The 55,770-nt window shown below is 43.3% G+C and carries 48 protein-coding genes, 1 rRNA gene, 5 pseudogenes and 1 riboswitch; of the genes and pseudogenes, 14 read left to right on the forward strand and 40 right to left on the reverse strand.

Annotated features, from left to right (window positions below; all coding sequences use genetic code 11):
* Positions 1-199: 199 nt before the first annotated feature.
* From ASD40_RS16645 to ASD40_RS16660, 4 genes are all read right to left on the reverse strand, one after another.
* Positions 200-6,721 carry an S-layer homology domain-containing protein gene (locus ASD40_RS16645; protein WP_057304331.1) on the reverse strand — a complete coding sequence of 2,174 codons (6,522 nt, stop codon included), beginning with the start codon at positions 6,719-6,721 and terminating at the stop codon, positions 200-202.
* A gap of 319 nt (positions 6,722-7,040) precedes the next feature.
* On the reverse strand, positions 7,041-7,610 hold the full coding sequence (locus tag ASD40_RS16650; protein ID WP_057304332.1) for an SF0329 family protein: 570 nt from the start codon (positions 7,608-7,610) through the stop codon (positions 7,041-7,043).
* Between the two features lie 32 nt (positions 7,611-7,642).
* Complete coding sequence (locus ASD40_RS16655) at positions 7,643-7,804, reverse strand: hypothetical protein (RefSeq protein ID WP_156390042.1); 162 nt, start codon at positions 7,802-7,804, stop codon at positions 7,643-7,645.
* A 98-nt stretch (positions 7,805-7,902) separates the two neighbouring features.
* Positions 7,903-8,817, reverse strand: coding sequence for a LysR family transcriptional regulator (locus ASD40_RS16660; RefSeq protein WP_057304334.1), 915 nt, complete (start codon positions 8,815-8,817; stop codon positions 7,903-7,905).
* A gap of 162 nt (positions 8,818-8,979) precedes the next feature.
* Here ASD40_RS16660 and ASD40_RS16665 point away from each other — a divergent pair, with 162 nt between their 5' ends.
* Entirely contained in the window at positions 8,980-9,819 is an 840-nt protein-coding gene (locus ASD40_RS16665; protein WP_057304335.1) for an SDR family NAD(P)-dependent oxidoreductase, read from the forward strand.
* Positions 9,820-10,239: 420 nt separating this feature from the next.
* Here the strand turns inward: ASD40_RS16665 and ASD40_RS16670 are convergent, their stop codons facing one another.
* Complete coding sequence (locus ASD40_RS16670) at positions 10,240-10,626, reverse strand: hypothetical protein (RefSeq protein ID WP_057304336.1); 387 nt, start codon at positions 10,624-10,626, stop codon at positions 10,240-10,242.
* A gap of 86 nt (positions 10,627-10,712) precedes the next feature.
* Positions 10,713-10,849: riboswitch (cyclic di-AMP (ydaO/yuaA leader) on the reverse strand.
* 365 nt (positions 10,850-11,214) lie between these two features.
* Here ASD40_RS16670 and ASD40_RS16675 point away from each other — a divergent pair.
* Both ASD40_RS16675 and ASD40_RS16680 read left to right on the forward strand, forming a co-directional pair.
* Positions 11,215-11,706 (forward strand): phosphotransferase, encoded by a 492-nt coding sequence (locus ASD40_RS16675; RefSeq protein WP_057304337.1) that lies wholly within the window; start codon positions 11,215-11,217, stop codon positions 11,704-11,706.
* Positions 11,699-12,091, forward strand: a complete 393-nt coding sequence (locus tag ASD40_RS16680; RefSeq protein ID WP_057304338.1) for a phosphotransferase family protein — start codon at positions 11,699-11,701, stop codon at positions 12,089-12,091. Before ASD40_RS16675 ends, ASD40_RS16680 begins: the two co-directional genes overlap by 8 nt.
* A gap of 71 nt (positions 12,092-12,162) precedes the next feature.
* On the opposite strand, the gene ASD40_RS16685 is transcribed toward ASD40_RS16680, so the two are convergent.
* The 4 genes from ASD40_RS16685 to ASD40_RS39085 all read right to left on the reverse strand — a co-directional run bounded on the left by ASD40_RS16685 (position 12,163) and on the right by ASD40_RS39085 (position 14,428).
* Complete coding sequence (locus ASD40_RS16685; protein ID WP_057304339.1) at positions 12,163-12,924, reverse strand: metallophosphoesterase; 762 nt, start codon at positions 12,922-12,924, stop codon at positions 12,163-12,165.
* A gap of 227 nt (positions 12,925-13,151) precedes the next feature.
* Positions 13,152-13,544, reverse strand: coding sequence for a sigma factor (locus ASD40_RS16690; protein ID WP_057304340.1), 393 nt, complete (start codon positions 13,542-13,544; stop codon positions 13,152-13,154).
* A 302-nt stretch (positions 13,545-13,846) separates the two neighbouring features.
* Positions 13,847-14,038 carry a hypothetical protein gene (locus ASD40_RS16695; protein ID WP_057304341.1) on the reverse strand — a complete coding sequence of 64 codons (192 nt, stop codon included), beginning with the start codon at positions 14,036-14,038 and terminating at the stop codon, positions 13,847-13,849.
* A 267-nt stretch (positions 14,039-14,305) separates the two neighbouring features.
* Positions 14,306-14,428 (reverse strand): hypothetical protein, encoded by a 123-nt coding sequence (locus tag ASD40_RS39085; RefSeq protein ID WP_268795900.1) that lies wholly within the window; start codon positions 14,426-14,428, stop codon positions 14,306-14,308.
* A gap of 348 nt (positions 14,429-14,776) precedes the next feature.
* Here ASD40_RS39085 and ASD40_RS16700 point away from each other — a divergent pair, with 348 nt between their 5' ends.
* Positions 14,777-15,718: an LLM class oxidoreductase gene (locus tag ASD40_RS16700; protein WP_057304342.1), complete on the forward strand. Its 942-nt coding sequence runs from the start codon at positions 14,777-14,779 to the stop codon at positions 15,716-15,718.
* 318 nt (positions 15,719-16,036) lie between these two features.
* Here the strand turns inward: ASD40_RS16700 and ASD40_RS16705 are convergent, their stop codons facing one another.
* Positions 16,037-16,747: an SDR family NAD(P)-dependent oxidoreductase gene (locus ASD40_RS16705; RefSeq protein WP_057304343.1), complete on the reverse strand. Its 711-nt coding sequence runs from the start codon at positions 16,745-16,747 to the stop codon at positions 16,037-16,039.
* A gap of 104 nt (positions 16,748-16,851) precedes the next feature.
* On the opposite strand from ASD40_RS16705, the gene ASD40_RS16710 reads away from it, so the two are divergent.
* Entirely contained in the window at positions 16,852-17,211 is a 360-nt protein-coding gene (locus tag ASD40_RS16710) for a MerR family transcriptional regulator (RefSeq protein WP_057304344.1), read from the forward strand.
* A 62-nt stretch (positions 17,212-17,273) separates the two neighbouring features.
* On the opposite strand, the gene ASD40_RS16715 is transcribed toward ASD40_RS16710, so the two are convergent.
* The 3 genes from ASD40_RS16715 to ASD40_RS16725 form a co-directional block, all read right to left on the reverse strand.
* Positions 17,274-17,474 (reverse strand): hypothetical protein, encoded by a 201-nt coding sequence (locus ASD40_RS16715; protein WP_057304345.1) that lies wholly within the window; start codon positions 17,472-17,474, stop codon positions 17,274-17,276.
* A gap of 435 nt (positions 17,475-17,909) precedes the next feature.
* On the reverse strand, positions 17,910-19,109 hold the full coding sequence (locus tag ASD40_RS16720; RefSeq protein WP_057304346.1) for a hypothetical protein: 1,200 nt from the start codon (positions 19,107-19,109) through the stop codon (positions 17,910-17,912).
* A gap of 255 nt (positions 19,110-19,364) precedes the next feature.
* Positions 19,365-20,213 carry a helix-turn-helix domain-containing protein gene (locus ASD40_RS16725; protein ID WP_057304347.1) on the reverse strand — a complete coding sequence of 283 codons (849 nt, stop codon included), beginning with the start codon at positions 20,211-20,213 and terminating at the stop codon, positions 19,365-19,367.
* 222 nt (positions 20,214-20,435) lie between these two features.
* Here ASD40_RS16725 and ASD40_RS16730 point away from each other — a divergent pair, with 222 nt between their 5' ends.
* A complete protein-coding gene (locus ASD40_RS16730) occupies positions 20,436-21,467 on the forward strand; it encodes an aldo/keto reductase (protein ID WP_057304348.1) in 1,032 nt (343 codons plus the stop codon).
* Between the two features lie 241 nt (positions 21,468-21,708).
* On the opposite strand, the gene ASD40_RS16735 is transcribed toward ASD40_RS16730, so the two are convergent.
* Positions 21,709-22,584, reverse strand: coding sequence for a hypothetical protein (locus tag ASD40_RS16735; protein WP_057304349.1), 876 nt, complete (start codon positions 22,582-22,584; stop codon positions 21,709-21,711).
* 762 nt (positions 22,585-23,346) lie between these two features.
* On the opposite strand from ASD40_RS16735, the gene ASD40_RS16745 reads away from it, so the two are divergent.
* From ASD40_RS16745 to ASD40_RS16760, 4 genes are all read left to right on the forward strand, one after another.
* Complete coding sequence (locus ASD40_RS16745) at positions 23,347-24,243, forward strand: LysR family transcriptional regulator (RefSeq protein ID WP_057304351.1); 897 nt, start codon at positions 23,347-23,349, stop codon at positions 24,241-24,243.
* 160 nt (positions 24,244-24,403) lie between these two features.
* Positions 24,404-25,843: a spore germination protein gene (locus ASD40_RS16750; protein ID WP_057304352.1), complete on the forward strand. Its 1,440-nt coding sequence runs from the start codon at positions 24,404-24,406 to the stop codon at positions 25,841-25,843.
* Complete coding sequence (locus ASD40_RS16755; RefSeq protein ID WP_057304353.1) at positions 25,840-26,940, forward strand: GerAB/ArcD/ProY family transporter; 1,101 nt, start codon at positions 25,840-25,842, stop codon at positions 26,938-26,940. The genes ASD40_RS16750 and ASD40_RS16755 overlap by 4 nt, the downstream gene beginning before the upstream one ends.
* On the forward strand, positions 26,937-28,037 hold the full coding sequence (locus ASD40_RS16760) for a Ger(x)C family spore germination protein (protein WP_057304354.1): 1,101 nt from the start codon (positions 26,937-26,939) through the stop codon (positions 28,035-28,037). Before ASD40_RS16755 ends, ASD40_RS16760 begins: the two co-directional genes overlap by 4 nt.
* Before the next feature lie 263 nt (positions 28,038-28,300).
* Here the strand turns inward: ASD40_RS16760 and ASD40_RS16765 are convergent, their stop codons facing one another.
* The 13 genes from ASD40_RS16765 to ASD40_RS16830 form a co-directional block, all read right to left on the reverse strand.
* Positions 28,301-29,965, reverse strand: a complete 1,665-nt coding sequence (locus ASD40_RS16765; RefSeq protein WP_057304355.1) for an MGH1-like glycoside hydrolase domain-containing protein — start codon at positions 29,963-29,965, stop codon at positions 28,301-28,303.
* A gap of 29 nt (positions 29,966-29,994) precedes the next feature.
* The gene (locus ASD40_RS16770; protein WP_057304356.1) at positions 29,995-30,672 is read right to left on the reverse strand and encodes an SGNH/GDSL hydrolase family protein; all 678 of its coding nucleotides are present in this window, start codon (positions 30,670-30,672) and stop codon (positions 29,995-29,997) included.
* 15 nt (positions 30,673-30,687) lie between these two features.
* Positions 30,688-31,506, reverse strand: coding sequence for a carbohydrate ABC transporter permease (locus ASD40_RS16775; RefSeq protein WP_057304357.1), 819 nt, complete (start codon positions 31,504-31,506; stop codon positions 30,688-30,690).
* 13 nt (positions 31,507-31,519) lie between these two features.
* On the reverse strand, positions 31,520-32,422 hold the full coding sequence (locus ASD40_RS16780) for a carbohydrate ABC transporter permease (RefSeq protein ID WP_057304358.1): 903 nt from the start codon (positions 32,420-32,422) through the stop codon (positions 31,520-31,522).
* Between the two features lie 56 nt (positions 32,423-32,478).
* Complete coding sequence (locus ASD40_RS16785; protein WP_057304359.1) at positions 32,479-33,831, reverse strand: ABC transporter substrate-binding protein; 1,353 nt, start codon at positions 33,829-33,831, stop codon at positions 32,479-32,481.
* Entirely contained in the window at positions 33,828-35,186 is a 1,359-nt protein-coding gene (locus ASD40_RS16790) for a glycosyltransferase family 4 protein (RefSeq protein ID WP_057304360.1), read from the reverse strand. Before ASD40_RS16790 ends, ASD40_RS16785 begins: the two co-directional genes overlap by 4 nt.
* Entirely contained in the window at positions 35,183-36,346 is a 1,164-nt protein-coding gene (locus ASD40_RS16795; RefSeq protein WP_063860362.1) for a glycerate kinase, read from the reverse strand. Before ASD40_RS16795 ends, ASD40_RS16790 begins: the two co-directional genes overlap by 4 nt.
* Complete coding sequence (locus tag ASD40_RS16800; protein ID WP_057304361.1) at positions 36,343-38,085, reverse strand: sugar phosphorylase; 1,743 nt, start codon at positions 38,083-38,085, stop codon at positions 36,343-36,345. The genes ASD40_RS16795 and ASD40_RS16800 overlap by 4 nt, the downstream gene beginning before the upstream one ends.
* Positions 38,086-38,186: 101 nt before the next feature.
* Positions 38,187-39,389 carry a CdaR family transcriptional regulator gene (locus ASD40_RS16805; protein WP_057304362.1) on the reverse strand — a complete coding sequence of 401 codons (1,203 nt, stop codon included), beginning with the start codon at positions 39,387-39,389 and terminating at the stop codon, positions 38,187-38,189.
* Between the two features lie 12 nt (positions 39,390-39,401).
* Complete coding sequence (locus ASD40_RS16810) at positions 39,402-40,337, reverse strand: ROK family protein (protein ID WP_057304363.1); 936 nt, start codon at positions 40,335-40,337, stop codon at positions 39,402-39,404.
* 28 nt (positions 40,338-40,365) lie between these two features.
* The gene (locus ASD40_RS16815; protein ID WP_057304364.1) at positions 40,366-42,108 is read right to left on the reverse strand and encodes a class I mannose-6-phosphate isomerase; all 1,743 of its coding nucleotides are present in this window, start codon (positions 42,106-42,108) and stop codon (positions 40,366-40,368) included.
* A gap of 120 nt (positions 42,109-42,228) precedes the next feature.
* Complete coding sequence (locus ASD40_RS16820; RefSeq protein WP_057304365.1) at positions 42,229-42,993, reverse strand: DeoR/GlpR family DNA-binding transcription regulator; 765 nt, start codon at positions 42,991-42,993, stop codon at positions 42,229-42,231.
* A gap of 646 nt (positions 42,994-43,639) precedes the next feature.
* Complete coding sequence (locus ASD40_RS16830) at positions 43,640-43,987, reverse strand: hypothetical protein (RefSeq protein ID WP_235549285.1); 348 nt, start codon at positions 43,985-43,987, stop codon at positions 43,640-43,642.
* 332 nt (positions 43,988-44,319) lie between these two features.
* Between ASD40_RS16830 and ASD40_RS16840 the strand changes: the two genes are divergently transcribed.
* The 3 genes and pseudogenes from ASD40_RS16840 to ASD40_RS39400 all read left to right on the forward strand — a co-directional run.
* Positions 44,320-44,715, forward strand: a complete 396-nt coding sequence (locus ASD40_RS16840; protein ID WP_057304368.1) for a MerR family transcriptional regulator — start codon at positions 44,320-44,322, stop codon at positions 44,713-44,715.
* Between the two features lie 12 nt (positions 44,716-44,727).
* Positions 44,728-45,054, forward strand: a pseudogene (locus ASD40_RS16845) (YnfA family protein); the annotation flags it as partial.
* Positions 45,055-45,095: 41 nt separating this feature from the next.
* Positions 45,096-45,735: pseudogene (locus tag ASD40_RS39400) on the forward strand (transposase); the annotation flags it as partial.
* 97 nt (positions 45,736-45,832) lie between these two features.
* On the opposite strand, the gene ASD40_RS16850 reads toward ASD40_RS39400, so the two are convergent.
* From ASD40_RS16850 to ASD40_RS16870, 5 genes are all read right to left on the reverse strand, one after another.
* Positions 45,833-46,258 (reverse strand): NUDIX hydrolase, encoded by a 426-nt coding sequence (locus ASD40_RS16850; protein ID WP_057304369.1) that lies wholly within the window; start codon positions 46,256-46,258, stop codon positions 45,833-45,835.
* A 322-nt stretch (positions 46,259-46,580) separates the two neighbouring features.
* The gene (locus ASD40_RS16855; RefSeq protein WP_057304370.1) at positions 46,581-47,135 is read right to left on the reverse strand and encodes a DUF1700 domain-containing protein; all 555 of its coding nucleotides are present in this window, start codon (positions 47,133-47,135) and stop codon (positions 46,581-46,583) included.
* Positions 47,136-47,280: 145 nt separating this feature from the next.
* Positions 47,281-48,426 (reverse strand): serine hydrolase domain-containing protein, encoded by a 1,146-nt coding sequence (locus tag ASD40_RS16860; RefSeq protein ID WP_057304371.1) that lies wholly within the window; start codon positions 48,424-48,426, stop codon positions 47,281-47,283.
* 121 nt (positions 48,427-48,547) lie between these two features.
* The gene (locus ASD40_RS16865) at positions 48,548-49,834 is read right to left on the reverse strand and encodes an ATP-binding protein (RefSeq protein ID WP_057304372.1); all 1,287 of its coding nucleotides are present in this window, start codon (positions 49,832-49,834) and stop codon (positions 48,548-48,550) included.
* A gap of 1 nt (position 49,835) precedes the next feature.
* Positions 49,836-50,576, reverse strand: a complete 741-nt coding sequence (locus ASD40_RS16870; RefSeq protein WP_057304373.1) for a LytR/AlgR family response regulator transcription factor — start codon at positions 50,574-50,576, stop codon at positions 49,836-49,838.
* 147 nt (positions 50,577-50,723) lie between these two features.
* Between ASD40_RS16870 and ASD40_RS38645 the strand changes: the two are divergent.
* Positions 50,724-50,813, forward strand: a pseudogene (locus tag ASD40_RS38645) (DNA alkylation repair protein); the annotation flags it as partial.
* Between the two features lie 6 nt (positions 50,814-50,819).
* On the opposite strand, the pseudogene ASD40_RS38650 reads toward ASD40_RS38645, so the two are convergent.
* The 8 genes and pseudogenes from ASD40_RS38650 to rrf form a co-directional block, all read right to left on the reverse strand.
* Positions 50,820-51,092, reverse strand: a pseudogene (locus ASD40_RS38650) (IS110 family transposase); the annotation flags it as partial.
* 29 nt (positions 51,093-51,121) lie between these two features.
* Positions 51,122-51,904 (reverse strand): APH(3') family aminoglycoside O-phosphotransferase, encoded by a 783-nt coding sequence (locus ASD40_RS16880; protein ID WP_057304375.1) that lies wholly within the window; start codon positions 51,902-51,904, stop codon positions 51,122-51,124.
* A gap of 62 nt (positions 51,905-51,966) precedes the next feature.
* Complete coding sequence (locus ASD40_RS16885) at positions 51,967-52,863, reverse strand: RCC1 domain-containing protein (RefSeq protein ID WP_057304381.1); 897 nt, start codon at positions 52,861-52,863, stop codon at positions 51,967-51,969.
* Positions 52,864-52,883: 20 nt separating this feature from the next.
* On the reverse strand, positions 52,884-53,369 hold the full coding sequence (locus ASD40_RS16890) for a DinB family protein (RefSeq protein ID WP_057304376.1): 486 nt from the start codon (positions 53,367-53,369) through the stop codon (positions 52,884-52,886).
* Positions 53,370-54,037: 668 nt separating this feature from the next.
* A complete protein-coding gene (locus tag ASD40_RS16895) occupies positions 54,038-54,430 on the reverse strand; it encodes a hypothetical protein (RefSeq protein WP_057304377.1) in 393 nt (130 codons plus the stop codon).
* Positions 54,431-54,663: 233 nt separating this feature from the next.
* Positions 54,664-54,795, reverse strand: a complete 132-nt coding sequence (locus ASD40_RS39090; protein WP_268795902.1) for a hypothetical protein — start codon at positions 54,793-54,795, stop codon at positions 54,664-54,666.
* 231 nt (positions 54,796-55,026) lie between these two features.
* Positions 55,027-55,467: pseudogene (locus ASD40_RS36430) on the reverse strand (M24 family metallopeptidase); the annotation flags it as partial.
* A 203-nt stretch (positions 55,468-55,670) separates the two neighbouring features.
* Positions 55,671-55,770 (reverse strand): 5S ribosomal RNA (rrf, locus tag ASD40_RS16905); the annotation flags it as partial.

The raw sequence follows: 55,770 nt of genomic DNA on the forward strand, positions 1-55,770 counted from the left end.
AGCGACGGCCGCTATCTTAATCATAACAAACAAGTGAACGAGAGCACGATGTGCTTCCTTACTTAGTTCGTGTGCAAAATTACGAAATTCATACAATTTAAGGAAGAATTATTTCATTACAATAATTATTTCATGAATGGCATAACGAGAAGACCTCTCAGCAAGTGAGAGGTCTTCTTTTACTTTCGTGTGAGCCTACTTATTTATTCATTAAATTCGCGTCTTGCAGCAGTCGATGCAGCAGAACCACCGCTTCCGCACGCGTTGCCAGCGCCTGTGGCGCGAGTGACGAATCACTTTGGCCTTGCATCAAGCCACGAGCGACGATATCTTGCATAGCGTCTTTGGCCCATTCGCTTATCCATACACGATCTGCGAATACACGCAACACATCTGCATGTGTTACAACTGGATTCGTATCCGCAAGCTTCAGTGCCCGCTCGATCATAACGGCAATTTCTTCACGCGTAATGGCCCGATCAGGATGGAAATTGCCAGTATCATCGCCTTCGATAAGTCTATACTCAGCCGCTGTAGAAGTGGCATAAGCAAACCAATCGTGAGCGTTGATGTCGTGGAAAGCAGATGGCTTCGGCTGTGATACGCTTGCAGCAAGCCCCAGCGCACGCACCAGCATAGCCGCGAACTCTGCTCTAGTCACCTGATCGTCTGGTGCAAAGGAGGAGTCCGATTTTCCGTTTACGATCAGCTTTGAGGCCAGCAATTCGACCTCCGATTCCGCCCAGTGTCCGGTAAGATCAGCAAACGTTTTGTTAAGGAGTACGACAGTATAGATACTATTCGTCGTGCTTTTGATCGTTACAACTGTTTTACCGTCCACGATGGAGAACAAAGCAGGAACATATTGGAACTCGTCAGTTTCCGGATGATAGACAAGAGCTGTTGCCGATGAGGCGTCTACGGCACCGTCAACGGTCAACGTTCTGGCAACATAGATGTGACCAAAATCATTAAGTACTAGGGTCTTGTCACCAGCGATCAATGTAACCTCAAAGCTAACTGGTGAATCCAGCAGTTTCCCGCCGAGCTGGGCAGCCTGCGTTTCGACCTTGCTCCTTTGATCGCCATCCTGCTTCACGATACTCACTTTCAGCGTAGCTTTTGAAAGATCTACATCTCTTATGCCTTGCGCAGTAAGCAACTTCCCAATATCGGCAGGAAGTGCAAAGCTTGCATTCAAATGTTGAATGATAAGTTGCGCATCTGGCATCGCAGTCACGACTTTCACCAATGAGGATGCTGGCAGTTGGAACTCAGCTGCGTTGCCTGTTAATTCGCTTTGAATGCGGATCACGGGTTGATTGTTTTTGATAAAATCCGCAATCTGCTGATCAGTGATCTGAACGATTGGCACATCCGAGCTATTGCTTGTCGCGCCAGATGGTCCACTTGTATGATTTTCAGTTGGCATGCTTGGTTCGACTTTCGTGCTCGCAAAACCTTTGCCTGTTTCGTTAACGACAAAACCCGCACCGGCATTATTGGCTACATCTTGGATTTTGGCGTTGCGGATAATTACATTATCAAAGCTTGCAGAACCTGCAACGGTATTTGCGACTTCCAAACCTGTTGTACCTGCACCATCGATCACATTATTCTTAAATGTAACTTGGTTTACAGGTGATGTTCCTTGGATGGAAATGCCTTGGTACATACTGTCGAGCGCAATGTTATCGCTAATTAGGACAGGGCTGGCAATCGGTTTCGTATCGGCATAAACCCAGATTGCGCCAAAATTCAGATTGAGGCCAGCATCCCGGCTTCCTGTTCGAACCAGTGTGTTGCGCTGAACAAGCGTCGTCCCGTCAAGAGGCGTTACCGGACTGAACCTTGTGGAAACAGTGATTCCCCCGCCGAGACCGATTGTATCTTTGAGCACGTTATCTGTCATCTTGTTATCCTTACCACCGAAAACAACCATATTGTTGGACAGCCATGGCAGTTGGACAGTGTCGAAGCGGAACGTATTTTGGTCCGTGTAATCGCCTGGATAACCTTCGTTCAAAGTCGACCACATGGCTAGACCGTCGTCCCCGGCGTAGCGGACGTTCGTCTCTTCGACCATACTGTTTTTCGTGTTCGTGCTGAAGTTCATACCGTCCGCCATCAAGTTGCGGATTCGCAGACCGCCGACGTAGAAACCATCTGTATATTGATCCTTGCTGACGCCAAAATCACCTCTCGGACGCGCAATCCACATTCCCGTTTTCGTATGCTCAATCCAAACGCTCTGGATCGTAGAGCCTGTTCCAAATGCGCCTTCAAACCCATTCGTATGTGCGTCGTCATTACGGATGTTCAACTCGCCGTCAATAGCCAAGTCATACACGCGAATGTTATTTCCGTTTCCGAAAAATTTAGCTCCTTTCAGATTCGTGTACCACATGCCAGCGCCGCGAATGGTTACATCGTTAAGAAGGAACACATGCTGCATCGTTTCCTGACTGACATTCACCCCAGGATCCGATCCGCTGCCATTGGATAATTCAAAATCTCCCGCAGGGAACCAAACTCCCTTATGCTGTGAGCTTGCTGCTGCCAAAGCATCCTTGAATGCTTGTGAATCGTCCTGACCATCGTTCGGAACCGCTCCGAAATCCGTGACAGAAACGAATCCGGCTGGCATTGTATAAGCAGTGTCAGGAGCTTGCTCCATTTCAGCAAAATCAATGAAATACGAAGACGCGGTGCTATTTGCATCCACTTGCAACTTGATCGTCGCTCCCGCATCCACATTGCTGATCCGTGTATGAATTTCGTCAAAGAAGCGGTGTGCGCTGCCCTGCTTGGGATCATTCGACCAAGGATAGTTGCCATATTCCCAAGCATATTTAGAAGTCAAATCCAGATCTTTAACTTTCGTACCGTTCACATAAAGTCCTATCTTCGCGTTCATGCCGGTTCCGTCCGCATTGTCAGGAATGGAGTAACGCAGTACGAGTGAGTTGGCTTTATGTGCGGCCTGGAATTGCACAAACTGACCGACTTGATCCATCTTCACCGCTTGCTTACCTGATGCTTCATTAGCCAACTCATGGTACGTGCGCGATGGACCAACGATCGTGCCGTTCGTTTCTCCCTGTTCGGCTTCATAAGTTGTATAGCTTTCAATAGCGCCTCTGTAAGCTTTGTTTACTGCTTGATGAACGATCAAAGAATCAATTGCAACATGGCCGCTATCCCCAGCTGCGAATTCGAAGGATACAGAGTTGAATCCTGCGCGAAGCGGAAGATTCACTTGAACGGCTTGCCAGCCGTTTCCTTTGGCAAAAGTCAGTTGCTGCGTTTGGATGCCATTAACAAGTAAGCTTAACGTTTGATCGGCAGCCGATGTATTCGCGTACTGAATTGTCGCTCCATACGTTTTAGCTTCTTGCGCGTTCACAGCGACAATCGCTCTTGCACCTGCAGCCACGAAATGATCAGCGTAACTGCTGCCGGAATAACCCGCCAGATTTGAGCCAGACTGAACGCCGCCGCTAAGGAATGCGTTTTCCAGTTCGTACACGGCATCTCCAAGAACAGGTTCTAAAGACCAAAGCGCTGAATCTTTCGATTGAACAGTTGTTCCTTGCTTAACGGCCCCATCTTGAGCAAAAAGACGCTGTCCAGTGATGGAATTGACAAATTGTTGATAGCCCAGTATGTCATTGATATTCCACTGCGCTGAGAGCGAGCTGGCAACTTGATTGTCCAAAAGAGATTCGAGCATATGTCCGGTCGCGCGATTTTTCAGTGCTTGATGTCCATTCACTTGCTGGATCAGCCATTCGCTGCTTGCTTGCAATTCATTTTGACTGCCAAGTAAAACTAATCCCGATTGTTCATATACATATTGACCCGATTGTTTATTACCAATACGAACATAGTTGGTATCGTCAATAACCGGCGTTGTCGTTTTTACATTTCTAGTTTCGGAATTATTTGGAGTCTTAAGCGTACCCGTTGCAGACTCAAAGGTCCATTCCAGCTTTTTTTCCGAATCTCCTTGCAGGACATAAAGACCTCGTTCTGGATAACCAGCTCCATTCACCGTATTCAGGTATTCATCGTTAAAAGAACCATTATTGCTGCGTATACGGAATTTACCTGTTCCAGTAACGTCCTCGATTACCCACTGCGACGCTTGGTTATCGCTGGATGCAGCCGTGTCCTGCATGTAAGCGTACGTATCGTTCATTGTCATATAACGACCGGTAGCTGCATTTTTGATGCGCTGAATGCCGCCCGCGGATTCGATGGTCCAATACGCATAGGCGTTGTCTGCATCTGGCGATCCATAAAGGATAGCGCCTCTGCTATTTTCGAACAGATACTGGCTGTTATCCGCATTTTTGATACGAACTGGCGCAGTCGGCAGCGCTGCTGATATTTGCACAGGTTCTACAGCGAATAACGCACTGTCATCGTTTGCTTTGACTTTACTGACTTTGACGCCATTGGTTCCAGCTTCATCATAAATGTAATGCGCGTTGGTCCATCCGCTTTTCAACATCACATATCCAGGTGTATTGGAGTCTAGAAGCACCCAGTTCGCGCTGGCCCAAGCAGCATAAATCGTTTCGTACAAAAGCAGGTTCTCAGGCGGATTGTCCTTTTCAATGTCAGGTACGACATTTTCCAAAGCAAGGCCGTAACCGCTCTTCGCATTCTTGAGATAAACTTGCGTCGAGTTATTTTGGGAGACACTGATGACCCAAACAGAAGAAAGATCAGATGACGGGAGATCTCCGTATTTCATGTTATGATCGGCGTCTTCGTAAAGGTATTGGCCTGTTTGTTTGTTCTTAAAACGCGCCGTCATCGGCAGTGTGCTGTCCGATACCGGAACAAACCTCCAGTTTTTGCTTCCCCATGTAGCAGGAATTTCACTGTATTCCGCGTATTTATTCAGATTTTGCACATTGATGAACTTCTGTTGATTAGGTTGCTGATTCGGATCATTTACACTATGGATTTGCTTCGTATCTCCGGTAGTTTCAATAACCCAAATCGCGCTGGTCCACGAATCTTCGACAGTTGTCACCTTCAAGTGTCCGTCCACAGGATTTTGAATATTGATGTAATGGCCTGTGGCGCGGTTTTTGATCCGTTTGCGACCAGCGAACTTCTCAATTAGCCATTGCCCGCGTTGATTGTCCGATTTCACATTGCCATATTTCACATTGCTATCGGTATCTTCATACAAGGCCAAAGAGGTCCATGTATTCACGATTTGCACGTACTGATTCACGCCTGCTACCACCGATGGATCTTCAAAAAGCCATTGAACCTCGTCCGTATTCGGATTTGCCACGCTGGATTGGGCAAAACCAAGACCATTCGTTACATGGATATAAGTCCCCGCATATACGGCGCTTTGCACCGTTACATAATCGTCGTACATCAATGAATTGCTGATCTGCCACTGATCGTCTCCAGAGCCATTCGGCTGGTGCAGGCTTTGCAGCGGATCACCGGGTTGTAAAATATTTTCCATACTGATATAGTTGCCGGTGTCGAGATTGCGAATTCGTTTCTTGCCGTTATAATCTTCAACAATCCACTGATACACATTCCCTGTCACGGTTCCAGATGGAATCGGCCCATATTTCACCGTGTCTTGATCCTCATACAAATATTTGTCACTCACCTGCTGAGAAGTGAAATTGGCGATACGGACAGGCTTTACATCTGCCGCTATCTCGATTTTCCACTGAGCATTATCTCGCGTGGGTATCGACCAATTGTTGGAACGGGCGAACGTATCATCGAATTGGCTGTTCAGCACATAGGTCTGGCTTCCGGCTTCAATATCATCAGTATCTCCTGGAAGCCGGTCGGTTCCTTTTGCGAATACGTTTGTAAAGGTTACCAATCCATCGGCTATACCTACTGCCATGGTCCATTCATTTTTAGTTGTACCGGTAAACGGAAGACTTTTTATTTTATCCCAAAATGTACCTTGTGTAATGTAGTGACCTGTGGCCCGGTTCTTTAAACGTACTGTTGTTGACCCGTCGCCATTAGATGCCACTTGTTCAATGAACCAGTGTGAGTTCGTATCGTCCATGGGCACTTTGCCGAATTCGATAAGACCGTCTTTATCCTCGTACAAGTATTGTCCTGCGCGATACTGATTGACGATTCGAACAGGACTCTCATCGCTGGCAGTCTCTAATTGCCACTGTGGACTTTCCCAGGTAGCCCCGATATCGGAGCTCACTTGACCGTAGCCAAGCTGGTCTTCCTCGTGGATGAACAGGTTTTGTGTTAGATCCTTCACGCTGCGAATCGTCACATAGCCAGCCCGGCTAGCATCCTGAATGAGCCATTGGTCATTAGCTGAACTGCTGCCTATTGCATCGCCAGTCAAAGCATCAGATCGCTTGGTCACATGGTTAACGGTGATGTAATGATCCGTCTGCATGTTCTTGATTCGTTTAAAACCAGTGCCATCTGGTGCATCTTCCAGCAGCCATTTCGCTGATTGATCCGCTGCGCTCGTATAACCGTAGCGGACAACACCAGACGAATCTTCGTATAGATAATTGCCCTTCCACTTGTTTTTGATCCGAACGACCGAACCGCCAGCAGTGTTTGACGAGTCTGTAACACTTGGTCCGCTTGACGGAAGATTCGCATAGGCCATCGTTTGAAACGGCAGTACTAACAGAATGGCCAGCAGAATCATCAAATTTCGTCTAAATAAACGTATCACCCTTGACATTCCTCCCATTGAAATAGAAATAGCTTCCTCTTCCAAGTATATGAATGCGCTTTCATACGAACAATGTGTAATATTATGGTAATCATGTCCAAATTTACTTACCTACTAAAAAGCATCCGTTTCTCATCAATATTTAATGAGAGCGGATGCATAAGTAATCTTCCTATTTTCAATTGCTGAAGCAAAAGCAATATTTTTCAAAACTCTATTTTGACTTCCGACAACTACCCCTTTCCACGTCAAACTCAAAAAAAAAATTGAAATGACCCACTCTCCCCATGTGTGGCATTTTGATAGTAAACATTAACATTCATAACGTGCTAAGCCGTAGCTCATAAAAATACTGCACAATTGGATGCTTTAACTTCATCTTCTCGGTCATGTTTAAAATTCGCTTTTTTCCAACTCTTCTGTCCACCAAAGCTAAAATATTCAATAAGATATCATTGCTCTCTAGGCTTTCCTCTATAGAAGTAGATAAAAACTTATTTGCTACAACAATAAAATTGGATTTACTTAATGCTGACTGTTCTGATAAAAGCTCCTTTGCATATTCTGATATTTTTCTATTTCTTGCAATTACTTTGAGACGATCCTCCGGAACTATCCCCTTGGTATCTTTTCTGACAGCTTCAATTTCTTCATTGTTGATAGGAATTTGGATATTTGGATCATTCTTTATTTCCAGCTCCGTATGATACCATCTGATTAAGGTAGTTATATCACTCATATTGAGTACGTTCTTTTTATCTACTGCAATATAACAAAGTCCTGCTTTATCAGGTAAATAACGGTAGCTGGTTGCGCGGTATTCGAACCTTCCATATAGCGCAGGACAGAGAAAGCTCTCCAGAAGTTGCTTCAATTTGCTCCAGGCCATGTAATCCTCCTATTTAACAAGTGAACTTGCATCTAACACCTTGAATCCAACACTTCGATCATATTGAACCACACCCACATACCCTTTTCATTTTTTTCTAGAAGATTTGTTCCGTTAAAAGCTTCTAATAAATCATAACCTGTTGGTAAAGAAATTACAGCTACTCCGTTCATATCAACAAGTTTAAAATTCATAAAAAAGCTTTCCCGAGGTACAAATGAGCAATGAAACAGCGATGGATCGAGGTTTCCCATCGCTAACGTACTCGTCGTCTTATGAGTTCAGCCGATTCTTACTGGTTGAACTTTACATTTTTATGCATACATTGCATTTCTATTATGATTTCTAAAAACTGATTGACTTCCTCGGAAGGATGTAAGGGATATAGCAAACCATATGGAATTGCGAAATCTAGGTCACTGGGGATAGTCACTAAGGACGGATGAATATCTGTCCACGCCTCCAAAGTTAGCATGACAGTATTACTTTCCTCGCAGCGATTGAACACATCAAGTTCATAGAGGCGCGGAACATCTTTAATTCGTATTTGAGGATGATTCCTTATCAAGAAATCACGGATGTCATTAATGACTGCACTTTTTCCGCCATTCACCACCACCAATCTTTCCCCATACAAATCTTTGACAGTTAGTGTTTTCTTAGAAGCCAGCCGATGGTTTCGAGATACAGCAAAGCAAAAACGGTAACTTCCCAATTCGAGCACACGAAAGTAATCCTTCCAGTTATCTGTAAGGAATGGCCCTACAATGAAATCGAACTGTCTGCCTATAGTACGGTAAGTGGTTGGGAGTGTATGAGCGTCATCTTCGAAATAAACGATGTTTATTTTGAAATTCGGGTATTGGTCGCTGATTCCATTCCACAAATCAATCAAAACCTTACAGGGGTTAAGTATAGAAGTGCCCACCCGAATAATAAGCCGATTTGCCTGTGCTGCCTGACGCATGCGAATAAGAGCTTCTTGAAAATACTGCAGCATAAATGCCGCATCCTTGTTAAAGGCTGTTCCTGCCTCTGTGAGCCTGACACCATGGTTGGTTCGAATAAAAAGAGGAACTCCTGCTTGCTTTTCCAACAAATTCATTTGCTTCATCACAGCAGTTGAAGAAATAAATAACTTTTCGGCTGCCTTGGAAAAGCTTCCGGACTCCGCCACCTGAATAAACGTCTTCAGTTGTTCATTCATTCGAAAAGGCCCCCTCTTTTGTATAAACCAGTAGTTTATACCATGCTAACCTATTTGAAATTCCGTATCAAGTACTCAAGCTGTAACATTAGAGAGGAACGGAAGAGAACGAAAGGAGCTTCAGCAATGCAACACAATAGGAAACTATAGGAGGAGAATACCATGGATAATAAAGTCTGGTTCATTACAGGAGCCTCTCGCGGTTTTGGGCGCATTTGGGCCGAAGCCGCACTATCTCGCGGGGATAAGGTTGCCGCGACCGCCCGTACACAAGAAAGCATCGCTGATCTTAAGGATCGTTTCGGAGACGCTGTTCTCCCCATGGCACTCGATGTAACGAATACCAATCAGGTACAGCATGTCGTTCGTCAAGCTCATGCGCATTTTGGCAGGTTGGACGTCGTCCTCAACAATGCCGGTTACACTCTGGTCGGTACGGCAGAGGAGGCAGACGAAATTGACGTCCGTGATTTGTTTGACACAAATTACTTTGGTACGCTTCGGGTCATCCAAGCTGCCTTGCCTCTGCTTCGACAACAGGGCAAAGGGCACATCCTCGGAGTCTCAAGTGCCATGGGTATTGTGGCGGCGCCGCTCATCGGCTTCTATTGCGCTTCCAAATGGGCGGTCGAAGCACTCCACGATAGCCTGGCGCAAGAGGTTAATGGCTTCGGCATTAAGGTCACGTTGCTCGAGCCTGGCGCCTTTGCAACCGATTTTGGAAGTCCCTTGTCTATGAAGACGGCACAGGGATTGGATGCCTATGCCGATCTTCGTAATCGGGTGTTCGGTCGTTTATCGACCGCAGAACGCGGCGATCCGCAAGCGACAGCCGAAGCTATTCTCCAGATCGTAGATGCGCAGGATCCGCCGATGCGGTTTGCAGTCGGGGCAGGGGTCTTACCTATGGTGCGCGGAGCCTATGCCGATCGTTTAGCCGCTTGGGAGGCGTGGGAGGCTGTTTCAAACGCAGCGCAAAGCAAGCCGATAAGCGACCATTAGACTTCGAATTAGCAGAAGGTGAAGAAACAGGAGAGCAGCTGACGGGGCAATCTGCTCCCTGTTTTATTGATTGCTTCCATACGCCCCCCCCCAATCACCCGTTGGTGTCTTGATGATAGACGATGTAAACTTTTCAACACTGAGGCCTTTTACGATCGATATGCGTATTACGCAAATCTGCCATTTAACGTAATGAGGCTGCCGATCTTGCCGGCAGCCTCATCGTTGTAACGCATGCAACTAACGTTTTGCGTTAGTTGAAAAAATTTTCTTGAATCCGTATTAACCTCTTAGTCGGTAATAGTTCTCAGTATCATATATAGACCAGTTCCAAAACTTTGCACCCTGACTCATGATGAAACGGTCAAACCACAATTCTAAAACTATTCTTAAAAAAGCAGCTTTATCCTTCAACGAAACTCATATAATACTGTTTCTAATGTACTCTCTGAGGCAAGGATACGGACCCCCAAAAATATGAGCCATGGTTACGATAAATTTGTGATGTTCCTCCAAAATTTTTGAGGAAATTCCGACGCGATTGGCTAGTAATTGTTGAACCGCTAATTCCCCTTCCAAACTTAGTTGGTTTAGCAAGTCATTGTTTTGTCCTACCATTTTGCTGATTTCCAATAAAGTCTGTGTTTCGACGCCTGATGGCCGACACGCTAATTTGGAAAATTGAATATCGAACTCCTCCAGCCGTCGCTTTAAGTGAAGAATTTCTTCTTGACGTTGTACAGAAGTTTTTGATCTTTTCGATTGAAAAAGGTTCTTCACCTCTTTGGTTACTCTCTTAAGAAGCATGTCTAATTCCTCCTTTTTTCTCTTGAACGAAAAAAGGAAGCGAGGGAATAGAGCCCTAAAATATAAAGACCCATTTAATGTTTCTATCATTTTCTTTCAACGCTGACGAAGTTAGCTGACGGATTCGGGTTGAAAGTTAACCCTAACACTTAATAAGTGTACTCACCCCAGAAACTTGGTTCCCCCGCTTCTTTAATTCTAAAGAATTAAGCGTAGTATGATTCATTCTTATTTTATCAATTTACCCCAATACATAATTAGAAGCAATAGTAATATTTACTTATATTTTTTATGTCTATTTTCAACTAATAGTTCAATTTTACTGCGGTTAACGCAGCAAAGCCGCCGATCATCGGCAGCCCTAAGTTCCTTTATTGAACAAACGTTCTCCCGTTAGTTGAACAGGCATTTGACAGCAGTTTGTTCGAAAAAATCATGGTCCTGTTCCATCAGCAATCACACGATAACCTACCAATTACTTTAGATATTGAACTATTGTTCTCGTTAGCTTACTGTATTCGTGGAACGATGACCATGACCCAAGGGTTAATTATGGTGGTAAAATACTAGATAAAGGGGTGAGCATGTATGAAGGGTTTGCTTGATGCTGCATTACAAATATTGAACATAGATAAGAATGATATCGAAATTTTAGGTGAGGGATTTGGGAGTATCGTTATTGAACAGAAAGACGGAACTGTCTTTAGGATTGCTAAAACCATAGAAACCGCACGTCAATACACAAAAGAGGTTCAGATGCTACCTCAGATCCGTGCATTCCTAGATATTGAAATACCATTACCTATTTCGTATATGTTTGATCCGTCTATCACTCCTTCGGGAATCATAGGATATAAAAAAATGAAAGGAACCCCTCTTAATCCGGATGTGCTCATCTCCAAAAATCCAAATGTTATTGCCAAACAACTAGCGAAATTTATTATTAAGCTACATCAAATACCAATCAATAAGTTAGATAGCAGTTGTCCGCAAGAATCAAACAACCAACTCTTTATAAAGATATTACGTGAAGATACACAAGAAATATTAAACCGTAAAAGAGCAACAGAAAATGGCTAAATGGTGGGAGGAAGCATTGGAAGATAGTACGTTTTTTTTCCATCGCTTCGTATTGTGCCACGGAGATTTATGGTATGGAAACATTTTGGTTGATGATTTATGTTCAGGTATAACGGGAATTATCGACTTTAGTGATATGACTATAGGTGACCCTGCAAAAGATTTGGCAACGCAAGGTTATCTGGGAGTGGACTTTTATAATCAGATATTAAGTGAATATAAACATTCATTTCCAGAAGACACGACCATTGAACATAGAGTGAAAAAACATCAAGGACTGCGTGAATTAGGTGGATTACGTTACGCGATTAAACATAATATTTCCGAACTCGAAGATTCATTATCAAAAATAAGAACCGTAATATTTGCATCAAGTGACGGTTAGAGCACGATTGCCAATTCAAACAACACAAAAAAGCCTATGCGAATTACTCGTCTAGGCTTAATTCTATCTAGCTAAAGATGGTGCATTGTTATCTCACTTCTGACTAGAAATCTTGCATTAATCCCCGTCTGTCCAATTCCCTTCGATATATCGTAAGTACCATATTGATTATTATGGAGTCCTTTATATATTCCCCTCCTAGGTAAGTCTCCTGTATTTTTGATACTAAAAAAAAATGGGATATTAAATTGTTTACCATGAAGATGCCCAGCCATTAAAAAGTCATAGTGTTTATTTAAATGTAAGACTACGTTAGGATCGTGGGTAATAACGACTTTAGTTCTATTGTGATCAACAGCGTGGAACGATGCTTCAATGTTGCTCATACCTGAATCAAAATCATCAATTCCAATTAACTCAAATTGATCTAAATGTACCGATTCATTCCTTAATAAATGCAAACCATATTTTCTAAGTAGATTGATTAAATCCTTAACATTTTTTTGCTGATAATCATGGTTTCCGAGAACACAATAAATTGGTACGTTACAAATAGTCAATGCTCTTAGATACTTCTCTAGTTTGGAGAGACTTTTACTACGTTTGGTAAAATCACCTGTAATAATAATATAATTTGGATTCTCGCGATGAATAATAGTTGTAATTTTCGATGGACTTATTCTTAATCGTTCTACATGCAAATCACTAATCTGTAGGATTTTCAAATTTAAATTCAGAGGATGTTTAATCTGCTCAATTTTTAACCATTGTGTAGGTAAAATTAAACTTATATAAAATAAGAGTATTAGAATCACTATGGAAATATAAATCACTTCAGCATCCTCCTCTTATAAGATTCATTTCGTGGAAGTAACATTAATTCTAGATTATTTTGGATTAATAGATCTGGAGTTAGGTAATTTCAATTCCTTATCGTTTCGGCCATTTAGCTCAATATAAACAGGCTGCTCCCACGGTGGCCTGCCTGTTATCGTTTATTTAGCTCTCATTGCCCGTTCGCTGAACGAATAAGGCTGCCCATCGATGGCAGCCTTATGTCTTACATTCTACGCTTTTTTACAACTATGACAGCGGTAACGTTAATTAATAATATAACACCTAAACATATAGCATAAACAATGATTTGTATAACTTGACCCAATCCATCTGTTTCAGTTACCCACCACCAAACTGTACCTAAAAGCAAACAAACAATATTAATAACTGTTGCGATTGAGATTATTGTGGCAAGTTTATGATTCTTATTTAACTTGACACTATAGTTACTCCACGCACTAACAAAAGCCTCTTGAGCTATGTCTTGGGCATAATGGAAATCACCTATTACGCTAAATGCTGTTGCATAGACTGCATTTGAGTATTTAGAAACTAATGCCGAGTACGCTTCTAAATCGCCCTGGTTCGCAGATTTAACCACCTCTTTATCTTCCATAACTCACCTCAACATCCCATACACTATATAGACGGAAAATCTTACTAAAACCAGTCAAACCATGAGTATTTTTTTAAATTCAATATGTAGAGAACTTATCCTTTATTTTTTGTCTCTTCAAACTAAACTGCCCGTTCGTATTATGAGATATTTGGATTCATTTTTCCCAATTCAACTTGAAGTAACCTGCCCGAAAGTGAAAAAAGGCTGCATTGTCAGCAGCCTCAAGCGAGCTATCGTTCCCTTTGACGAGAAACAAACTTCATCGGATACTAATTGTCGGGGTACATTGGCAGATGATACTATTCTAAGTCATTTCGGGGATGCGGATTAATCGGCGGATATAAGAATTGATTATCGAATTGATTATCTTTCTTCGGATCATGATCATCAGGATTTTCGCTTTCATCTGGCCTCTTAGCAGCAGTCATAGCCGACATAGCTTCAAAGCTCACGAAGTCTTCGACTTCATCAAACTGGTTGTTTTCAGTCATTGTAAGCCTCCTTAAGGGGGATTTAATTACTAGGCAATTATTCGCCAAATATTTACTTTTTATTCAGGAATTCAAGGAAGCAAAGCCCCCCCGTCTGCACAATAATTTAGTTTATTATTATCACTTGATTCCTTTTTCACTAAACTGCTAACGAAACGAGGCTGCCGTTTGTGCCGGCAGCCTCGTTTCGTTCTGTTTGAGCTATCGTTCTGCGTTAGCTTAACAACGCATGAGCCAATTTAGGTACACAAAACGGAGGTAATTCACCTAAATCAGAAAGGTCATCGCATAGATCAGACCGAAAACGCCCAACGTCTGCAAGCCGGACATCATATTCGTTTTGATCGTATCCTTGATATTATGGAATGTAATGCGCATCATGATTTGCATTTGGACGCCCCGGATGAATGACAACCTTTATTTTTGTTTTGATCTCCATTATCGAGTACGTAGGAGTCATCGTCTCCATGCTGGCGCTCTTTCGTTTACCCGATATCGCACTACGGTCCACAAATCCTCTATACATCAGTCATCTGCTCATTTCTCTCTTACGCGCTTTCGATCATTGATTACATTATTTTTATTTTCGGATTATTTTCTAGCGAAAAATTTGAGTATATTTGAGTTATTAAAACAGCTGAGTATACTGTTAAATCTAATGCTCGAAATAAATTCATGAATAGACGGCAATGCTATACACGACTTCGACTACCAAAAATGTTATTGAAGGTGAATAAAATGAATCCATTCGATAATCACAAAGGTTACAATCGGATCTACAAAGAAGGCGAATTGACGTTGGGCCTGTTTGTCCCAATTGAGAATTTCCGTACCCAGACACCAACGATGGAAAATCAAGTGGAATTGGCGCAAAAGGCGGAAAACTACGGATTCTCCGCACTGTGGTTTCGCGATGTGCTGTTAGAGGATCCCAGTTTCGGCGACCCTGCAGTTGGACAAATTTTCGACATGATGGTTTACTTGACATATATCGCTACTCAAACGAAAAAGATTGGATTAGGCACTGCCGCGGCCGTATTGCCGTTGAGACATCCTTTGCGTGTAGCGAAAGAAATCGCTTCTATCGATCGATTGTTTACCGATCGCCTTATTTTTGGCGTATCTTCTGGAGACCGTGGCTCAGATTTTATGGGCTTAAATATTTCTGATGTCGGACGAGGAGAAGCATTTGTCGAGGCGTTTCATTTTATAAAAAGGGTTTTATACGAGGAATATCCGCCGGATCTTTTATTCGGTTCGAATCTTGTACCTAAACCGACAAAACGAATTCCAACATTAATTACGGGCCAATCCCAGCAGAGTTTGGAATGGAACGCAGAACACGGCGATGGTTGGATCTATTATCCGCGAAGCCCTTTCGAACAAAAGAATTCGATTAATGTTTGGAGAGAGTTGGTGGAGATTCATCAGCCCGGCGTTTTTAAACCGTTTACTCAGCCAATGTATTTAGACTTGGCCGAAGACCCGAATGAACCTCCGAGACCCATAACAAAAGGCTATAGAATCGGAAGCAAACACCTCGTCGAATTGTTAAATCTTTATAAGACTGTGGGAGTCAACCATTTAATGTTTTTCTTATACTACGGTCAAAGACCTGCCAACGAAGTCGTTCAGGAATTGGGCGAAGAGGTGTTGCCTGACTTCCCTCCGCATGAATAGCTTTCTATTGAGGGCGTTGTCTAAATCCCCGCCCTGCGGTTTTCAGGAACGCGCGCTGTGGTAATTTTAGGGTTAACAGAATCAACTTCGCACCTCTTCCAGCTGTATCATTCGATCCTCATCACCGATTTTCAAACCTACATTCGATGAAAGCTCCGTGTTAACAGTTATAACGATATGATGATTCTGGTCAACAAAATGGATAGATCAATCCAATTTAATCAAGGCCGCTTAATTTATTTTACCTAGAATCTTGTAAGCAAAAAACTCTTGTCAGCGATATGGGCGGCAAGAGTTTTTGCTTCCGGCAGTTGCGGGTTACCAGGCGTAAACGCCCTTCTCATCCAAGAATTCGCCGTTATGACGTTTGCCATCTGTCGCATAACCCACTATAATCGCAGCGGCGGCTTCTTTCGATTTACCGCCTGCAGCATTGCCGTTAAGATCAGTTGAGGTGAATCCAGGCGTTACCGCAAATACTTGAGCGCTGCTGTTTTTGACTTCATAAGCCATTGAAAGTGTCATGGCATTGTTGGCCGTTTTAGATGAGTTATAATCGAATGCGTTTAAAGTATATTCAGCATTTTGCATATGGTCCAGAGAAGCCATGTCGGTCGATACATTGACGATTGTGCCTTCGTTATCTTTGATTAACGGGAACAAACGCTGGTTCAAACGGAAGGTTCCGAAAAAGTTAACTTCGAAGGCATTCCGCAGATCTTCCTCTTTGGTATCCGTAAAAGAACGGGAGAAAGCGCCAGGCATACCAGCGTTATTGATCAGAAGCTTCAAGTCCGGATAATTCTTGTTGATCGTATCGGATGCCTGTTCGATGGTTTTCAAGTCACCCATGTCGATTTGTACAAATTCTACGTCTAACCCCTTGGAAGTTAACTCGGAAACGGCTGCTTCACCCCGTTCGGCACTGCGTGCACCAAGGATGACTTTCCATCCAGCTTTACCTAACTGCTTAACGATTTCAATTCCGATTCCTTTATTTGCTCCGGTTACAAAGGCGGTCTTTTTCATGCGAATCCTTCTTTCCCTAATTTGATTTTTCTTTAACGATTTATAAGTTACTATGCTACACTAAGTGTAGGTCAACAATTAATTTTTTATAAAAGAGGGTTAGTATGTTAACGATTGGAGAAGTGGCGAAGGAAGTCGGGATCAATATTGGAGCGATCCGCTTTTACGAAAGAAAGGGACTGTTGAAACCTGCTGCCCGAAGCGAGCAGAATAACCGTCTTTATACGGATGATGATCTGAGCTGGCTGGTTTTTATCAAATGTCTTCGCGAAACCGGAATGAGTGTGGAGGACATCAAAAAGTATTATGATAAGGTGAACGAAGGAACCTCAACCCTGCCGGAGAGAATCAAACTGATTGAAGATCAAAAGAAAAAGCTGCTGAAAGATATTGAGGAGAAGGAAGCGCAGCTCGTTCATTTGGAAGAAAAACTAAAGCGCTATTATCGCGGGGAAAATTATTAATATAAGCTGGGTCATATAGACTGAATTTTGTATCTCATGTAAGAACAAGTACCCTAATGATGTTATCCGCATAGGAATGCCGAAACGTTATCCTCCGAAACCCATCCGTTCGCCGCCGTCAGCATTGCATCGACTTCGTCCGTATACGCAGTGGTCAAGAACCAAGGATAGGCGATTGAAAAGATGCTATCACTCAGTCGATTCACCGCGGCGTTCACGACTCGAATGGGATTTTCATGGATGCCTTCTTCATCCAAATCCATTGGTAAGTTATTGTTGTTTTAGTATGAAAAATATGCCAGTGATTGTAATCGAAATCAATATCTGATTATGGTTCATTGACGTATCTGCCCGTCCCTCGCATTGACGGCTGCCCCGCGGCAGCCGTTTTGTTATCTCCCTTAATCTGAATTACTTCACCATATATTGCCCTCCGAAAGTCTCCATTTTCTCCTTACGCCCATCTACCTTAGTGCAAGATAATGCATTCACATCATTTTTGGGGGAAACAAGAAAAATAAGACTGACTATAAGTAAAGACATCCAAATTTTAAACTTCAATCAACTCAACCCCTAAATGTGTGAAGTACTTTAAGTTTAAGTCGAAACCTCCTATCATTCTAAATTTACTTGATTGTATATTAATTCCAGAAGTATAAAGAGAAGAATTCGCTGTCACAGCAAATCCTTCTCTTTATTTATTTCGGACCCGATCCCGGTCTTATAGAATCCCAGACTTCAAGGCTGTCGAACAATGGAAGCAGCCTTGAACGTTGGTCGTGAAGAGCTATGCCATCTATATGCCTGCGGTCCATCATGATGCTGTCCGTTTTAAAAGCAAGGTATGGAACCGGACCCACGGAACACATTATGTGAAAGCCCTCCTCCACAAGGAATTGGTATTTGCTATCTTCAGACAGTACACTGCTACCGAATGGATAAATGTATATAGAGGTGCCGCCTATCAGCGGCTCCACTTCTTGCTTCCAGCGCAGCGTATCCTGCTTGAATCGATTCAAGGTTATTTTGGCTGTATTCAAATGCCCGTAACCATGCGAGGCGAACGACCATCCAGTCTCCTTCAAGCGCTTAATAACAGGAAGCACACCTTCCTTAGCGTTCATATAATTAGGTGAGTCTAGTTGATCTGTGCGGTACCCCAGAATGCCTTCATACCCAGTTAGGGCAATAATGCCCTTAGCTCCCTGCCAAGAAAAATCGGGATGATCATGAACAAAATCATCCAATATAGGGACAATTTCATTATTTCGAGCCGTAGTTGGTTTCCCTTGAGGTGTCATGAAATAAGCCGCAACATCTCCAAGTTCATCCAAGACTAGCCGAGAGGCATTGCCATTCTCGCGCATATAGGTGTAATAGTTGAGGTCGTCAATAGAGAGAACGAGGGGTTTTTTATCAACGGGCAGCCATAACTCTTTGGGCATGACAACGCCCTCTTTTTCCGTATATAACGAACCAATGTCAATGAGTACATACTGATTGCGGTATAACGAATCTAGGATTTTGTTGAATTCCTTCACCGTGACGAACCAGTCATTATAGCCTTGCGCCATAGAATCTCCGTCAAAGGCCAGCTCTGGAAATACGATCAAAGGGTGAAAAAAGATGTGTTCGATCTGTCCTTTGAAAAGGACTAATGGTTTCTCGACAGGTACCGGTTGAGGAGTAGTAGGTGAAGCCGCTGCTATTTCTAGTGTTGGCGTAGGAGAAGAAACTGGAACAAGATCTATGGAGGCAGACGCTTGCGGTGATTCAGTAGAACTTAGATCTTGCAGCGGAGTGAGTACATAACGACTTCCAATCTCAAAAGATATAAATAAAACTATAAGAATCCCCACAAGCAACCCGCTTAACGTCAATACGTATTTCGTTTTCAAAAGAATCCCTCCTTATGCATCCACCTTCAAGAAGACGTAGCAAAGCAAGGTAATGTTCAACAATAGCAATCCTTATTGTGGAGTAAATCTGCCCGTTAACGTAATGGAGGCTGCCGTTTCATCAAGCCGGCAGCCTCCAAAAGTTGTTTAGCTATAATTCCTCGTTAGTTGAACAAATCCATATCATAGTTTGATGATTTCGATGCATTTAAAATACTGACTTTCATTTACTTTGACTGCAATAGCATCTTTATACTATCTTGATTGGCGCAAAAACTCGCGCGGAGTAACCCCTAAGATACGTTTGAAATGGCGGTGCAAATGGCTCTGATCGCTGAATCCGAGCGTTACGGCAACGTCGTGTATGGCATTTCCTCCGAGCAGTAGTTGTTGCGCTTTGCGAATTCGCTCCTGCAAGACATATTGATGCGGAGGGAACCCCATTGCTTCCCTAAAGAGCCGAACCAAATGCGAAGAACTGACATGAGCAGCTGCTGCAAGATCACCCAAGGAAATCTCCTGCTCAAGATGCGCATGAATATAATCCAGGGCGCCCTCCAACTGCTTTCGGACCAGTCGTTGAGGCGCGCTTGTCTTCCGTTCGGCAACTGTACCGTAACAATGCAGCAAATGAACCGACAACATTCGAATAAGCGATTCGGTATAAAGTTTGCCTCCCGGTTCGCCCTCTTTCAAATCCGCCATCAGCCACTGCGCCAAGTGTACAACTCGGTCGTCGCGTAACCGAATATGCCTACCGAAATCGATAGCACTTCCGTTCGGGAGCTCCATCTCGATGGCAACATGGTCGATTAAGGCCGGAGGCAAATCCAGCCGAATAAACGAGAGGTCCTTTTCCCACCTGCAGAACGACATATCGCCGGCCGAGAACAAGTTGATGTCGCCCCGATTAGCAACACCTTCTCCAGAATACCCATCCGCTCGCTCGAACACGCGTACCGGCTGTGGAGTCAGATGGATCACAAGCAGATGGTCAGACAAAACCGGCTCGAAAGCTTCTTGCGGAGGAACACAGTCCACACCTGATAACTTCACATCGGACCACCCTGAAGTGTCACCTGTCACTACTGAAACGTTTGGCAAACAGTCTCACCTTCCACTATCCATATTTTTCAGAGACACCCGATAACTTCTAACGTTCTAACTCTATTTTATCCAGAATATGGATTAAGATCAATGCGATATGAGGTGAATAAGCATTTTGTACAAAAACGTGATAATTATGTTCAAGAAAGAATGGCCAGATGCACGATATACTTTAACCAAGATAAGAGAAACCAATATGCTTAGGAGGCAGAGTAAAAAATGAAATATGCGAAATTGGGCAATTCCGGTTTGATCGTATCCAGGTTAGCGTTCGGAGCAATGACTTTCGGCTCGGGGAACATTCCAAGCGTGTATAAAGTAGGTCAGGATCTAGGGCAAAATCTGGTGGACCATGCACTCGATGCCGGCATTAACTTCTTTGACACAGCGGATGCTTACGCAGGCGGACAAAGCGAAGAAATACTCGGGCAATTGCTGGGTGCGCGTAGGAAAGAAACGATTATCGCCACGAAAGCCGGCTTACGGGTGGGTCCTGCCCTTGTCCAAGCCGGGCTTTCCCGCAAACATTTGTTCACCGCGTGCGAAGCGAGCTTAGCGCGATTGAATACGGATTATATTGATCTGTATATCGTCCATAAGACCGACCCGTTCACACCGCTTGAAGAAACATTGGAAGCGCTGAACGATCTTGTCCGGCAAGGCAAAGTCCGGTATATCGGCTATTCCAACTGGCCGTCTTGGCTTGCTGCCCAAGCACTTCAAATGCAGCGCGAACGCGGATGGGCTCCCTTCATCAACGGACAAATGTACTACTCTTTGATCGGCCGGGATGTTGAGCACGACACGGTGCCGTTCATGACGAACAGCGGCGTCGGTTTGACGGTATGGAGCCCACTGGCCAGCGGTTTCTTAAGCGGCAAATATACGCGTGACAACCTGAACGATCCGAACAATCGGCTAAGCGGATTCGATTTTCTTCCGCATGACAAGGAAAAAGGCTTTACGATTCTGGATACTGTAAGGGAAATTGCGCGACACCATGGCGCAACTCCTGCACAAGTGTCGATCGCTTGGCTGCTGGCGCAGCCCCATGTAAGCAGCGTACTGCTGGGTTCGAGTAAAATAGCTCAACTTGACGAAAATTTGAGTGCCGGTGACCTGGAGTTAACATCAGAAGATATCGCGACCTTGGATCAATTGACGCGCCCTGAGCCGCTGTATCCGAACTGGTTTACGACCAATCTGCTTGACTCTCAAGTTACCGAGGCATTGAAGAAAAATCTATCTTGAAACAGTTGATGTTGAAATTTCCAGACTACCAGTAATTAAAACGCTATTGGAATTGAAATAGCCTAAAGAAATAGCTTTTCTTTTCTTGCAGTTTTTTGCCATACTGCCTTTTAGCATAACGAGGCTGCCGAACGTTTCCTCGGCAGCCTTGTTGTTTTCTTATTCAGCTCTCGTTCCTCGTTAATAATTTACTTTCAACTAAGTCGCAAAAATCTTGGTTTCTTATGGGTTTTAATAAAACTTACTTATTTGTAGTAACTTGTTGAACCTTTTTAGATATTAGCTCAGCTAGTTCATCTTTTGGAGGAGCTGTAATGCCTGGCTCCTTATTTTCTACTGCCTTTAGTTGTATTTCAACTTGAGCTTGTATAATTACATCGTTCACTTCTTTTTCTGATACATTCTTCGAAGCTGCAACTTCAATAACTGTCTTGCCTGTATCTAATTCTTTTTGTAGTTCCGCTGCATCCATTTGCAACAATTCAAATAGTTTAGCGTTATTTAACATACCAGCACCAAATCCTTTGAGGATACCCTCTTCGGCTTTCACATAGACCTTTTTTTCTTGGTGAGAAATTTCATTGACTTGTTCACTTTTTTGTACGCTTTGAATCGGTTTTACATTTTCTTTTTCAGCCGCTAGAGAGGTATGAGCTTGTTCGTTAACTAAATCCCATATATTTCTTTCATTAATCGCGGATTCCGTCCATTTAATCATTGCCTCTTTTTTACTAGGATCGGGTTCAATTCCTTGTGATGCATTAAACTCTTCCTGTGATTTTGCTGCAATTTCAGTAAAGAAATCAATTATCTTCTGTTTTGGAACATTTTTAGATTCTGCAATTTCAACGATGGATTTACCCGAAGCTAATTGTTCTTTCACAGTGGCGGCATCCATTTTAAGTAAACGAAATAATTTATCGTAATCTAAGTATTCTGCGCCCGGCCCTTTATATTCAAAATCTTGCGGTTGTCCTTTGGGTGCATCGAATACTTTTCCGCCTGCACTTATTACTTGCTTATCTTTTAATGATAACTTAGAACTAGCAAAGGCGCTTCCTGCTCCTACAACTAATACTGCTGCTGTCAAACCCATAATTAATAATTTCTTTTTCATATAATCACCTATTCCTTTGTTTTTTCTTACACTGAGCTATGCTACCTGTTCCTAAAAGTACAGCGGTAGCAATTCCATAAGTAGCTAGCTTTGTTTTCAAATTCTCATTTTTTTCACCAATCCTTTGACTTATAATGACTTGCAAGGTAAATGTAACACCGCCGTATAAAGATAAAATGTAGATAAAATGAAGATGATATAAAGATGATAAAAAAACAACTATACTGCCCGTTAGCGGAATAGACCACCGGATTTATCACCGGCAGCCTGCTAGATCTTGTTATGAAACTATCATTCTCCGTTAGGTTAATGAACTTGTCTTTTTTACCATGGATTTTAATTGTACACTCGGAGTGCATAATCTATTAGTCACGCTTTTTTTCCGCGGCTCATGTTGCAAGCTGTTCAAGGTTTAATTCGTTCATACTTCTTTTCCGGATCGCCCAGGCTTTGGATGTTGTTTGGCTTTGGCTTGCATAGGCTAACATTATAGCAAATGCCTTCTTCAATGTGAAAACCCGTTTTGAATATCGTATTATCTTGCCCTTTGAATTCAAGGCTTTGGCATCTGATGCAATAAACTTTTTCCACTTTTCAAGCCACTCCTTTCTTCGTTGGGAAGTTTATATATGATTGTTCTGATCCTAATCAACTAATTCTGAGTCTGTTTGACTTTTATTATAGAAATGATCATTAATAATGTATAATGCATATTAAGTTATTTAATATAGATTCGAGTCTATATATAAGGTAGGGTATCACATGGAGCTGCTTCAGCTGCAATACTTCCAAACGACTGCAAAACTAGAACAAATTACGAAAGCTGCGGAGGTATTAAACATTACCCAACCTTCGCTGAGCAAGACTATCGCCAGGTTGGAAGAGCATGTCGGCGTTCCGTTATTCGATCGGCAAGGTCGCAATATTCGATTGAATGCATACGGCAAAGTGTTTCTTAAACGTGTAGACCGAATCCTTCAAGAGCTCGAGGAAGCGCAGCGGGAAATCCGAGAAATGACCGGACTGGACCGTGGAAGCATAACGCTTGCGGTCTCGCTTACAAACCTGTTGCCGGAAATGCTGGGAGCTTTTTTGGAGCTTTATCCGAATGTGCATTTTCACCAAGTAGTTGAACCTATATCCGTGATGAAGCAGATGGTCGAGAACGGTGATATTGATATGTGCATCACTTTTGCGCAGATTGAAGGTCCTGATATCGAATGGAGGACGCTACGGACAGAGCAAATCCATTTGATCGTACCGGATCATCATCCTTTAGCGGGTCGGGAGTGTGTCTCCCTTAACGAACTAAAGGATGAATCATTCATTGGACTAAATTCCGGGTATTGGTTCCGTGAATTGACGGATAGCTTATGCATGAAAGCCGGCGGATTTATACCTAATACGACTATTGAAGTAGATGAGGTTGATGCAGCGTTATTGCTGTTGAAAAAAGGGCACGGTATCGCATTTGCCCCGGAATTGGCGTGGAGGTCAAGAATGGAATTGATGCAAAACAAACTGACAATTACCGATCTCGGCGGCAGCTTGACGCTCAGGTTGGTCTGGTCCAAGAGGCATTATTTGTCGTTGGCCGCACAGAAGTTTCACGAGTTCGTCCTCGACTATTTTGAGAACTTTTCAAAGTTAAGCAGATAAAGCGTGCTATGTGCACGCTTTTTTCGTTTAGCCAAGCTCAAACTTACGTTCTTTACGCACTGATACTTGGAATAGCTGGCTACAGTTAAATCGGCCTTTACATATTTTTGGAATTTATGGGTTAAAGTAAGGAGAACGGTGATGATGGGAGGAAAAACGTGTGAAGCCAAGTTCATCGATTGAAGCGACAGAGCAATATTTCAAACAGCTTTTCTCTGAACAAAGCGACTTTCAATCGAAACCGCTGTTCATTGGGGGAATGGAATATAGGCTGTTCTATTTCAATACGTTGATTGATTCCTCCCACGTTCAAGATTTTATTCTGAAGCCGCTGCTTCTCCGTCCGCAGGACGCGGTCCGCGACGTCGTGTCGATTCTCGACTATGCGGAAACCGAGCAATTGGAGGAAGCTGTTCAGGCAATCATGTATGGTAAAGTCGTGCTGCATCGCGGCGAAGAGAACAAGCTTTACCTGCTCGGGGTGGATTTAAAGAAGGAGCGCTCCATCAATATCCCGACCAATGAGCGTGTTTTACGCGGAGCAAATGAAGCGTTCATTGAAAATTTAGATACAAATATCAACCTGATGCGCAAGCTAATCAACACTAGGGAGTTTGTCGTCAAAACGTATACGATAGGTCGGCTCTCGCAGACGAAGGTGGCTGTCATGTACATCAAGTCGATTGCGAATACGGCGATCATCGAGGAGCTGGAAAGAAGGCTCAGCAGTATTGACATTGACTATGTCGAGGCGCCGGGATTTATCGATGAGCTCATCCGGGAGAAGAAATTCAGCCTATTTCCACAACTGCTCGTTACGGAACGGCCGGACCGCGCACGTGCCTATTTAATGGAGGGAAAGGCCGTCATTGCAACTGCAGGATCACCGGACACGATCATCCTTCCGGTAACGTTCTGGTCTTTTTTCCAAAGCCCGGATGATTACCAAATCAGTTGGCTGATAGGCTCAATCTTTCGGCTTTTGCGTATCTGCTCCTTTTTTATTACGATTGGCCTGCCTGCCTTTTATGTGGGGGTCAGTGCTTTTAATCCGCAGCTGCTGCCGATCACTTTCGTCAATACCCTGCAGAACTCGCTGAAATATGTCACGTTTCCTCCGGTATTCGAGGCGCTTTCGATGATGCTCCTACTTGAGATTTTAAGAGAAGCAACGGTTCGGCTGGCGAGTCCCGTCGGCCAAACGATCGGCGTAGTTGGCGGTATTGTCATCGGAACGGTGGTCGTGCAGTCAAATTTGGTTTCCAATACAATGGTTATCGTAGCCGCTTTAACAGGCTTGGCCTCTTTTATCATACCTTCATACGAGATGAGCAGCGCCATTCGCCTTCTAAGCTATCCTGCGCTCCTTCTTTCCTCGTTGTTCGGTCTATTTGGCCTCGCCTTCTTCTTCATGATGATTTGCATAAATTTATGCCAAATGAATACGATGGGACTCCCTTACTATAAACCGCCCTTCTCCTTGAGCGAGATGAAGGATACGCTGTTTCGCGCACCGGTTTGGAGCTTGCGCAAGCGGCCGGGAGGAACGGCGCCGAGCAATCAAATAAGGATACGGCATCCAAGGAGATGGAAACGATGAGGAAAGAAGAAACCATCACTGGTAGACAACTGATCTCGCTCGTAATCATGGTGCAGCTTGGAACGGAAATAATATCCTTACCCCATGGAGAAGCCGAAGTTGCCGGCCATGATGCTTGGCTGGCTGTTTTGCTAAGCGGACTGGCCGCACAAGCAGGCATCGTGCTGATTTGGTGGCTTGGCAGCCGATATCCAGCGCGGAATTTTTATGCCTATCTCCCACTAATTGTAGGCAAACCGATTGGAGCTTGCATCAAATTATTGTATGGAAGCTATTACGCCCTTTCCGGACTCTTGTTAACATTGCTTTATACCGACATCATAAAAAGATGGGTATTTTTGCTGACGCCTAGGTGGGCAATCATTCTTATGCTTCTAATTGTGTGCGGCTATGCGGCAACGTCAACACTGAAGAAGCTTGCTTATGTATCGCAAACCTTTATTTTCTACTATTTCATTAGTTTTATGTTGATCGTTTTTAGTGGGATCTACGGACTTGACGTGAGAAATTTACTGCCAGTCTTGCCTGATGGCTGGTATCCGGTTATGAAGGGAGCATATACCGCATTTAGCGCTTTTGTCGGGTATGATCTGCTCCTTTATGCCTACCCGTATGTAAAGACCCAGAGCAAAAAGAAGCTGCTTCTAACGATATCGCTTGCGAACGCCTGCACGGTCGTGTACGATGTCATGGTCTGCCTGATCTGCTCAATGAAGTTCAGTTTGGCACAGCTCAAGGTTATTCCCGAGCCAATCATTTTTATATTAAAGAGTTATCAACTTGAGACGCTGCAGAGCATTGACATATTGTTCCTCATCTTCTATGTAGGCATTATATCGACAACGATCTATGTGTATTTCTTTTTGGCCGCTAAAGCCTTCCTTCATCTACGCAGTCAGGGCTTGGGCAAGCAGCATGTTTGGGTATGGGCGATTGTATGCGTTTGTTTCATAGGGGGTTTTTTCCTGACCAAGCGTAGTGCCATTTTGCAGTTTTCCTCGATTCAGGACAAACTGTCGATCATCATGATCGCCATTCTGCCACTCATCCTGCTCTTGATTTCCAAGCTGCGAGGCACCAGGAGGAGCGGCATATGAAGAGAATGCTTGCAGCGCTAATCATCTGCCTGCTGCTGACAGGATGCTGGGATCAGGTTCAGTTGAAGAAGATGCTTTTTGTTGACGTTATCGGAATCGATTTCGAAGGTGACAGCAAGGAAATCAAGGTAGACTATGTGATTTCCTCTCTTCAACATGTTGCTCAGGGAGGAGGCAGGCCGAATAACTTACACATTGCGTCAAAGGGTGATAACCTCTATGACGCAGTAGCTAAAACAAACAAGGAAATGCCCGGCGTCCTTGCTGTACTGGGGACCAGGTTGTTTCTAATTAGCACTAGATTCGCTAAAGATCAGCCGCTGAGCTATCTAGATATGACCAGCCAATTTATAGCCAATCCGTTGTATGGCTATTTAGCCGTGTATGACGGCGATCTATCGAAGCTGTTGTCTAAGAAAAAGATTAAAGAACAGACCGCATCGGAATTTCTGGTAGGCTTATTGGATGAGGAAAAACGGAGAGGAAGAATTCCTTCAAACAAAGTAGTCCACTATATACTCGGGGGAGCGAAGTTCATTAACGACTTCGCGCTCAATCGGTTCGAGCCTTATGAGAACGGGGCTCGCCTTGCAGGTACTTCTTTGTTTAGCGACGGGAAGTATACCGGAGTCAATCTAAATGATGAGGATACCCAGCTAGCCTATCTAATGAATGGCGCTAGGGGTAAAAACCAGCCGATTATTAGTAAAACTGACGAAAAGGATTATACGGTTCTAATACAGAATGCCAAACGGAATTTCCATATTATCTCTAATGGTGACAACCTCCGCGAAATTGAAATCTCGTTAAAACTGGATCTTAAATTAGTCGAGGAAGGACATGAAGATTATAAGAAACACACGAAGAAAATGCTCACAAAGTTGGAAAACGAAATCGCAGCTGATATAACGACAAAGGCAACTAACGTGATTGCAACCTTGCAGAAGGCCAATTGCGATTACTTGCAGCTTGGGCATGAGGTGGCTGCCTATCATCCGAAGCTGTTCGATGGAATGAACTGGCGAAAGCAGTATCCGAAGATCAGTATTAAGCCAACAGTTAAGATTAGGATTCTTAACACCGGCATTTTGGACTAACGAAAGCAAGCCTGCGGCTGATTATGCTGCAGGCTTGTTTGTATGGGTGACAAAGAATATAAACACTTATGATCGTCTGACAGGTTACTTCGTCTATGGCACTTTAAAGGGTAAAGTTACCGAGTGAATTTGAACCACTTAGATTGTGCGACTGTGAGGCGCGCAACAAAAATACCGCGATTTACGCGGTATCTAATGATATTCTATTTTAGTAAAATCACGTATTCATTGCAAACCAAAGAGATTTAGTTACTCCGCTCTATTCAAGATTTAATCCTAATTTGAATAGTGCCATTGACCTCCGTCTTGTTTTCAATGACGCCATACAAAACGTTAAGTTTCACTGGGGCATCGCTTGTAACCGTAAGGATATAGGACCCATCTGTCTGTTCAATTGCGATCAGATCAATGGTTTTACCGGCAAACCAGTATCGATTGCACCCAATTGTACCCATCCCCGATTGAAGTCGCCATGTCAACTCGTTCCTTGAAGCGTCCCCCTTGAGACCAATCGCATGCTCCAGCAGATAAAGCGTCGAAGCAATACCAGACCAGCCTACAAAATCTTTCTTGTCAGCATTCCCCGAGTCAATGGAATCAGGCGGATAATTCTCCCAGATCGAACCAGTATCCTTATAGACTTGCACAACATTATTCAGGTGGTTGAGTGCGATTTCTCTGGCTAAATCTAGATATCCGTATTTCTCCAAGCCGCGAATAACCATCGTATTCGTCGGAGCCCAGACGGAACCTCTCCAATATCCTCCTTGCGGATCATATCCAGGCTCGTCGGCAGCACATACCGGAACACGATGTACACGGTTGAAGGTGTTCGGATCATTCAACCATTCGGCTAGCTTGGCAGCCTGAGATTCATCTGCGACTTCAGCAAGCAGCGCCCAGTAGGCAGCAATTGTTTTGACGGGAGCGCGCTGCCCGTCATTCTTAACATCATAATAGAAGCCAGTTTCGGCATCCCACATGAATGTGTTAATCGCTGTCGTAAACGTCCCAGCATCTTTTTCCAATCGTGCGATTTGACTGGCAAGATCTTTGGCAGCCTCTTTAGACCCTTCTTCTAATTTTTTATCAATCAGGATGCCCCCGATCTCGATTAAGCTTCGGGCTACAAGCACCATTTCGCAGCTAATATCAACCCCGCTGCCCAAATATTGGTTTCGCGGGGAATTATCCATGCTCGCCCAATCTGTCACAAATAAACCGTAGTGATTATAAAGGTGGTAACAAAGCGCATCGTAGTATCGCACAAGTGGTTCCCAAACCAGCTCCAGTCGCTCCCGATCTCCCGTATGCTTAAAGCTTTCCAACTCCGCCCAAGAAACGATTGGGTGATTTAAATTGTCCAGTCTAAAGTAAGGTGGGTTTTCAACAGTCCGACCCAAATCTGGCTTGTACATCACATCAAAGTCAAGATCATTAATTTGCGCGAGTCCCCGGTGCTTGTAATGATTATGGAAGAATGAATGCAGTGGTTTGCGCTCGGCATTTACCCATTTGTAGAACTCGATACCGGAATTCGTCACGTATTCACGAGCGATTTCCCCGTCGTCCAGCTGTTTGCAATAAAAATTATCTAATGAACGGATCCCCGGGATATAGGGATGAGCTAGATTACAAAACATCGTTATAAAAGCCGTATCCCATAAGAAAATTTTATCATTAAATGCTGCGTCAATGAAATTACTTACAAATCCACTTTCCTTGGTTGGCACGAAAGTGTTCCGATAGGCAATTTCCCACGTACGCCAGTAACATTCGATATAATCAGGACGGCTCTCGAATATTGGAGCAGGGAGAAAAGAGCGCGCCTCCTCGAATGTCAGAAGTTGCGTATCCGCATAGGCCTTTTTATTAAAAAACAAACCTCTTGTCCATTGTTCTGGTTGCGTATGATTAGTAGTTGGCATGAATTATTCTCCTACTCCGATGAACATGTTTATTTGATAAAGTCGTAACGAATTATCGCTTCTGTAATTTCTTCGGCAATGAGCTCATAAGCGTATCGACTTGGGTGAATATGGTCATTTTGGTCGATAAACCAACGGATAGGAACACCAGAGCTCACCTTTTCCCTAACAAGCTCAAACACATTGATATACGGCACATTTTCATTTTCCGCAAATTGGACTGCAGCTTGAAGGTACATCTCGCTGTATGCCGCCCATTCCTGCCTTAAATCTTTGGCAACGTTCTGATAAGTCGGTATATGATCCAAGAAATTTTCTTTTTCAGGCGGTATCGTAATGAGAAACACCACCTGAGCTGGTGTTGTTGCTTTGATTTCGTCTAATAACTGGCGCAATACTTGATGATAGTTTTCAATGCGATGCTTCCCATCCAGGCGATGATTGTAGGCGAAAGATTCGACAACAACTAGGTCGGGGCTAACAGAAGAAAGGCACTTCTGTATGCCGGTTCCGGACGGACTAGGGAAGTCATGGGAGACACGATAAATCCCATATTCCGCCCGAGTTCCGCTTACACCATAATTGAAGAGTTCAAAAGGCTGCTCCGGAAATTTACTTTCTAAGGAAGCCTTAAGCTCGGGCATTTCTGTCCCCCAAAATGCCGTCATGGAATCGCCTAGACAAGCGATTTTATATTTGCGTTTCATCTCGGTATCTCCTTATTACCCTTTTACAGCCCCTGCCATCAATCCATTAACAAATTGCTTCTGAAGTATGAGAAACACGGCAAGCGCTGGGATTAATGACAAGACATTGGCCGCTAATATTTTGGACCAAGGAACGTTGTCAGAATTGCTTAGCATCATGGCCAGCTTTAACGGTAAAGTGAAATGAGATTCGCTTTGCAGAATGACGAGCGGCATCGTGAATGAGTTCCAATTCTGTACGAAATCAATAATGACTAGCGCAGTTATAGCGGGTCGGATCAATGGAATAATGATCTGTATGAATGTGCGGAAATCTCCTGCCCCGTCCATTTTAGCTGCTTCAAGCATTTCATCTGGAATGTCATCGATATATTGCTTTGTGAAAAATATAGCAAAAACAGTTACTGAGAAAGGCAAAATTAATCCTAGTAACGAATCAAACATGCCTAGCTTCGTAATAATGAAGTAAATAGGCAACATCAAAACTGTTGGTGGAATGATCATTGTCGCGATCAAACCAGAGAATAGGACATCCTTACCCAGAAAGCGTTTCTTGGAAAACGCAAAACCAGCCATACTCGAGAACAACACCGTAAGAATAACAGTAGGAACTGCCACGACTAGTGAGTTCGTAAAGGTCACGCCGAACTTGAGCTTACTCCAAATATCTGGGTAGTTATTCCAAACTAATGTTTCTGGGAAAAACGTTGGTGGAAATTTCGTAATGTCCGCATCGCTTTTCAAGCTGGATACCAATACCCAGTAAATAGGTATCAGAAATACGATGCCAATTGCCCAAAGAGTGACTGTGGGCAGTACGTTCTTGTTTTTCATTTTACGAACCCCCCTAGCCTAATCTTCGATCTACAAGCTTTCTTTGAATAATGGCCACGCCTACGACAAAGATGAACAACAAGTAAGACATCGCGGCAGCAGGACCGAACTCATAGTATTTAAACGCCCTGTTGTAAATAAGGAATGGAACCGTAATGGTTGAATCTCCCGGACCGCCACCTGTCATGATGAATATTTCTTGGAAAACGTTCAACGAGTGAATTAACAGCAATATTATAACGACTAACGAGATACGCCCTAGCAAAGGCCAGGTAATATACCGGAATTTTTGAAATTTAGTTGCGCCTTCCACATCGGCTACTTCATAAAGATCTTTAGGTATATTTTGTAAGCCAGATAAGTAAATCAGCATATAGTAACCGATATTTCTCCAACATGACATCAACACGATGACTGGCATCGCCCAAGCTGCATTTGCAAGCCAATCAGGCCCTGTTAAACCGAACTTCAATAGCAATGCATTGACTAAACCTTTGTCCCCATTAAACAAAAACATGAAAATTAAACTGCCGCTTACAATTGAAATAATATAAGGGATAAAGAAAATCGATCTGACAAAGTTAACACCTTTGAGTTTCTGATTCACAAGAATAGCTAGAAAAACAGCACCAAACATAGAAATCGGTATAAATAGAACACCGAAATAGGCTGTATTTACAATGGCTTTGAAAAATAACGGATTATGAATGGCCGCTGCATAATTATCAAAACCAATGAATGTCCCCGGAATTTCGAAAAGACCTGCATTTTTGAGTGCAATCGGTTTAACGTTCTTAAAGCTGACGATGACAGACCAAATGATTGGATATATCAAAAAGAGACCTAGAATGACGATAGAAGGTAATAAAAAAAGATATGCGTTGAGATCTCCGAGCTTGCTTCTTAAAACCTTCACTGCGAGTCCCCCTTCAGAAATGGGAGCCCCCAGACTACGAGGTGCTCCCCACTTGTTTACTTCGAATTCTTAATAATCGTGTTGCCTTTTTCTTGAACCAATTTCAGCGCATCTGCTGCCGATATTTTGCCGGATACGGCTTGATTTAAAGCGCTTGTGTACACTTCATCACTGATTTGTGCCCATTGCGGAATCGGGAATAGGGCAACTGGATATTCGACACCCTTCATAAACGTATTAAATTCAGGGTGGTCCTTATAAAACTGAGTGTCGGCCATATCTTTACGAATTGGCATACGGAATGGATAGTATTTACCATCGTCGCCTTTTTCACCCTTCATGACCATCTCTTGGGCTGGTTTGGAGCTCAAGTATTTAATCAGCTTCTTGGAAGCAGCCAGCTTATCACCTTCTACCCCAGTAGGAACGGAGAGCAGGTAAGTCGTTACTTCAGTCGCTTTACCAGCAGGACCTGTTGGTACTTCAGCTACACCCGCTTCAAACTTACCATTCGTTTTCCAGGCTTCGGCAACGCCCCAAGGACCCGACAATTCCATCGCTACAACTTGGTTTCTGAAATCCGTCTGAATGGCTCCGCCATCTTTATTCAAAGAATCTGGAGGTGAAGTTTCGTTCAACAGCTTCGTATAAAATTCTAAGGCTTTAATACCTTCAGGGGAATTAATTGCAACTTCGCTTTTCCCGTCCTTTTGAGTGACAAGCTTAGCTCCCGCTTGACCCGCGAACAGACCGTACATCCAGCCCAAGTCGCCGCCTTGCTTACCTGACAACCCGATACCGAATTGATCCGGCTTTCCATCACCGTTCGTATCCACGGTTAATTTCTTGGCCACTGCATAGAATTCATCCCATGTTTTCGGTACTTCTTTAATGCCAGCCTTCTCAAACAGGTTCTTGTTATAAATGACCTGAATGGTGTGACCCAGCCACGGCATGCCTGTAAGTTGCCCATCATTCACAGCAAGTTCCCAAATTTGCGGCATGTAATTGCTTTTCTCAGCTCCGAAATCCTTCATCAAATCAACGAATGCCCCTTGGATTGCCAAAGGTTTAGCATCGCCGTATGCAACCTGAAGTACCTCTGGTGATTTTCCGCTTAAAATTTGTGTAAGAAGCTTCTGCCCAGCTTGCACGCCGCCCAGCAATTCGACTTTTACATCTTTATTTTCTTTCTCGAATTGATCAAGCATTTCTCGAATAGCTTTACCTCTGCCTGAATCGCTTGCCCATGCAATCTGCATGCTAATGTTTGTCACTTTGCCATTGCTATCTGCCTGTGTACTTGCAACTGGTGCCGCGGAAGATGTCTCGTTCTTGTTTGTGCTGCTGCAAGCTGTCATGATTCCCATTAGACATGTCATCGATATTAGACCTAACTTTTTATTCATCTTTTGACCTCCTCAATTAATGGTTCCAAAAGTAAGTGAAGCGCTTCGTAGGACAAATTCATTTTACCAATCTTGAAATTATGCTGAACCATCTGTGTATACGCGTCTTCATTGGTTAGCAGCTGTGCCATCTTGGTCGCCGCTGCCTTCACATTCTTGCTATTCACGCTGGCTAACCCATTCGCTTCGATCTGATGCGTGTTACCCAGCGAAACTATGTCAAATCCGAATTTCTTAATATCTTTCTCATAGACCGGATATTCATAGATCAGGAGCGGTTTCTGCGCAAACACGGCTTCGAGTAGTTGGTTTCCCCAACCTTCAATCACGCTTGGAAAGGTGACGAAATCCGCGATGACATAGGCGTCCCAGAGTGAATACCGTTTCTGTCCGTTAAAATAAGAACGCGATTGATCGATCAATGGGTTGATAAACCGTATGTCGATTCCTAGGTTGTCCGCTTTAATTCTTAGCTTTTCCGTATACTCGTAACTGGATTCCGGCATGCCTGCAAGGATATAAACGAGTCGGTTGCGATCCGAAAGCGTTTTCCCATTATAGAGAGTGGCATTGCGTTGCTTTAACGTTTCTAATTGAACTTGCAGCTCCGCCACCGTATCGATGCCTAGCTCAATCGTCTTACGCTCAGTTACCCGGGTAGCTTGCAAAATAATAATATCGTCTTCGGTGACGCCAATGTCTCGACGCAGCGATGCATTGCAATCGTCTTTTCCCCAAACCTTAGCATTAAAATCAAATGCGTTTGGAATGATGGCGGAACTCAATTTTCGATGCTGCATGAGTTCATCTTGATATAATCGATTCGTGACGACATGGGTAACATTCGGCAGGTCTGGTGGAAACAGGGTTTCCAACCATTCCGTCACCGTAGGACATGTCGGATTTAAGTATCGATCTCTTTGCCAGTAGAAATTGTGGTGAAGCGCCATACAAGGAATCCCGGTTGACTTTAACGCTTTAGCGAAGGCGATTCCAGCAGGTAAGCTCCAGCCTAACGATAACAAATTGTGGGTAATGAGCAAATCGATGGATTCCGATGCTATGAAATCGACGATCTTTTGCTCCATGATGTCAGCGAAGGCTACCACGTCGTCCACAAATTCTTTTTCCGAATCATAATCAATCATCTTGTCATAAGCGTTGTACACAAACTTCTCGTTCATTGGATGTTTATAATGAAGCTCAGCGATTACATGCGCACGAACTTGGCCTTCACTTCCTGCCAACAACAGCACCTCATGCCCCATTTGCTTCAGTACTTGCTTCCACTTCTCTATCTCCAAAGAAACACCATCTGTTTCACCGACCCTAAAGTGGGCTAGTGCAATTTTCAACTTTCCACCCCCTTAGCCTTAAAGTGTCCCGCTAGTCGAATCGTTTCAAAAAACCGAATGACGGCTTTTTTCAACAGCTTCTCTCCCTGTTTCATGGAGTCTTCTAGTGTCATAACACGATCAATAATCGGAATCACCATTTGAATGCCTTCTCGTCTCATCGTTTGCTCGTTCCCCTCTGATATGCCTGTGAAGACGACAACCGGAACGTTAAACGGTTTAGCTAAACGAGAAATGCCAATCGGTGCTTTACCATAAAGCGATTGGGTATCAAACTTACCTTCACCAGTGATGACTAAGTCAGCGTCCTTCAATTGCTCCTTGTATCGGCTTAATTGAGCAATCAAGTCAAAGCCGCTCATCATCGTTAAATTGGAGAAGAAGGAAAGTAAGGCAAATCCAAATCCTCCAGCAGCTCCTGCGCCAGGCTGAACCCGCATGTCACATCCTGCAGTCTGGGTCACGAGTTCCGCAATCCGGCTCATCCGTTGTTCGAAGACGGCTAGCTCATGCGGCTGCAACCCTTTCTGTGGACCGAAGACATGGACAGCTCCTTCTGATCCCAACAACGGATTTTTGACATCGGACGCAACGACAAGTTCAACTTCATGGAGACGTGCATCCAATTGGCTGGCATCCATGCGAACAATGGCATCTAAACGAAAATTCTCGCCGGTTATCTCGTTATCGTTCCCATCAAAGCATTGAAGCCCTAGCGCTTGTAGGCAACCGATTCCTGCATCGATGGTTGCGCTTCCCCCCAGCCCGACAATGATCTTCCTGGCTCCACGTTCCAAGGCGTAACGAATGAGCTGACCTGTTCCGTAGGTAGTGAGTCCTGCTGGCATACGTTCACTTTCCTTCAAAAGGGTTAACCCAGAAGCGGCTGCCGTCTCGATGACGGCCGTCCGATCCTTCTCAATCCAACAGTAGCATGCCTGAATGGTCCGATGACAGGGATCCATCACTTCGTGCCAGATCATTTCTCCTCCAGCTATGATCCGGTACGTTTCCGCCGTACCTTCCCCTCCATCAGCCATTGGAATTTTGATGGTTTGAGCGGAAGGAAACACAGTAAGTATGCCGGCTTCGATCTGATTAGCGGCAGCGACTGTGGACATCGACCCTTTAAAGGAGTCTGGAGAAATGATGATCTTCACTTGTCATCACCCCCTTCAAGACGTTTGATCCACATCACTTGGTAAGGCGCTAAAGTGAGTTGCAGCGAATCTTCGATGTGGATATTTTGCTCAGAAATCAAGTCAAAAACCATTTCCCCGTGCTTCCAGCCTGTCTGTAAAGCCGCGAAGTCTTGCTGTACTGTTTCATTTGTAATATTCACGATGGCGAGCAACTCTCCGTTTTGCGACGCTGTACGAAGCAAAGCGAAGAGCTGGCTGTCACTCGTCAGAATGCGTTGAGAAGCATTCGGATGAAAGCTTGGTTGCATTACCCGAATCTGAATAAGCTTTCTAAGTGCTTGGAAAACTTGCTCCCGCAGTGAACCTTCTGTATCCAACTCCAGCTGCAATTGATCATGTAGCAACTGCTCTCGGTTAATCGAACGGTAACGCCCTGTTGCCTTCACACCTTCTTGATCGTTTTGAGATCCCAACAAACTATGAACATAGATCGCTGGCATGCCCATGAAAGACAAGAGAATGGAGTGAGCCGCGACAACGCGTTTGACCTTTAGCGCAATAGCTTCATCCGGATGAGATAAGGCATTTAAGTAGTTGATATTTAACTCATAAGGACTCTTCGTTCCGTCACCATTGTTTTTGTAAGAGACAAATCCGCCATGTTCCTGCACCTTTAAAGCCATGGTGTTTACTTCTTCCTTGCTCAAGATTCCTTCCACTGGACGTACGCCAATGCCATCATGCGAAGCTAGGAAGTTGAAAAACGATGTCTCTTGTGTGGTCGATCCGAGTGAATCAGCCCATGCCTGAAGCTTACTGCTGTTCCCTGTATGCAGTGTATGCAATGTGAGCGGCGGCAATGGGAATTGATACACCATGTGCGCTTCATTCGAGCCATTGCCGAAGTAACTGATATTGTCATGATGCGGCACGTTCGTCTCCGTAATGATCACGATGTCAGGTACCGCTGTTTCCAACACCTCACGAATCACCTGTACAATCGCATGCGTTTCTTCTAGATGCATACATGTTGTCCCAAGCTTCTTCCACATAAACCCGATCGCATCCAACCGAAGGTAACGAGCCCCGCGTGCTGCATACATAAGCAGAATTTCTACGATTTCAAGCAGTACTTTCTCGCTGGCAAAATTCAAATCGATTTGATCATCGCTGAAGGTTGTCCATATGTGCTTCTCTCCCGCAGGTGTTTGGAACTTGGTCAGCAATGGCAAAGCACGCGGGCGTGTAACACTGCTGTAATCCGCATCTGGATCCGCTTCAACGAAATAATTCGCATAGTCTGGATTACCCAACAGATATTGTTGGAACCAGTCACTGTGCTGTGAGATATGGTTGATGACTCCGTCGAACATTAAATCAAAGTCATGTGACAATGCCGTAACATCATCCCAATTGCCCAGCTGTGGGTTAACTTCACGATAATCGATAACTGAAAAGCCATCGTCAGAAGAATAGGGATAGAACGGAAGAATATGAACAGATGACAACATGCCTTGGCAATTTCGAAGCAAAAACTTGCGCAGTGACTGCAGCGGTGTCTCATCTTCGCTTCGGATGGAATCACCGTAAGTGATGAGCATGACATCCTTTTCCGATACCCAACGCTTATCCTTCGTCTTCTGTAAAGCGTATCTGTCTAGCATCTGTTTGATTTGTTCAAGAATAGCAGGAGCCTTCTCATTGCCATATATGATGTTAAGTTTCTCTAGTAGTGCATGGGATTGGTCAATTGCCATTCGCTGTAAAACCACCTTTACTCTCTGGTATACCTAAATCGTAACAGGTTCTGTAAGCGCATAACATATTACACGTACCAATCATTCACTCCGTATTCGCTCTAATTATTGTTACCTGTACCAAGACCTGTACCAGGAGAAGAGGCTTTATTGGCTGGATGAAAATAGATGGCTAAATAAAGCAACACCGCTTCCTCGAATACACGGGGATCGTACCCGGTTATTTCCTTTATCTTGATCAACCTATATTGAAGAGTGTTCTTATGAATAAACAGCCTATCGGCCGTCTTATTGATCGATTGATTGCAAGCAAAAAATATACTCAGCGTTTCAATGATTTCTTTGGGATCCGAAAAAGCCGCTGCATTCAACGTTTTCCGCACAAAATCATGGCTGCTTTCCACGGGTACACTATCTAACAGCATTTCCAGCCGGAGATCGTCATAAAATAAGAGGCTCCATTCATCCGATGATCCCGCGTAAGATTCGGCTTTTTCTGATTCCAAATAGGAAAGCGGTATCCCTCGAATGAAATCATAATATCCCCCGACACCCACTTTAATCGTGTAATTCTCAGATTTAGGAAACTGTCTAAGAATATATTGGATTTTATGTGAGACGACATCTTTTCTTGTTTCTTCACTGGAACCTTGACATGTCAGGAGCAGGGCAAATTTCATGAACCCAACTGGAATGATGACATCTTGGTCATTAAATTTTACGGCTTCTTGCAGATATCCTTTATAGCGATTTTGCTCTTTTTGCAGATTGTAAGACGTCCCCTCTTTTTGAATATCGATGTTGTAATGAATATGGACAGTGATGACGACACGCGGCAAATTAACGTTAAGTCCAATCATCCACCCCCTTGAGGAGAGGACTTTATCTTCTTTCCATCTCCCCTCCAACCAATCACGAATAAAGACCTCTTTCGACTGATTAATGATTTCGTTTTGCTCATCGATGAGTTGTTCCTTGATCAAAATCTCTGTCATCTTGCGGATAATCTCTGCCATCTTCAATACTTCCGGCTCAGTAGCCGTAATGCCAATTACACCGATAACGCGATTCTCAAAATAAACAGGCAAATTGATGCCGGCTTTGGATCCCGCAAATTGATTATCTTTGACTAATAGCTTTTTTTTCGTTTTTAAAACGACCAGAGCTCCCTCATGGACTAAACCGATACGAGATTGATCCGTACTCGCGATAATAATCCCTTCATCATTCATAAAGTTAATATTTCGGTCAATAATTTTGGAAAGCTCTTTCACGATATATTGCGATTTTTCACTCGAGATCATTGGAATCAGCTCCTAATGCTCTTGCAACAGATGATAAATGCCCATGAGCGTACTCCGTAAGGTATCATGACTAACGACCACAGAGGCATGTATCTCTTTATGAATTAATTGACGTCGAAAACTTGGGATAAAAAGCTCACCACTTTTGGAAATTTGACCACCTAGCACAATAACGTCGGGGTTAAAAGTCTTCAACACGGTTGCTAATGCCTCTTCAATTCGCTCGCCAAACGTGTCGAACAGTTGCTGAATTGAGGGTTCTCCGGCACGTGCGGATTCGGCTAACTCCTTGACATCCCGGCCATCCAGGTTAATTCCTTGTTCTGATGCAAGCGCAAGCAACCCGCGCCGCGAGATATAATCATCAGCGATACTGGAACGGTATGGGATCGCATATACCCAACCGCCCGCTGGAACATCATCTCGCTGTATAATTAACTTACCTGACTCCACAAACCCCGATCCGATTCCAGTTCCAAGGGTAAGACAAACGGCCTTCCTAAAGGTTGCGGCTTGCCCAAAATGGGCTTCTCCAATCGCAAAAAGTGAAGCATCATTCTCAAAACGAAGCAAGAATTCGGGCATGATTCTATCTTTTAATCGCGTGTCCAACAGCATCATCTTCTGCAGCTGTTCACCAACCTGCATCCCGTATAAGGCATCGAATTTATTCAAGCCTTGAATATAGCTAATCCCCTGCTCATAATCGAACGGGCCGGGAAAGGCATAACCTATCCCAGCAATCCGTTTTTGGCCTTCAGGATCTGCTAATCCCAGCAGGTCTACAGCCATTTGTAAAAAATGATCAAAGATGTTCACTGCAGACTCGTTCGCTTTGGACGGATACTCCGAAATCGTGTGTTCAATAATCCGTCCCGAGCTATCAATTACTCCTGCTTTAATGGAAGTGCCGCCAACATCGAAAGCTAAATAAATCCCTTCCTGCATACTATTTCCCTCCATCTGAACCTGTATGTCATCCTTTGACAAAAGCCTTAATCGTTGCGATCGTCTTACCGATACTTGGGCCAGCAGGTTTAATAACGTATTGCCCAACCGATGCCGGTATAATAAACGTCTCCGCATAATGAATAATGAAAGGTTCAAACAAGCCTTCAGGACTTTCCACGACAGCCTCATCGCCCTCAACAAGATTAAGTACATGAACACTGCCATTGCCTTCATGCAGCACTGGCTCTGAGAACCAGTGTCGGCGTGTTTCGATAAATTCGAACTCATGAAGACCTGTGCGCTCTTCTCGCCAGCCTTCTCCCTCGGCTACCGGTTCTACTCTACCTACTAATTCTTTCTCGGTCCAAGCTGTCGTACGATCCCATTGAATAACTTTCTCCCCATGTTCAATATGAACAGGACGCGGCTTGCCATCTAGACCTACGCGATCCCAGTCCCACAGTTTAAACGTGAAAATGTAAGGCGTCGCACTAATTTCGAGCACCATACAATCACTGCCTGAGCAATGCACCGTACCGGCAGGAATCAAGAAATGATCATGCTTCACAGCTGGAAATATATTGACATATTGTTCGGCTGGGAAGGGTACGCCTTGCTCCGCTTTCCGTAAGTCTTCGATCATCTGCTCGGGCACTACATCATCTTTGAGGCCTAAATAAACTTCAGCCCCAGGCTTGGCATCCAAAATATAATAACTCTCGTCCTGTGTATAAGACATTCCGAATTGATTGCGAATATAATCGGTTGTTGGATGTACTTGTAAGCTTAAATGCTGACCACCAACAGTATCGAGGAAGTCGAATCGGATCGGAAACTCCGCGCCGAATCTGGCATAAACCCGCTCCCCAAGTAGCGACTTTGGTTGTAAGAATACGAGGTTAATCGCTGGCACATCCAATTGAATCGAACCGAAGTCCAGACATAAACTGTTTTCTTCTGGCACGCCATCGAAGCCCCACGCATACGGATGCTCTTTGGGTTCCAAAGACATCTTCTCCTCAAGCCAAGTGCCGCCCCAAACACCAGGATCAAAATAAGGGACAAGTCTGAAGGGTCTGCGAGCTATTTGCTCCATACCATCTAGCAGGGATTCCCATGAAACAAGCTTCGGATCGTCCTTCACGTTCGTGTCGAGATAATAGTCGATGTGTTGAAACAGCGACCGCTTCAGTCGATCCGCCATGCGCCATTCGTAGAAATATCCCCGCTTGTATTTACGCAGCATATCTTCATTTTCGTTATGAGCAAGCCAATTACCAAATTCCTTTGAACGGTAGCGAAGCTGTATTTCCCATCGTGTTATATCTGCATATACAATTAAATCGCCTTTGGAGACAAGTGAGGCACCGAAACCAATCAGAATGACAGTCCCTTCTGACACCGCATCCACTTGCTCTTTAAGTTTTGCCAATTTCAATGGGTCATACAAATCTTCGATATGAAAAGGAGACATGTATCCGAATACCCGGTCATCCGTTAGATAACGTTCCAACATGCTCTCCATCTCAGCTGCGTCCATAGTAGCTGCTTCCACGTCGATTACGACTGAGGGCTGAAGGTAAGGTTGAAGCCCTTCTAGAATCTCTTGCTTTCGGACACCTGGATAACATTCAATAACAATTACTTCTTTCTGCTTTTTGTGCAAACGAGCATTCAGAACCTCACCAATATCCATGTAACCTCGTCGTGCCTCTTGCTCGTGCCCTTGAATTAGAATCGATGGTTTCTTGTTGTATGTAATCGTCATGAATGGTTACCTCCATTTAATTTATCATAATATAACATAAGATAACATAAACTAACATGTTCGACCACAAAAAAATCTCCTTGTAACTGATTAGCTACAAAGAGATCGATGCTTAACCTGTTAGACCACGTGTAATTCAACGTCTGCTAACTCACACGCTTCACGTACTTGTTCATTCACTCCGGCATCGGTAATCAGCACCGACACTTCATTTAACTGAGCTACCGTGGCGAACGATCGGCTGCCGATTTTGGAGGAATCCAGCAACATGATCGTTCTTGTCGCCGATTGAATCATGGTTTTCTTGACTTGTGTATCCATCATATTCGGATCTGTAAATCCTGCTTCTATTGTAAAACTAAGTGACGACAGAAACGCTGTGCGCGCGTGATACTGTGAGAAAAAAGCTTCTGCCACTGGACCCACAAATGTGCCTGAAGGTTCTCGCAATACACCCCCACAACATAAGACCGTATGCGTTCCTGCCACATCCCTTAACTGCTGGAGGGCATCCATTCCGTTGGTCATCAGTGTCAAATGAGCGTGCTTGAGATACGCGGCCATTCTGGACACCGTCGTCCCTCCCTCCACAATAAGGACATCCCCATCGGATACAAACCGCTCTGCGGCATAGGCTGCGAGCCTTTCCTTCACTTCAGGATTCCGCGATTGCTTCTCCGGCAGCGCGGGCTCTCCAATAAGCTTATCTATGTATATTGCTCCACCATGAGACCGCGCGACCAACCCTTGTTGCTCTAGAAGCTCAAGGTCACGTCGAATCGTCATCTCCGATACGCCAAATTGTATACTAAAATCCTTAATCGAAGCGCCTCCATGGTGAGCCAAATATTCGCTGATAACTTGCCTTCTTTGGATAGGTAACACAATCGAACACCTCATTGAATAAATTGTATGCAATTATCACATAACATAACACAACAAGAGGTTTTCGTAAAATGAAAATTATAAATGAGCCTGACGTTAATGTAGCATTATCGGATACCTTTAAATGCTGAAGTCCTGCTTGTAAATTAATCTTGATTGGGATCCCAGCATTCTTTAATTGACTGACAAACTGAATTCCAACTCACATTTCTTCTGTATAATTATTTGACGCTTAGCATTAATTCCTTATGATGTTTTGTCGTTATAATGCATCAGTTTATAAAAGTCAACTATTCTTCTTTTATCCAGCCTTCATTAAGCCATTCGTACAGTCTTGGAGAGGTTGCACCCGGCAAACCACCAACAACTTTTAACGATTCAACATTTTCGCTAGTTATCAATTTTGATACGGATTGAACAGTCAGATCCTGTCGGCTTTTCTTCCTGGAATCGTAATAACACCCACCCAAAGCAATAATTTCCTTTATTGCAGCCCTCTAGCGTAAGAAACAGAGCAGCTCCCATAGCAAGCTGCTTTTTTGTTCAGTTCTACTAACGTTCCTCGTTTTACCTATTACGCAAATATATATACTTTTTGCTGCTAAAGTCCGTTTCTTAAATAAGCTCAAAATGATTATTAATTACATTATCTATCGTTCATTGTAGTAATCAAAGTAATCTTATCGTTAATTTCTGAACGTAAGAATGATTTTGCATCTTCCGTTCCGGTTAATTGAAGGGAAACCGGCTTATCTTCGCTACTTGCTATCACCGTAAAAGTTAAAAACGGACAGCATTTTCTCTCTAGACTAATCCAATCATACAGAAGGCGAAGCGTATCCGAGTCGCCCGGAAATTGATATTGAAAACCAGTTTCAATCTCCATTACAGCTATCCTTCTTTTTTCTAATTCGCCAAAAGCGTCCTTGTAATCTATACGCTCTTCTTTCGTAAAAACGGTATGGCAGCAAGCAACCGGCACTTCATTTTTCATACGCTTAGCTCCTTCCACTTGCACAAGACTTGCAGCTGCAACCTGGCTTCATGCAAGATGTTCCATTTGCCTTTCGGCGCTGATAAACAACAACTGCCACCGTAATAAGAACAAGAGCTAATATCACAATCACCACTGGATTTAAAAAGAAAGAAGATATGCCAAGAACAGCCACACCGCCAAGCAAAGGCAATGCACAACAAAGCGCATGCTCCAAGAATGCTAAGCCCCGCTAACCATTCACTTTTTTTCATTTACGCCACCACCTCATTAATATTATAATTACATCATAATACTTAAAGCTAACTTTAAGTCAAGTGAGGTGCATACAAATGTCTGAACTTAGTATTGGTCAACTAGCAGCTAAAGCAGATGTGAATCCATCGACCCTTCGATATTATGAATCCATTGGACTGCTGCCAAATACAGACCGTAAAAATGGTCAACGTCGCTATTCCGAGAGCCTTCTGGAGCGAATTACATTTATTAAAATAGCACAGCATACCGGGTTTACGATTCCAGAAATTGCGGTTTTACTTGAAGGATTCGAAACAATCCCTACATCGGATAGATGGGAAGAAATGGCGAGAGAAAAACGCGCTCAGCTTGAAGAGAAAAAGAAACAAATCAATTCGATGATTCAAATTTTAGACGATGGCTTAAAATGCAAATGCCTCACCTGGTCTGAATGCTTTGATAAAATAAAAACCACCGGAACTTGTTCATAGCGAGAGGAGTAAATGATTTTGTTGTTAACAATCTTAATTTTCATTATCGCAGGACTTGCCGAAATTGGCGGCGGATACATGGTATGGCTATGGCTGCGCGAATCAAAGCCCCTCTGGTATGGTATTATCGGAAGCCTCATCCTTGTTGCTTATGGCATCATTCCAACGTTGCAGAGTTTCCCATCATTTGGTCGCGTCTACGCCGCATACGGCGGCGTGTTTGTTGTTCTTGCTGTACTTTGGGGGATGTTCGTCGATAAAAAAACATCCGACATGTACGATTGGATAGGCGCTGCTGTTTGCGTTGTAGGCGTGTCTATAATGCTATGGGCTCCAAGAATTAATAGATTCTTAAATATTCAAATGCGAGTACTAATGGCAACCGAGAAACAGTCGTCAAACGACTTGTAAGTGCCGTTAACCAGATCCACCGCTGGGTCGACTTTCTCTTAACCCTTCGGCTTTTTCCGCTCCCGGCTGATCTATGTAAACTAAGTCCTGACGATGTAATTAGAGAATGGCAGAAATCAATGAAGCGGCATTCTGGTGTGCGTAGAGCCAATTACTCATCGAACTTGCCAAGCAAACTGTTGGTTTTAAGCAGTCAACACACGCTTACAAACTTCATCTAGAGCAGCTCCTTGAGTAGCATGACTTAGCAACTAAACAACTGCAGAGGATCGAAAAAGAAGCCAAAGACGTTTTTGAACGTATCCCCTATTCAGGCAAGATCCTTGCCATTACTGGAATAAGTGCAATTGCTCTAGCTGGTGTTTTAGGAGAATCTGGAGATCTAAGAGGTTATGCGCACGGGAACGCTCTACTTCGTCACGCAGGCCTCAATTTGACCGAAGCAAGCTCGGGTAAATGGAAGGGACAAATGACGCTCAGTAAACGAGGCCGTCCACGCCTGCGTCACTTTCTCTGTTTAATTACGATGTGCATGGTCATGAGCAACCAAGAATTTAAGGTCTTGCATCACCATAACGTCTAGTTAAAAAGCTTAAAAAGATGAAATCTAAAAGGGAGAAATCCTACGAATAGACGAGCTTGCATGAGTAATTCAAATTTTACCGAGGGAGGTTAACGCTGTCCGACGGAAAAAACTTATGGCGCTCTAGCAATCCTTAAGCGGAATGGAAAATTCAACATAAAAAGGATGAAGTTCTTCATTCAAGCAAAGCTCAATTCTTTGCTTAAAATTCCCCCAATTTACCATCTCTAATGCTGTTTCGATTGGAAAAAATCCTACTTCTAAAGACTCAGGGGTAGTTGTTAATTCTCCTCCGACTGGTCTGCCTAAAAATAAAGTGTTACAAATACTTGCACCTACATTTTGAAAAACACCACAAAACTTTGTCACTTCTATATCTATACCGCTCTCTTCCTTTGTTTCCCTTATCGCTGCATCTTTCAATGATTCACCTTCTTCAACCTGCCCTCCTGGCATTTCCCATCCTCGTTTAGGTCCTTTTATCAATAATATTTCGTTACGCTCATTAACTACAATTGTTGCCGCAGAAACTATATGTTTTGGAGCCACTTCATCGTCCTCCCCTTTTTAAATTAACAAAACTAGATTACCACTAATTTCCTATTGCTGTATACTGCCCGTCCCTTGGAGCGGTTTATTTTAACTTATCGGCAATCGAACAATGTTCTTATCATCCGACATTTAAAATTTATTACGCTCATTTTTCTCTTATTCAGATTTATCTCGACTCGATATGTTTATCAAACCAATTAATACAAAAAAGCCCCCCTAAAAGGCGGAAAGCGGAAACAGCGGGCATTGTTACACACCAATAGTAAAAATGGGGTACGATTGGTCTATGAATGACCGTCGCGCCCCGTTCTTTATATTATTATACTGTTTTCTCTTTCTGACTAATTGCGTGTATATATTTAATAGTAAGCTTCCATAAGACTTTCCCCAGCCAAAACATTAACACACCAATCACAATAGAAATTGGCAAGAACTGCATTAGGCTTGGTGTAAATGCTCCCATTTCGATTGTTATTCCGGCAATATCATATCCCATAAGATACCCGACAAATTTAACAATTCCACCTATCGGCGTAATAACTCCACCAATCATTAAAGCAATGGAAAGAGTACTGATGAACGGCAAAAGTAACATACCGTTGATGCCTGCAAAGTCGCTACAAAGTGCAAATATTGCGCCGAATTTACGCCAACTAAATTTACTGTTCTTTGAAATAGCTTCACTTAAGTATGCTTTCGCTAATTCTTTTGGATTTCCTAACCGTTCGATAATTTTCTCAGAAGATACACCATTATTTTGCAATTCAAGCATTACACTTTTGATTTCTTTTACAATGTCAATACGCTCGGAATCGGACATAGATTTCAAATACCTTTCAATTTTTATAAGATAGTCATTTATAATTTTATCCATAATTTAACTCTCCTTTAATTTCTGATATAGCTGTTTCTTGCAGAAAAGTTTCCGCCATAATTCCATATAAGCCCCAAATTTATTTTTTTGAAGTAAGTTGGGGCTATGACAAAATTAAACCATATATTCCGTTTTTCCTTTTCTCCTACTTGCTAAATTCAGCAAGTAAAATATTTTTAAAAGGATTAGGACTGTTATCTCTACCCAAACTGTTCAAACTGACGACCAACGTATGATTGCCTCCAAGCGTACCTCCTGCAATCGTAGAAAACCCTAGAATGCCACCTGTGTGCCCCCAAATCGAGACACCGTTTGGAAGCTTAGTTTCAAAGATTCCAAGACCATATCCATCGATTCCTGCTCTTCCTACAGGAACTGTAGTAAGCATTTGTTTAAGTTGCTGTTCCTTCAGTAATTTGCCACCGAGCAAGGAAGAGAAGAATTTATTTAAGTCGTCAGCATCAGAAATCATATCTCCAGCCGAGCTACCTGCACTTGGATTATAATAAGTAACGTCTTTTATCTCACTTACTTCGTCTGGTTGGGAATATCCCCGAGCATGCTTGGTGCCTGGAATAACGCTTGAATTGCCAGGTAGGAATGTATCCGACAATTCAAGCGGTTCAATAATCCGATTTTCAATCTCTTCCGCGTAGCTGTTTCCGGTTACTTTTTCAATAAGAATACCCAGTAATACGTATCCTGTGTTTGAATAAGACCAGCCCTTTCCTGGAACAAAGTCTGGGGGCAGAGAAATCCCCAACTTCACTATTTCTTCAGCCGTATACGATTTTTTTGTATCCATAAAATTTACGTCTTTGGATCTTGAGTATTCAGCGATACCACTTGTATGGTTCAATATCTGCCGGATAGTAATCTGTTTACCATTATATCCGTTTCCTTGAATGACACCAGGCAGCCATTTTTCGATGGAATCGTCTAGATTCAAGCGGTTCTCTCCAGCTAATTGAAGTACAACCGTTGCGGTGAACGTCTTCGTCACGCTGCCAATGCGAAAGCGATAATCTGTTTCCATTGGTTTCTTGGTGCTCAAATTCGCTAGCCCAGTGGCATAACCCCACCTTTTTCCACCCTCGGAAGTTTTAGCAAGTATCCCCGGGAATCCAAGTTGCAATGTATCCCGCATAGCTTGCTTGACTGAATTATAATCTTGTTGAGTGCTTGTTTGTAAAGAATTAGATTCATTTTGAGTGGGCTCTGCTTTTACAATTGAGCTTGGCGGTATTGCAATAAGTATAGCTGTCATTACTACGGAAACCATCTTCTTCATTATTAATTCCTCCTCGTATTCCTTCTAGATGTGACTTACTGAATTCATCATACAAGGAAGAACGCTGTTAGAATGAAAAGCGCCCTGAAACGTAAAAAATAATCCCTAAACAACAGGTTGTCTAAGGATTGTTAGTATAAAATGGTATTAGTACCATATTATTGAATATTTTTTGTTTCGTTTCAATGGTCATATGACCACCGTACTTGTCGCAGATTCTAGCTATGTTCGTTAATCCAATACCATGAAATTCCGGGTTTGATTTTTGGCTGTTTAAGCGGGCAACTTCATTCTCCATATGATTCATGATATGAATGAGAAGAGTAGACTCGGTAGAATGTATTTTTATAAGAATGTACCTATCTTCTGCTATTTTTAACTTTTTAGAAGCCTCTATTGCGTTATCTAGCATATTTCCAATGACAACACATAAATCATAACGGTCAATTTGGACTACTTGTGAACATAAGCTAATCTTTGTATCTATTCTTATGCCATTGGCTTGTCCAATAGTAAGAATGTTTGTGACAAGGGCATCAATAACCAGATTCCCTGTGTTAACCCGTTGATAGGCTCCTTCGACTTTATTTAATGTCGTCTTAATATGTTCCAGTGCAGTTGTTAACTCATTTCGTTTAATACATTCTTCAATATACAAAAACTGCTGATTCGTATCATGAATGATTCTTTTAATGGATTTGAAGCTATGAACGACTTTTTCGTAATTCGCATCCTGATAGTCCATCTGATGTTGCAACTGAGTATTCTCATGCATGAATTGAAATTTATCAATGATCGTATCAAAAATATAGAAAATCATAACGTTTAAAAATAGTAATACAATGACGGATATGAAAGAATAGGCGTCCTTATAAGTTAGAATATTCAGTTGGTTTATACTTACGATAGGAATAACCGAAAAAAATATGTAATAACGGTAATGCAAAGAGTAACTTCTACGTTTTGCAAGTAGTCGTATGATCTGAATGATAGCAAACATGATCATGCAACTGAGTAAAATAGCTTTTGTGTAGGCTATTTGATCATGTTCATTTACAGGGTCAAAGCTAAACTCAACTGAATATAGGGTATAAAAAATATAAAGGGATATAAAATTAACGAGAGATATTAAAACACCGTAAAACATAGAAAAAATGATCTTGTCTTTAATTTCTACTTGATAAGATTGTGCAAAACTAAATATCATGAGCAAGGGTAGAATTAAGGATAAAATAGGAGAGATGGGAATAACCAGATACAGGTAATCAAGCAACCCAAACATAATGAAATAAATGAACCGGTTATGTTTTTTAGCTGATTTACCAAACACTGAGTTGAAGAAAAAATTAATTTGAACGCCCATCACAAGTATAATGCTAAAGACAATAGGAAAATTATTTTGAATCATATCAATCGACCTTCATAATCATAAATTTGGTGTAAGTATCTTTAACCTCTTTAATTTTAGAACGACCTATGGGTAATTCAAACCCATTGGACATTAGAACAACTCCGCTAGCAAATTTCTTCACATGAAGCAGATTAATAATAATAGAACGATGGATTTGCAAGAAGTTACAGTCTTTTAAGGCCAAAGCATAATCTGAAATGATGCCTTTGCTTTCATAGGTTTGATTAGTGGTCGTAAAATGTAGTTTGCTTTTTATAGTTAAGCTTTTGGCAGCTTCAATACTAATGAGGTCATCATATTTTAAAACGATTTCTTCATAGGTTGACTTGATAACCATAAACTTTTTATCAAGTGCTTGAAAGTATTGGCATATCTTGATCATTTTCTCCTCCAAGATCGAAGGAGCAATTGGTTTTATCAAATACTGGAATGTCATGACATCAAAACTTTCAACCATATATTCAGGATAGCTTGTCAGAAAAATAATTTGTTCATCCAGGTTATTTAACCCTCTTATTTTTCGGGCTGTTTGAATCCCGTTCATCCCCCCCATTTCAATATCCAAAATTAAAATATGGAATGGAGTTTCATGGTGCTCATAATCGGATACCAATTGCTCTCCCGAGCCGAATAATTCAATTTCAAAATCTATATTTGTCTTTATCGACAAAGTAATTAGGATGCTTTTAACAAGCTCTCTTTGTTTTTCCTCATCATCGCAAATAGCCACTCTATACAAAAATGATACACCTCTCATTTCCAGTACCTTTATTCTAAAACTTTATATAAGCATGATACAACCATTTGACCTTGTATAGATAGCTTTTGGATGAAATGCAAATTAAAATCCCTCAACACCAAATGAACGAGTAAGGGTAAATCGAAAATGTACGGATCCAATGGCGCGCACGAACCGCTTTTTGGTTTGGCTGCATGCGATATGAAGCCCATCGCGGTTTCCCGTAAATTGAACAGGCTGCCGATTAGCCAGGATAAACCAGTAGTGTCCGGTTGGTTCCATACCGATGATTAGGGTATTCAATCGGTGCTTCTGTTGCAATTCATCCATCCAACGTTGTAATCTTTCGAATCCTTCTAAGTCGTTTGTAAATGATAGATGCCGCTTGGCAAGAATGATACCCCGAAAGTTAGTAGCCTGCGCGGCATGAATTTCTGCCATGTCGATACCTACAACAAGATGAGAGGTGGAAATTCGTTCAATACGTTGATTTTGTTCATCGTTTTGTTTAAAAATCTACCTAAACTCAATTTCTCATCAATCATTCAGAAAAACTCATCCAACAGTTGGTAGAATTCGATTTTTTCACGGTCCGGTCGTTCCAGTCCGTATTCATGCAAGAAAAGTTCAGCCCATGTCATACCGAAGTTATGAATCAAACTACGATGTGCAAGCGCTAGATCTTGGTACCGATCGGCAATGCCGGCATTACCCCAGTCGATATATCCACTTAGCCTGCCGTCTTCATACAATAGGATGTTCGGCAAGCAATAATCTCCATGAGTAAATACCAGGTCTTCGTTCGGTGGTCGCGTAATGAGCAGCTCATGAAATAATGAGTCGGAGCTTCTACCTGAACGCTTATGGTCGAAGTCCTCAACATCCACTAAGCCGAGCTCAATATTCTGCTTTGCCTCATTAATATGAACTGCCAAGCTTTTATCGAATGGGCAATCATCGATTGGCAGATCGTGGATACGTCTTAGCGCCAGTGCTAGCTCCCGTACTATTCCTGGTAGGCGGTCCGAGTTTGATTGGTCCGCGGCATGGGTACCCGGAAGTTCGACGGTAAGCAGGTATTCCCGATTGTCTTCAGTTATGTAATCAATAATGTTCGGAACCGGCAATTTTCCTTGCAACCATAACAGCCGCTCAAATTCCTGCTTTAGCGACCTACGAGTGTCCTTATCTACCATCTTTAGGTACATCCCCATTCCATGGTCCGGCATCTGCAAACGGAAAGTCTGAGCAACCGAGCAACCGATCGTAATTGGTGTCCACTCAGCGTCGCCAAGATGAGCGGCAAGCTTTAATGGTATTGGAATCATATCTTCTCCTCCATTTATGTGATTTTCACGACCGATACGTGACTGTATACTGATATTGAAAACTAATTGCCGGGTAGTTGGATGCCGCGCCAGCAGCTTACATCGCATTGGCCATATTCATTATCACCCACAGCAACCACCGTGCCGTCCGATTTAAGACCGACGGTATGGGCACAACCCGCCGCAATCGCCACAATATCGCGCCAATCACTTACATTACTTTGGCCATACTCATTCCAACCCACAGCCGTGACAGTACCGTCCGATTTAAGGCCAATGGTATGATTACTACCCACCGCTATCGCCACAATATCGCGCCAGCCGCTTACATCGCATTGGTTATGTTTATTCAAACCCATAGCCGTCACCGTACCGTCCGATTTAAGACCGATTGTATGAAGATAACCAGCTGCGACCGCCACAATATCGCACCAGCCGCTTACATTGCATTGGCGATACCGATTATTACCTACAGCCGTCACCGTGCCGTCCAATTTAAGACCGATGGTATGCCAGTCACCCGCCGCGACCGCCACAATATCATACCAACCGTTTACATTGCATTCACCTTCATTATTTCGACCTACTGCTATCACCGTGCCATCCGATTTAAGCCCAATGGTACGACGCCAACCCGCCGCAACCGCTACAATATCGCGCCAGTCGTTTACATCGCATTGGTCATGCTTATTCCAACCCACAGCCGCCACAGTACTATAAGATTTAAGACCGATTGTATGAGCATTACCCGTGTTCGTCGCCATATGAACATTACCAGCCGCGACCGCCACAATATCGCGCCAGCCGCTTACATCACATTGGCCATATTTATTATCACCCACAGCCGTCACCGTTCCGTCAGATTTAAGCCCAATGGTATGACGATGACCCGCCGCTATGGTATCTTTAGGCCAGCGTTTCACCTTTAACGCCGCCTGTCCGAGCCAATCACCTTCAATGTTCACTTGCTTATCTCCTTCTATTTTTTAAAATTGGTTAATTGCTTATCGTGGTATGCCTTCTTTACCCTTTCAATTTGAGCAAGGTGGTTGCGGACATGTTCGATGCGGTATTCCATCAATTGCTTAAATGTGAACCGCCCCTGATCGACATACACTCCCACTCGCTCGCTTTGTTCAGTAGTTAGATTGTCTAGAATTGTCTGCATACTGGAACGCAGCAATTTGAACAGAAGTAGATACTGCTCGCGGTCCAGTAAATCATACCCCAAGTTATTCGTCCATGCGTCTTGATCAAATGAAATCAGAGTCGGCTCATCTTCCGCCAAGACTTTTTTTAGCCTAGATGTGGACGAAATCTCTGAATCTGTCACATGTATGAGGATTTGATGAATGCTCCATTTGTCCGGGGCAGGCTTGAAACGAAACTCCTCCTCTGTCAATCCTTCGATAGCATCCCGAAGCATTGCGTATCCTAAGGCATACTCCTTAATTAACTCCTCCAATTCAATCCCCCTCCTTTTTTAATGTAAACCCCAGACTAAAAAACCAACTAATAAGTTATTCTTGTTTTTAGATAATTGTCCTTTTATTTCTTCTTCAACCATCCTGCCCGTTCGCGGGGAATAGCAGCCGATGGATCCTGCCCGTTACTTGAATGAAAAAAAGGAGTTGCCACGAGGCAAGCTCCCTTCATTATCGTTTCCGTTAGCGGAATGACTTAATGAGAGGTAATTCATGGTGTTGGAATTTATTTAATTTTCTCGAAGCATCCAAATGTTGAAGCATAGATTCAATAAACCCTGCTATTTACTTAGGGTCTCTTGACCCGCTAGAGTGAATGCATTTTAGTATTTCATAACTTTCGATACCATAGATCTTTAAATCAAATGGATCCCATTCGGCAATGATTTTATGTATATTGTCTCTTTGAGAATTAATAACAATTCCTCCCCAAATCCCTACATTACAATATATTACACGTATCACTTTGCTATCCTGCCCGTTAACGTAGCGATAATAAACGATGGATAGGTTCCATTACCGCACTAAGATCAGTTTGCGAACGTGCAATTAAGTTGGTGATAACCTTTATCCGCTAACTTAAATGTGGATGAAGTTCAATCAATTCGCCATAAAAAACGGCGCCTGCTCTAGGCTAGCGCCGGTCAACTTACTCATCTCCGATAGGCTCACATTGGACCTCTGTAAACAAATTCAGCGGAAACAACGTGGACACAATTCCGCGTGACTGTATTAACTCTACGAAGTTGCGGCCGACTTGCACAAGCTGACCTCCAATTTCGCCCAGATCCTCAGCCCTCGCATTCACATTAAACGGTAGGAGTGGCCTCCCCCGTAAAGGCAGCAAGATATAGAACGATGTTGCAAACGGCACCCGCAAGGCCCCCACTGTGAAACCGCTCGCTGAGTTGTTTGATAACACCCCTGTAGTCCGGATTAAACCAGGCGTAACGACTGTAACGATCTTGCCAACAAACGGGGCGAGTCGAGCCGTCAGAGTGATCGGCTTTGGCAGTGGGCAGCCGGAAATGTTTCTGCTCATAGTCATATCATCCTTTCGTTATTTTTCCTAAAGGATATGCGGCCGCTCCCCTTCCCGATTGGACGTTTCTGTTGCTGAATCTGCCTATTACTTCAAGTTAGAGTTTAATAAAGTCATTGACAAGAGTGGTCTTGTTTAGGTAAGCGTTGGGGAACCGTTATGAAATAGCGGCAATGCAAATCACTTCTTAGTTGGAGAAAGATGCTCCACCCTTCGATAACCGCTACCATTTGTTAGATGTCTCCAACAATATTGACGATATTCCCTTCTGTGTCCGCAAACGAAGCATACACCATGCCGATCTCGGCAATTTCGGTTCGTTGCGTCACGATTTTACCGACGCACTTCAAGATTCGTTCAATCATACCATCTACATCGTCACCCCTAACACAACGGTATTACGAAGAGCCAATAAATAATTAAACAAAGGCCACAGACCGTAACATACACAAGGCTACCGTAAGCAACATTCAATCGGCAGCCTTGCTGTGTTCAAAACCGCGAACAGTGGCCGATTTTTTTGCTTGAAATCTGGAATAGGAAATCACGGCTCAAAATCAAAATTGAACAAATAAAAGGATTAAAAGGATTGAATTCTATTGTGCGGTCAATATAATCGGGCCATCCGTAGTAATGGCGACCGTATGCTCGTACTGTGCGGAAAGCGAGCCGTCAACGGTTCTGGCGGTCCATCCGTCGGCATCAATCGTCATTAACGCTTTTCCGGCATTTAGCATCGGCTCGATCGTAAAAACCATCCCTTCCTTCAAGCGGAACCCTTTGCCCGGATTCCCGACGTGGTTATAATTAGGTTCCTAGTGCATCTCCCTTCCTACGCCATGACCGAGCAGATCGCGCACCACCGAGAATCCGTTTCGCTCGGCATGGGTTTGAACCGCGTGCATCACATCGCCGATCCAGCCATCCGCATCCGCGACGATGTCGATTTTGACGATGTCACCTTCCTTGAGCGGATTTCGGCTCGGAAAACCATGCGCAATGACGTCGTTGACAGACGCAAGGAAAAAAGTCGGGAAAAATGGCGAGTCATGACGGATATCCGCAAATCAGAAAGAGGCCTTCAACGGTGTAGCAGGCTTCGGAAGTTGAAACCAAGTAATATCTTCTTTGCTATTGTTCATCAACAAGGATGTTCTTATCTTAAAATTATTACTATCAGACCATAACTATTTTTCCTAAATCAAAAAAAAAAGACCTCACTTATTAAGTGAGGTCTTTTGCTTGGCAACGTTCTACTCTCCCAGAACCCTGCGGTTCAAGTACCATCGACGCTGGAGGGCTTAACGGTCGTGTTCGAGATGGGAACGCGTGGGTCCCCT

Origin of the sequence: Paenibacillus sp. Root444D2, from assembly GCF_001426375.1 — a bacterium.
Classification (GTDB): Bacteria; Bacillota; Bacilli; order Paenibacillales; family NBRC-103111; genus Paenibacillus_E.

Coding starts and splice junctions, on each gene's coding strand:
- ASD40_RS16865 (WP_057304372.1), bottom strand. CDS start 49,834: ATGATTCAAAATAATTTTCCTATTGTCTTTAGCATTATACTTGTGATG.
- ASD40_RS16665 (WP_057304335.1), top strand. CDS start 8,980: ATGGATAATAAAGTCTGGTTCATTACAGGAGCCTCTCGCGGTTTTGGG.
- ASD40_RS16705 (WP_057304343.1), bottom strand. CDS start 16,747: ATGAAAAAGACCGCCTTTGTAACCGGAGCAAATAAAGGAATCGGAATT.
- ASD40_RS16675 (WP_057304337.1), top strand. CDS start 11,215: ATGAAGGGTTTGCTTGATGCTGCATTACAAATATTGAACATAGATAAG.
- ASD40_RS16695 (WP_057304341.1), bottom strand. CDS start 14,038: ATGACTGAAAACAACCAGTTTGATGAAGTCGAAGACTTCGTGAGCTTT.
- ASD40_RS16810 (WP_057304363.1), bottom strand. CDS start 40,337: ATGCAGGAAGGGATTTATTTAGCTTTCGATGTTGGCGGCACTTCCATT.
- ASD40_RS16895 (WP_057304377.1), bottom strand. CDS start 54,430: ATGAGCAGAAACATTTCCGGCTGCCCACTGCCAAAGCCGATCACTCTG.
- ASD40_RS39085 (WP_268795900.1), bottom strand. CDS start 14,428: ATGCAAATCATGATGCGCATTACATTCCATAATATCAAGGATACGATC.
- ASD40_RS16830 (WP_235549285.1), bottom strand. CDS start 43,987: ATGAAAAATGAAGTGCCGGTTGCTTGCTGCCATACCGTTTTTACGAAA.
- ASD40_RS16690 (WP_057304340.1), bottom strand. CDS start 13,544: ATGGAAGATAAAGAGGTGGTTAAATCTGCGAACCAGGGCGATTTAGAA.
- ASD40_RS16650 (WP_057304332.1), bottom strand. CDS start 7,610: ATGGCCTGGAGCAAATTGAAGCAACTTCTGGAGAGCTTTCTCTGTCCT.
- ASD40_RS16670 (WP_057304336.1), bottom strand. CDS start 10,626: ATGCTTCTTAAGAGAGTAACCAAAGAGGTGAAGAACCTTTTTCAATCG.
- ASD40_RS16815 (WP_057304364.1), bottom strand. CDS start 42,108: ATGACGATTACATACAACAAGAAACCATCGATTCTAATTCAAGGGCAC.
- ASD40_RS16660 (WP_057304334.1), bottom strand. CDS start 8,817: ATGAATGAACAACTGAAGACGTTTATTCAGGTGGCGGAGTCCGGAAGC.
- ASD40_RS16680 (WP_057304338.1), top strand. CDS start 11,699: ATGGCTAAATGGTGGGAGGAAGCATTGGAAGATAGTACGTTTTTTTTC.
- ASD40_RS16710 (WP_057304344.1), top strand. CDS start 16,852: ATGTTAACGATTGGAGAAGTGGCGAAGGAAGTCGGGATCAATATTGGA.
- ASD40_RS16700 (WP_057304342.1), top strand. CDS start 14,777: ATGAATCCATTCGATAATCACAAAGGTTACAATCGGATCTACAAAGAA.
- ASD40_RS16730 (WP_057304348.1), top strand. CDS start 20,436: ATGAAATATGCGAAATTGGGCAATTCCGGTTTGATCGTATCCAGGTTA.
- ASD40_RS16760 (WP_057304354.1), top strand. CDS start 26,937: ATGAAGAGAATGCTTGCAGCGCTAATCATCTGCCTGCTGCTGACAGGA.
- ASD40_RS16745 (WP_057304351.1), top strand. CDS start 23,347: ATGGAGCTGCTTCAGCTGCAATACTTCCAAACGACTGCAAAACTAGAA.
- ASD40_RS16715 (WP_057304345.1), bottom strand. CDS start 17,474: ATGGATTTGGATGAAGAAGGCATCCATGAAAATCCCATTCGAGTCGTG.
- ASD40_RS16655 (WP_156390042.1), bottom strand. CDS start 7,804: ATGAATTTTAAACTTGTTGATATGAACGGAGTAGCTGTAATTTCTTTA.
- ASD40_RS16855 (WP_057304370.1), bottom strand. CDS start 47,135: ATGGATAAAATTATAAATGACTATCTTATAAAAATTGAAAGGTATTTG.
- ASD40_RS16785 (WP_057304359.1), bottom strand. CDS start 33,831: ATGAATAAAAAGTTAGGTCTAATATCGATGACATGTCTAATGGGAATC.
- ASD40_RS16775 (WP_057304357.1), bottom strand. CDS start 31,506: ATGAAAAACAAGAACGTACTGCCCACAGTCACTCTTTGGGCAATTGGC.
- ASD40_RS16800 (WP_057304361.1), bottom strand. CDS start 38,085: ATGGCAATTGACCAATCCCATGCACTACTAGAGAAACTTAACATCATA.
- ASD40_RS16880 (WP_057304375.1), bottom strand. CDS start 51,904: ATGATTCCAATACCATTAAAGCTTGCCGCTCATCTTGGCGACGCTGAG.
- ASD40_RS16770 (WP_057304356.1), bottom strand. CDS start 30,672: ATGAAACGCAAATATAAAATCGCTTGTCTAGGCGATTCCATGACGGCA.
- ASD40_RS16735 (WP_057304349.1), bottom strand. CDS start 22,584: ATGAAAAAGAAATTATTAATTATGGGTTTGACAGCAGCAGTATTAGTT.
- ASD40_RS39090 (WP_268795902.1), bottom strand. CDS start 54,795: ATGATTGAACGAATCTTGAAGTGCGTCGGTAAAATCGTGACGCAACGA.
- ASD40_RS16765 (WP_057304355.1), bottom strand. CDS start 29,965: ATGCCAACTACTAATCATACGCAACCAGAACAATGGACAAGAGGTTTG.
- ASD40_RS16755 (WP_057304353.1), top strand. CDS start 25,840: ATGAGGAAAGAAGAAACCATCACTGGTAGACAACTGATCTCGCTCGTA.
- ASD40_RS16840 (WP_057304368.1), top strand. CDS start 44,320: ATGTCTGAACTTAGTATTGGTCAACTAGCAGCTAAAGCAGATGTGAAT.
- ASD40_RS16805 (WP_057304362.1), bottom strand. CDS start 39,389: ATGATCTCGAGTGAAAAATCGCAATATATCGTGAAAGAGCTTTCCAAA.
- ASD40_RS16860 (WP_057304371.1), bottom strand. CDS start 48,426: ATGAAGAAGATGGTTTCCGTAGTAATGACAGCTATACTTATTGCAATA.